The following is a 56,666-nucleotide window of genomic DNA, read 5'->3' as shown; positions in this document are numbered from 1 at the left end:
CGGTGCCTGGACGTCTTCGCCGAGATGCTCCGGGAGTCCCGGTTCGACGTCGAACGGCCGATGACCGGGCTGGAGATCGAGCTGAACCTGGTGGATGAGGACTCGATGCCGGCCATGCGCAACGCCGACGTGCTGGCCGCCATCGCCGACCCGAGCTTCCAGACGGAGCTGGGCCAGTTCAACGTCGAGATCAACGTGGCGCCGCGCCGGCTGGCCGGTGCCGGCACCGGCGAGTTCGAGAAGAGCGTGCGGGCCAGCCTCAACGCCGCCGAGACCAGGGCGCGGGGCGTCGGCGCGCACATGGTGATGATCGGCATCCTGCCGACGCTGCGGCCGGAGCACCTGACCGCCGCGACGCTGTCGGCCAACCCGCGTTACGCGCTGCTCAACGAGCAGATCTTCGCGGCCCGCGGCGAGGACCTGCGGATCGCGATCAACGGTGTGGAACGACTCGCGGTGACCGCCGACACCATCACCCCCGAGGCGGCCTGCACGAGCACCCAGTTCCACCTCCAGGTCAGCCCCGCCCAGTTCGCCGACTACTGGAACGCCGCGCAGGTGGTCGCCGGCATCCAGGTGGCCGTGGGCGCGAACTCGCCACTCTTCTTCGGCCGGGAGCTGTGGCGCGAGACCCGGGTCCCGCTGTTCCAGCAGGCGACCGACACCCGGCCGGAGGAGATCAAGGCCCAGGGCGTACGCCCCCGCGTGTGGTTCGGCGAGCGCTGGATCACCAGCGTGTTCGACCTGTTCGAGGAGAACGTCCGCTACTTCCCGGCGCTACTGCCGGTCTGCGACGCGGAGGACCCGGTCGAGGCCCTCGCCCGGGGGGACGTGCCGAAGCTCGCCGAGTTGCGGCTGCACAACGGCACCGTCTACCGCTGGAACCGCCCCGTGTACGACGTGCTGAAGGGCCGCCCGCACCTGCGGGTGGAGAACCGGGTGCTGCCGGCCGGGCCGACGGTGCTCGACACCGTGGCCAACGGCGCCTTCTACTTCGGTCTCGTCCGGGCCCTCGCCGAGGCCGACCGGCCACTCTGGTCGCAGATGTCGTTCAGCGCGGCCGAGGAGAACTTCACGGCCTGCGCCCGGTACGGCATCGACGCCCAGGTCTTCTGGCCCGGCCTGGGCTACCTCCCGGTCACCGAGCTGGTGCTGCGCCGGCTGCTGCCGCTGGCCCACCACGGGCTGGACCGGTGGGGCCTGGACCCGGGCGAGCGGGACCGGCTGCTCGGCATCATCGAGCAGCGCTGCCTGACGGGGCGCAACGGTGCGACCTGGCAGGTGGCGACCCTGCACCGGTTGGAGTCCACCGACCATCTCGACCGGCCGGCGGCGCTGCGGGAGGTGGTGCGGCACTACGTGACGCTGATGCACAGCAACCGGCCGGTGCACGAGTGGCCGATCCCCTGACCGGGGCGGCAGCGTGACGGCGCCACGGCCGGTGGCAGCCACGGCGTCGGCTCCGGGGAGGCGGCCTCAGCCCTCCCCCGCCGGTGGGGTGTCAGGTTCGTCGATCACGGCGCCGGCATGGAACACCACGCCACCGAGGACGTCCCGGACCCCGCGCCAGCGGTCGAGCCGCGCCCCGGCGAAGGTGACGTCGCCGTGGAACGAGGCGCGCCCCTCGGAACCGCCGAGCCGGAAGGCGGCCCCCGCGAACACGCTCGCGTCGAAGCGGGTGGCACCGTGGAACTGGGCGCCCGTGAAGTCCGCGTACCCGACCTGGCACCCGCTGAGGTCGAGGTCGACCAGCGTCGCCCCGCACAGCGGCAGGTCCGTCTCCGGCCAGTGCCGCTCCTTCGCTCCGCCCGCGGTGCCGGGTGCCGGGCGCAGGCGCTCGGCGAGCAGCCGCTGGGCGTCGCGCCGCAGTTCGACCTCCCCGGCCTGGGCGAGGGTCAGCCCGCCGGTCACATCGAACGGCAGCGGCACCCGCAGGTACCCGCACACGGCGTCGACCACGCGCTGGCGCAGCTCCGGCCTCGCGTCACCGAGCTCGCCGAGGAACCGCAGCCCCGCGCGGCGGACGTCGGGATCCCGGTCGGCGAGCTGGCGGGAGTAGGGCGCGACGGACCCGTCCGCCACGAGCACGGTGGTGCCGTCCGGTGTCGGTGCCGACGCCCAGCCGAGGGGCCAGGACACCGGCTCGTCGTCGGCCGCGCCGGCCCACCGTGCGCCGGCGAGGTCCACGGCGGGCTGGTCGAGGTGGACCGGCCCGCCGAACCGGGCGTCCCGAAACGTCGCGTCCGCGCCGAACCGCGCCTTGCAGAACCAGGCGGGGCCCTCGAAGCGGGCGCTCCGGAACGAGACGGCACCGCCGAAGCGGGCCCCGTCGCCGCCCTCCTCCCAGCCCTGGTAGTCGCCCATCAGGACGGCGACGGGCCAGCCCGGATCGTCCTCGTTCGGCTCGTCCCAGGGCGCGGGTTGGACGTCCTCGATGGCGTCCCAGGCCGGATCGTCCTCCCACAGTTCCTCCTCGCCCCGCCCGAACCAGGCCATCGCGGCGAAGCCGGCCCGTTCGAAGCTGGCCGACCCACGGAACCGGGCGCGCCCGAACACGGCGTCGGCGGCGAACCGGGCGCCGTCGAACCGGGCCCTGCCGTGGAAGACGGCACGGGCGAAGATCGCCTCGCCGGTGAACCGGGCGTCGGCGAACGAGGTCGTCCCGAGGAACCGGGTGTCGGTGAACCGGGCCGCGGCCAGTCCGCAGCCGCCGAAGTCGACGTCCACGAGCGTCGCCCCGGACAGGTCCACGGCGAGGTCCGGCGACACCCCCGCACCGGCTCCGACACTCCCGCCCGCCCCCCGGGCGGCGGGACGTAGCAGCCCGACGAGAACCAGCAGGGCCTCCCGCCGTGCGTCGGCGTCCGCAGCGCCTGTCCAGTCCGCCGCCGTGCCGTCCGCCGTGACTCCGGCAGCGGGCGTACGCAGGTAGGCGCAGATCGCGTCGGCCGCGTCCTGGCGCAGCGCGGGGTCGGCCGACCCCAGCCCCGCCAGCCGCCGCAGGGCGTCCTCCCGCTCCGCGCCCGTCGCTTCCGTCACCTGCCGGACGGCAGTCCGGAACGCGTTGACGCCTACCTCCTCGACCGCCACGTGCCCCTCCAGATCCGGGGCGGCAGCCCGCCCACCGGCACTCGCCGCCAGGATCGTCCCGGCGTGCCGGCGCAGGATAGCGGCGGGTGGTGACAGCGTCCCGACGCCATCACGAGTTCCCAGCGCGCCGGCCCGGGTCCTCCGCCCGTGGCGGCCGGCCGGGCCGTTGCGGAGTTGACCGGCCACTGACCGGCCGGGGCGGGCCGAAGAGATTGCGCACGACGGAAGAACCGGGGCGGCGGCCACCGCCCCATGATGAAACGCGGACATCGATCAGCGCAGTTCGGTTGCCCGCCGGAGGGACCGCGTGGGCGGGTCCACCTCGATCGGTGACCACCGACGCCGGTCACGGGTGTCGTCGCCATCGTCGACGCGACACCGCCTTCCCTCCCCACCGTTTTCTCCCCACCCCGAGGAGCGCACGTGACGCAGACCCACAGGTCCTCCCCGCGACCCGACGCGCCCGTCCGGATCAGCTCCGACGCCACGCGCATCGGGACGTCCGCCTTCGTCAACGGGCACTTCCCCCGGCGCCGAGGACTGATCATCCTGCTCAGCGTCCTCGGCGGGTTCCTGCTGACCGTCGTCTGGTCGGCGGAGTTCGTGGACCGGACCATCGGCGACAACCTCGCCAACGGTCTGCTCGGCCACGACGCCAAGGAGACGCCCATCCAGGGCATCGCGGCCGGCATCCTCTTCGCCTTCGTCTCCGGCATCGCCGGCACCTTCACCGCCTGCAACATCGCCGCCTTCGGCGCCCTGGCCCCGCTGACCGGCACCGCTGGCGGCAGGTTCAGCCGCTTCGTCCAGCCGCTGAAACCGCTGGGTTGGATGTCGGTCGGCATGGTCGCGGTGTCGGCCGCATACGGCGCCATCGTCGGGTTGGTCGGCACGTCGATGCCGCAGTTCTCCACCGCGCCCAACGCCCCCGGCGGGCTGTCACCGAGGAGCATCCAGTCCATGGCGGTCTTCGGCGCGATCGGGCTCATCATGATCTATCTCGGTCTGGCCTCGCTGGGCGTCGTGCCGGACCCGTTCGCCCGGATCGCCCGGCGCTTCCCCAACGCTCCGCTGGTCTTCATGGGCGCGCTGATCGCCGGTTTCCTGATCGGCCGGCCCTTCGCGCTGTTCCGGCAGATGTTCCGCGACGCCGCCGAGAGCGGCAACCCGCTCTACGGCGCGGCGGCGTTCACGCTCCAGTCCATCGGGAACATCGTCATCATGGCGGTGCTGTTCCTGCTGCTGGCCTGGCTCGCCGGGTCCCGCCTGCAACGCTGGTTCGGCGCCCGGCCGAGCCGCCTGGCGATGCTGACCGCCGTCGCGTTCATCGTCGCCGGCGCCTTCACGTTCCTCTACTGGGACGTGCGGCTGCTCGCCCGCCGCGAGATCATCCCCTGGTACCCGACGGCCCCCTGGGCCTGATCCGGCGCCGCCGAGGGCCCGGGACGGTGGTGTCCTGCCGGCGCCGCCGAGGGCCCGGGGACGGTGGTGTCCTGCCGTCCCCGGGCCCTCCTGACCACAGACCCACAGGACCGGCCCTGAATCAGGTTCCGCCTTCCGCGCGGTCCCACGACCGTCGACGCGCAGTCGGCGCCAGGGACCGGTCAGACCTTCAGGACGACCTTGGTGCAGTCGTCCTGCTTCTTCTGGAAGATCCGGTAGCCCTTGGCCGCGTCCCTGAGCGGCATCCGGTGGCTGACGACGAAGCTGGGGTCGATGTCCCCGCGCTGGATGCGGTTCAGCAGCGGCCGGGTGTAACGCTGGACGTGGCACTGACCGGTGCGCATGGTCAACGACCGGTTCATGAACGCGCCCATCGGGAACTTGTCGACGAAGCCCCCGTACGCGCCGATCACCGAGACGACGCCGCCGCTGCGGCAGGCGAGGATCGCCTGGCGCAGCGCGAACGGCCGTTCCGTCTCGATGCGGGCCGCCTGCCGGGCCCGGTCGTACGCGTAGACGGCGGTGTTGCCGTGGTGCCCCTCCAGCCCGACCGCGTCGATGCAGGCGTCCGGCCCTCGGCCGGCGGTCATCGCGTTGAGCGCGTCGAGCACGTCGGTGTCGTCGTAGTTGACGGTCTCCGCGCCGGCGTGTTCCTCCGCCAGGCGCAGCCGGTACGGGTACCGGTCGATGACGATCACCCGCTCCGCGCCGAGCATCCGGGCGCTGGCGGCGGCGAGCAGCCCCACCGGGCCGGCCCCCCACACGGCGATCACGTCCCCCGGTGTGATGTCGCACATCTCCGCGCCCATGAAGCCGGTGGGGAACACGTCGGCGAGCAGCACCGCCTGGTCGTCGGGCACCCCGTCGGGGACCTTGACGGGTCCGACGTCGGCGAACGGCACGCGGGCGTACTCGGCCTGGCCGCCGGCGTAGCCGCCGAGCAGGTGGGAGTAGCCGAAGATGCCGGCCGGCGAGTGCCCCATGATCTTCTCGGCGATCCCGGCGTTGGGGTTGGAGTTCTCGCAGACCGAGTAGAGGCCACGCTGGCAGGAGGTGCAGTGCCCGCAGGCGATCGGGAAGGGCACCACCACCCGGTCGCCGGGGCGCAGGTTGCGCACCTGCGGGCCGACCTCCACCACCTCACCCATGAACTCGTGGCCGAGGATGTCGCCCTTACGCATGGCGGGGATGTAGCCGTGGTACAGGTGCAGGTCGGAGCCGCAGATCGCGGTCGAGGTGATGCGCACGATCGCGTCCCGCGCGTTCAGGATGGCCGGTTCGGGCACGTCGACGACCTTGACGCTGTCGGTGCCCATCCAGGCGGTGGCCTTCATCGTCCTGCTCCTCGGTCGCGGGCGGTCAGCGGCGGGCGGTCGGCAACGGCTGGGCGGGGCGCTGCATGACCTGCCCCCGTACGGAGATGCCGTCCGGGCTGCCCTCGGAGCGGACCACCTCGCCGGTCTCCAGCACCTGCTTGAACCGGCGCAGGTCGTCGCGGACCTGCTGCTCGGGTTCCTCGCCGAAGAGCTTCGCCACCGCCCGACCGAGCGCGCCGGCCGGCGGCGCGTACCGCAGCCGCACCCGGACCTCGGTCCCGCGGTCGCCCGGCGCGGGCACGAACCGGGCCCGGCCGGCGTTGGGCACCCGGGTGCCGGGCATCGACCGCCAGGCGAGCGTCCGGTTCGGCTGGTCGTCGACGATCTCCGCGTCCCACTCGACCCGGCGGCCGGCCGGTGCCCGCGCGGTCCAGTGCGAGCGGCGCAGGTCGTCGGCGCGTACCGACTCCAGGTGGGACATGAACCGGGGCAGGTTCTCCAGGTCCCGCCAGAACCGGTACGCCTCCGCCGGGGAGCGGTTGACGGTGACCGCGACCTCCAGGTCGATCACCCGCCGCCGTGCGGCGTGGGCCCGCCCGGCGCGGACGCCGGCGACCAGGTCGGCGGCGGCGATGGCGCCGACCACGGCGGTGCTGACCGCGACCCGCCGCCGGCGCTCGCCGCGCCGGTCGGCCAGCGCCCGGCCGAGCAGGGCGAGGTCGACGGCATCCCCGGCCACCCGGGCCCACGTCCAGCCGGCGGGTCGGCGGCTGCCGAGCAGGCCGGCCCCGTGGACCGCCCTCCGGGTTCCCACGGCCCGGATCACCCGGCACGCGGCGGGTGCGTCGTCCACACCGGTCAGCCGGGCCACCGCGTGCGGGGCGAGCAGCTCGCCCGCTCCGAGGGCGAGGCTGAGCAGGCCCAGCAGGCGGGGCAGCCCGCCGCCCGGGCCGCGTCGCCGCTGGTCCAGCAGTATCGGATCGGTCTCCGCCACGTCGCACCACCGTCAGATCGTCCTGGCCCACCGGTGGGAGGCCGGCACGACTGACGCTATGCCCACCAATCGCCCCTGGAGCCCGAATCGGAGCAGAATCCACGAAACGTCGTCAGCCGGGCGCGGGCCAGGGCCACTGACTGCGGCCTCGCGCACCGATTCCAGAGTGAGGCGGCGGCCGGTGCGGCCGCGATTCGACGTGCCTCGCCACCACATCCGAGGGCTGGCGTGGGCCGAACGTCCTGGTCAGATCGGCATGGCTGCGAGGAACTCGCGTGCGCCGCGTAGGCGAGTGTTCAACCGCGCCTGGGTTCTGGTGCTGTCCAACCGCACGTCGACAGGGCGGGTCGTGACGTCGTCGCGGTGGCGGATATTTAGATTCCTCCAGTCGGCGTCAGCGACGGCGGGAACGCGACTGTGGTAGGTCGCCACGACGCGATGACCGACACGTCGCGCCTGACGGGTGACTTCCAGCCCGAGCAGCCCACTGCCGCCCACCACGAGAAGATCCACTCGGCCACGTTACCGCTCCGTCGAGTCCGCAGGAGATCAGAGCACCGAGGTGTAGTTTCACCTCCATGAATTCGACACGGGTCTCCCAACACATCCGTGCCGCGCGTCCAGCCATCTACCGCGCCTTGCTGGATGCGGGCGCGATCGCGAAGTGGCGGGTGCCGGCCGGCATGACCAGCCACGTGCATGAATTTGACGCCCGCGAAGGTGGCTCGTTCCGCGTATCGCTCACCTACGACGCGCCGGAGAGTGCCGGCAAGTCGACAGCACACACCGACACGTACCACGGCCATTTCCTGAAGCTCGTGCCGAACGAACAGGTGGTCGAAGTGATCGAGTTCGAGACCACGGACCCCGCGTTCGGCGGCACCATGACGATGACCACGACGCTCACCGACACCGACGACGGCACCGACGTCCTCGTCGTGCACGAGAGCATCCCCGACGGCGTCTCTCCCGCCGACAACGAGGCCGGCACGCGGATGGCCCTGGGACACCTTGCCCAACTCGTCGAGGCGGCCGAGCGTTCCTGAAACCGGCAAGGACGGGCGCAGGCCGCCGGCCAGCGGGAACGTGGCAGAACGGAGGGCCGCCGTCCACCGTTCGGTGTGGGAGCATCACGCTGTGCCTGAGTTGATCGTACGGGACATGACGAGGAACGAGTTCGAGGAGTGGCGTGACCGCACCATCCGGTCGTTCGCGGATGAGCAGGTGACCGCCGGCACCTGGTCCGCGGAGGAGGCCGTCGAGTTGGCCACCAAGGCGAACGACGCCCTGTTGCCGGATGGCTTCGCGACTGCCGGAATGCTGTTCCTGAGGGCCGCGCTCCCCGACGGCACAGGTGTTGGCGTGTCGTGGCTGGGATTGACGCACCCGCGCGGTGCGCCCGACTGCGCGTTCATCTACGACATCGAGATCGATGAGAAATACCGCGGAGCCGGCTACGGGCGCGCGCTCCTCACTGCTGCCGAGGACGCCGTGCGTTCCCGTGGGCTGGGTCGCCTGGAGCTCAACGTCTTCGGCGACAACGCCCGCGCTATCCGGCTGTACGAGACGTCCGGCTACCGCGTCGTGACACAACAGATGCGCAAATCGCTCAATGACCAAGGGTCAGACTGCCTCCCGCCGGTGCGCTGATCTGCCGCGTTCCGCGTCACCCCGACCCTGCCAGCGCGCCGTCACCGCGGTAGCGCAATCAGCTCTCGGCAGGTCGGCCGCTGTCGACCTGCCGAGGGGGACGCCGGTGCCGGCCTTCGACAGTTCCGCTCAACGGGCCCTCTTCGTCGCCCGCTTGCGGGGCGGCGTCAACAGGTCGGCGATCGTCGCGATCGCGGACGGCACCAGGCGGTAGTACGCCCAGACGCCGCGCTTCTCGCGCTCGATCAGGCCGGCCTCGGTGAGGATCCGAAGGTGATGACTCACCGTCGGCTGGGAGAGCCCGAGCGGCGCGGTGAGGTCACTCACGGACGCCTCACCCTCCGGAGCGGACTGGATCAGGCTGAGCAGTCGCAGCCGGGCCGGGTCGGCGAAGGCCTTCAGCACCCCCGCGAGCCGCTCGGCATCGGCGCGCTTGATCGGCTCGCCGGCGAGCGGCGAGATGGCAGGCATATCGGTCTTGGCAGTTCCCACGCCTTCGATCGTTCCACCAACACCGTCGATTGGTTGGTGAAATCGGGACGAATACTCCGATGGCGGGTGCCAGGGATGCCGGACGCCGGGCACCGGGGCACTGCCCCGGCACCGGGTGCTACGGGCCGGGGTCGCGTTCGTGGCGGATGGCCGGCCAACGGCGCGAGGCATGTCGATTGATCAACATCTTGTAGGGTGAACCCGTCATCACGTACCCCATGGAAGGAAATGGACATGTCCAGGATCACCGTTCGCGTCCTCGGCGCCATCGGCGCGAGCGTGCTCGGCGCAACCCTCGGCGTCCTGGCGGTCACCGCGCCCGCTCAGGCGGCGGCCCGTGACGGGAACTGCGACGCCGGCGAGTTCTGTTACTACTACAACAGCAACCACGCGGGGTCGATCTCCGACCACTCCGGATCGCTGGCCAACTACGGCTCCACCCAGCCGGACTGCTACGAGTTCAAGGGGGCCGGCGACGGCCAGGGCCTGTGCGTCAAGAACAACGCCGCTGCCGCCTGGAACCGCACCAGCGGCACGGTGCGGGTCTACTACAACAGCGGCTACGACGGCTCCTACGCGTACCAGGACTTCGCGCCCGGGGCGAAGACGAACCTGAACGCCACGCTGAAGAACAACAACGCGTCCCACCAGCTGATCTCCGGAACGAGCTACCCGGCCGGGGACGACTACCCGTACAAGGGCCAGAGCAGCGGCAACGACCCCTGGAACTTCTACAAGGGGCAGTGCACCAGTTTCGCCGCCTGGGCGCTGCGGAGCCGGGTCGGTGTGCCCTTCAACAACCAGTACGGCGGGACGCTGTGGGGCAACGCCAGGGACTGGGTCGCCGCTGCCGGGCGTGCCGGGGTGCCGGTCCACAACAGCCCGCAGCCCGGTGACCTCGCGGTCAGCCTGGGCGGCTCCTACGGTCACGTCGCCTTCGTCACGAAGGTGAACTCCAACGGCACCTTCGAGGTCGACGAGTACAACTACAACGTCGCGGTCGGGTACAGCCACCGGACGGTGTCGGTGGGAACCGCCACCAACCAGTTCTCCAAGTTCATCCGCTTCAAGTGACCTGCTGCCTCGGCTGAGGGACGCGGGCACGCCCGCCCAACGGGGTGGGCGTGCCCGCACGGCAGGTGACCCGCTGCCGCGTACCCGCGAGGCGGCGGCTCAACGTACGCGCCGCGCCCAGCGCCCCTCCCAAAGCGGATCGGCCACCTCCCGCTGGAGCGGGTGCTGGGGGGTGGTCACATCGCCACGACCGCCGCTGTCTCCGCCGGCAACTCGATCCGGTCGCGCGTCACCGACACCCCCTCCCCGGTGGCCAGCAGCACCCGACGTGCGACCCCGGGCAGGGTGATCCGCTGTGGTTTGGCGGCCAGGTTGGCAGCCACCAGGCACTCGCCCCGGCGCATCACCAGGAACTGGTCACCGTGGCGTACGTCGACGGCGTGCAACCTCGGGTCGGACAGGTCGGCCCGGCTCTTGCGCAGCGCGATGAGCCGGCGGTGGAAGTCGTACATCTGGCGGTGTTCGGGTTTGTCCAGTTCGGCCCAGTCGAGCCGGGAGCGGACGAAGGTCTGCCGGTCCTGCGGGTCCGGCACGTCGCCCTCCGGCCAGCCGTGCGCGGCGAACTCCCGCCTGCGGCCGGTGGCCACGGCGGTCGCCAGCTCCGGCTCGGGATGGCTGGTGAAGAACAGCCACGGGGTGGTGGCCGCCCACTCCTCCCCCATGAACAGCATCGGAGTGAAGGGGGCGGTGAACAGCAGCGTCGCGCCCACCCGCAGCAGCCCCGGGGAGAGGGTGGCGGAGATCCGGTCGCCGGTGGCCCGGTTGCCGATCTGGTCGTGGTTCTGCAGGTACGCCACGAACCGGTGGCCCGGGGTGCGCTGCCGGTCCACGGGCCGCCCGTGGTGGCGGTTGCGGAAGCTGGACCAGGTGCCGGCGTGGAAGAAGGCGCCGGTGAGCACGTCGGTGAGGCACTCCAGGGAGCCGAAGTCGCCGTAGTAGCCCTGCCGCTCGCCCGTGAGCAGGGTGTGCAGGGCGTGGTGGGCGTCGTCGTTCCACTGGGCGTGCAGGCCGTAGCCGCCGGCCTCCCGGGGCGTGATCAGCCGGGGGTCGTTGAGGTCGGACTCGGCGATCAGCGACAGCGGCCGGCCGAGGTGGGTGGCCAGCGCCTCGACCTCGACCGCCACCTCCTCCAGGAACGGGGTGGCGCGCGAGTCGGGCATGGCGTGCACGGCATCGAGCCGCAGCCCGTCGACGTGGTAGTCGCGCAGCCACATCAGCACGCTGTCGACGATGTAGCGGCGCACGCCGTCGCTCTGCGGGCCGTCGAGGTTGACCGTGCGGCCCCAGGGATTGCTCTGCTCGGTGAGGTACGGCGCGAACATCGGCGCGTAGGCCCCGGAGGGCCCGAAATGGTTGTAGACGACGTCGAGGATCACCCCCAGGCCCCTGGCGTGGGCGGCGTCGACCAGCCGTTTCAGGCCGTCCGGCCCGCCGTAGGGCTGGTGCGGGGCATACCAGCAGACCCCGTCGTAGCCCCAGTTGTGCTCGCCGTTGAAGGCGTTCACCGGCAGCAGCTCGATCAGGTCGACGCCGAGGTCGACGAGATGGTCGAGGCGGGCGATCGCGGCGTCGAAGGTGCCCTCGGGGGTGAACGTGCCGACGTGCAGCTCGTAGAGGACGCTGCCGGGCAGTTGCCGGCCGGTCCAGGCGCGGTCGCTCCACTCGAACGCCGTGTGGTCGTAGCGCCGGCTCGGACCGTGCACGCCCGCCGGCTGCCAGGCCGACCGGGGGTCGGGCAGGGCCCGCTCGTCGTCGTCGAGCAGGAACGCGTAGTCGGTGCCGGGGCCGGCGGCGGGCACCTCGACCCGCCACCAGCCGTCGGGGCCGGAGCGCATCTCGTGGTCGGCGTCGCCGGGCAGGCGCAGCCGGACGCGGGCGGCCTTCGGCGCCCACACCGCGAACTCGGTCATGAAGCAGCCTCCCCGGATTCGATGGTGGGAGCCAGCAGCGCGACGGGACAGGTGGCCAGCAGGTCGGCCAGGGCGGTCTCCCCGCCACTGTAGACCCGGCCCGTGAACAGGTCGATCGCCTCGTGAACGGGAAGTGACAGGGTGGTGTCGCCCCAGCCGCCGGCGCGGGCCAGCCCGAGCGGCAGCCGGGTCGCGACCGCGACGGCTCCGCCCCGGTCGAAGGCGACCGCGTGCCGCCCGGCGCGCCCCCGGGCGGGCACCGGCCGGTAGCCGGTGAACAGCTCCGGGCGGTCACGGCGCAGCCGCAGGGTCCGCGACACCACGAGCAGCTTCGCCGCCCCGCCCGCATCCACCGGGGGCAGCCGGCCGTCGTCGAGCCGGGCCAGCAGATCCCGGCGTACGGCGAAGTCGACCGGGCGGCGGTTGTCCGGGTCGACCAGCGAGTTGTCCCACAGCTCGGTGCCCTGGTAGACGTCCGGTACTCCGGGCATGGCGAGCTGCACGAGCTTCTGCCCCAGCGAGTTGGACCAGCCGGCGGGGGCGATCTCGTCGGCGAAGGCGGTCAGCTCGGCGCGCAGCTCCGCGTCGTCGTACATCGCGTCGACCACGGCGTGCAGGGCGCGCTCGAAGACCGGGTCGGGGTCGGCCCAGCTCGTGGCGACCGACGCCTCCCGGGCGGCCTTCTCGGCGTACGCGTGCAGCCGCTCCCGACCGATCGGCCAGGCGCCGACGGCGGTCTGCCACAGCAGGTGGGCGAAGGCCGGGTCGGGCAGGGGCGCGCGGGCCGCCCACCGGCTGACGAGGTCGGCCCAGCGCCCCGGCAGTTCGCTGAGCACGGCGAGGCGGGCCCGGACGTCCTCCGAGCGCTTGGTGTCATGGGTGGAGAGCGTGGTCATGCTCGCCGGCCAGCGCGCCTGCCGGGCGGCGGCGAAGCGGTGGAACTCGGCCGGCGGCACGCCGAAGTGCACGGGACTGCCGCCGACCTCGTTGAGCGCCACGAAGCGGCTCCACCGGTAGTAGGCCGTGTCCTCCACGCCCTTGGCCATGACCGCGCCGGTGAACTGCCCGAAGCGCTCCGCGAGCTCGTCGTCCGGGTCGCGCAGCCGGCGGGCGACCGCGTCCAGCGCGCCGGTCAGGTCGGGACGGCGGCGGCCGGCCTCGGCGCGGGCGGCGGCAAGGTGCCGGGCGCCGTGCAGCGGGTAGCCCCGGTAGACCGGAAAGGCGGCGGCCAGTTCGGCCAGCGCCGCCCGGGCCGCCTCAGGGTCGACGTCGCCGGCGAGCGCGGCGAGCCGGGTCAGCTCGGCCGACAGCAGCCGGGTGGCGGCGGCGAGCTTCGTGTCGTGGATGAGGTCCGGCCAGGAGGTGTGCCGCCCGACGAGGTGGGTGTCGAGGGCGGTGAAGTCGCCCTGGGCGTCGGGGTCGACGAAGAGCCCGCAGACGGCGGCGAGGGCGTCGTAGCCGGTGGTGCCGTGCACCGGCCAGTCCGGCAGGTCCTCGCCGTACTCCAGGATCTTCTCCACCACCAGCCACGCGGCGGGGGCGGCGGCGCGCAGCCGGGCCAGGTAGGCCGCCGGGTCGCGCAGCCCGTCCGGGTGGTCGACGCGGATGCCGTCGACCTCCCCGGCCGCCGCCCACCGCAGCACCAGCTCGTGGGTGGCGGCGAAGACCTCCGGATCCTCCACCCGCAGTCCGGCCAGGCCGGAGACGGCGAAGAACCGGCGGTACGTCAGCTCCGCGTCGCCGCGCCGCCAGGAGACCAGCTCGTAGTGCTGCCGGTCGTGCACCTCGCGCGGGCTGCCCTCGCCGGTGCCGTCGGCGAGCGGGAAGCGGTGCTCGTGGTAGCGCAGCCCGCCGTCGGCGAGCTCGAGGGCGTCGAGGGCGTCCGGGGTGTCGGCCAGCACCGGCAGCAGCAGCCGCCCCCGGTCCCAGTCGACGTCGAACCATCCGGCGTACGCCGACCCGCGGCCCCGGCGCAGCACGTCCCACCAGGGCGGGTTGGCGGCGGGCACGGCCACCCCGGCGTGGTTGGGCACGATGTCCACGACCAGCCCCAGCCCGGCGGCGCGGAGCGCCCGCAGCAGCCGGAGCCGGGCCGCCTCGCCACCCAGCTCGGGGCTGACGGCCCGGTGGTCGACCACGTCGTAGCCGTGCGCCGAGCCGGGGGCGGCGGTCAGCAGGGGCGCGCTGTAGAGGTGGGTGACGCCCAGGTCGGCCAGGTAGTCGGCGAGGCCGGCGGTGGCGTCCAGGTCGAATCCGGGGCGGACCTGCACCCGGTAGGTGGCGCCCACCCGGGGCGCGGCGGGCCGAGGGGTGCCCGACATGTCAGGCGGTCCTCTCCAGCACCACCACGCACCGGTCGGGAACGCTGAGGGCGCCGCCCGCCTCGACCACCGTGGTCTTCTCCGGTTCCGGTTCCGCGGTGCTGATCACCAGTTCCCAGCGCTGGCCGAACTCGGGGCCGGGCACGGTGAAGTCCAGCGGCGCGTCGTGGGCGTTGAAGCAGAGCAGGAAGGAGTCGTCCACGTGGCGCTGGCCGTACTGGCCGCGCTCGCGGATGCCCTCGCCGTTGACGAACAGCGCGACGGCCCGGCCGAAGTCGTTGCCCCAGTCCTCGCCGGTCATCTCCCGCCCGTCGGGGGTGTACCAGGCCAGGTCCGGCAGGGGTTCGTCGACCTCGCGGCCGCGTACGGGGAGGCCGGTGAAGAACCGGCGGCGGCGGAACACCTGGTGCCGGCGGCGGAAGTCGACCAGCTTGCGGGTGAACTCCAGCAGGCAGGTCTCGGCGGCGTCCCAGTCGACCCAGGCCAGCTCGCTGTCCTGGCAGTACGCGTTGTTGTTGCCGCCCTGGGTGCGACCCAGCTCGTCGCCGTGGCCGATCATCGGTACGCCCTGGGAGAGCATCAGGGTGGCCAGGAAGTTGCGCCGCTGCCTCGCCCGCAGGGCGCGTACCGTCTCGTCGTCGGTGTCGCCCTCGACGCCGCAGTTCCAGGACCGGTTGTGGCTCTCCCCGTCCCGGTTCTCCTCACCGTTGGCCTCGTTGTGCTTGTCGTCGTACGAGACCAGGTCGCGTAGGGTGAACCCGTCGTGGCAGGTGACGAAGTTGATGCTGTGGAACGGGCGGCGGCCGTCGTCCTGGTAGAGGTCGGCGGAGCCGGAGATGCGGGAGGCGAACTCGGCGAGGGTGGCCGGCTCACCGCGCCAGAAGTCGCGCACGGTGTCGCGGTACTTGCCGTTCCACTCGGTCCACACCGGCGGGAAGTTGCCCACCTGGTAGCCGCCGGGCCCGACGTCCCACGGTTCGGCGATCAGCTTGACCTGGCTGACCACCGGGTCCTGCTGCACCACCTCGAAGAAGGTGGAGAGGCGGTCGACCTCGTAGAACTCGCGGGCGAGGGTGGCGGCGAGGTCGAAGCGGAACCCGTCGACGTGCATCTCGGTCACCCAGTAGCGCAACGAATCCATGATCAGTTGCAGCGAGTGCGGGCTGCGCACGTTGAGGCTGTTGCCGGTGCCGGTGTAGTCGACGTAGTGGCGCCGGTCGTCCTCGCTGAGCCGGTAGTAGCTGGGGTTGTCGACGCCCTTGAAGCTCAGCGTCGGGCCGAGGTGGTTGCCCTCGGCGGTGTGGTTGTAGACCACGTCGAGGATGACCTCGATGCCGGCTGCGTGCAACGCCTTGACCATGCCCCGGAACTCCTGCACCTGCTGGCCGAGGCGGCCGAGCGCCGAGTAGCCGTGGTGCGGGGCGAAGAAGCCGATGGTGTTGTAGCCCCAGTAGTTGCGCAGGCCCAGGTCGGCCAGCCGGTGGTCGTGCACGAACTGGTGGACCGGCATCAGCTCGATGGCGGTCACGCCGAGCTTCGTCAGGTGGTCGATCATCGGCGGGGAGGCGAGGCCGGCGTACGTGCCGCGCAGTTCGTCGGGGATGTCCGGGTGGCGCATGGTCAGGCCGCGTACGTGGGCCTCGTAGACGACCGAGTGGTGGTAGGGGATGCGGGGCGGGGAGTCGTTGCCCCAGTCGAAGTACGGGTTGACCACCACCGACTTCGGCATGAACGGCGCCGAGTCGGTGGTGTTCATCCGCTCGGGGTCGCCGTGCTCGTAGTCGTAGACCGCCGGGTCCCAGCGCACGTCGCCGTCGATCGCCTTGGCGTACGGGTCGAGCAGCAGCTTGGCCGGGTTGCAGCGCAGCCCGTTCGCGGGGTCGTACGGGCCGTGCACGCGGTAGCCGTACCGCTGCCCCGGCTCGATGCCGGGGAGGTACGCGTGCCAGACGTACGCGTCGACCTCGCGCAGCTCGACCCGCCGCTCCGCCCCGGTGTCCCACTCGTCGAAGAGGCACAGTTCGATCCGCTCGGCCACCTCGGAGAAGATGGCGAAGTTGGTGCCCATCCCGTCGTAGATGGCCCCCAGCGGGTACCGCTCACCCGGCCAGACCTGCATGTCGCTCCTTCACGCAAGATCATGAGCACGCCCCGCGCCATGAGCGCACCACACGACGGGTGCCGGCGGCACGCGTGCGGGTATTGCCCCGCGGCTTCGGCCGCCAATCCACCCGATCGGCGGATGCCCGGCCCACCCGACTGATCGACGCGGGCGCACACCGTCGCGCACGGACCCGACCCCGCGGTCACGATCTTGCATCCGCACTGGTCAGACCGTTGATCATCAGAGAGACTCGCAGGACCCGGCTGGGACGAGGTCCGAGGGGGATGTGCGTGCGGGTGCTCCTGGTAGAAGACGACCTACGCGTGGCGTCTGCCCTCTCCAAGGCCCTGCGCCGCCGGGGATACGAGGTGGTGCCGGCGCTGACGGCCGCCGAGGCGATCCGGGCCGGCGCGGTCGACCTGGTGCTGCTGGACCTCAACCTGCCCGACCGGGACGGCCTGGAGGTGTGCCGGCGCCTCCGTCAGGCCGACGAGGACGTCGCCATCATCGCGGTCAGCGCCCGTGCCGAGGAGCACGACCGGGTGGCCGGCCTGCGGGCCGGCGCCGACGACTACGTCGTCAAGCCGTTCTCGATGGTGGAGTTGCAGGCCCGCATCGAGGCGGTGATGCGGCGTACCGTCCGCAGCGCCCGGACCACGAGCCAGGTGCGGGTCGGCAGGCTGCGCATCGACGTCGACGCCCGGCGGGTCTGGGTGGGCGACCGGGAGGTCAGCCTGGCCCGCAAGGAGTTCGACCTGCTGGTGGCGCTGGCCCGCCAGGCCGGCATGGTGGTGCCCCGGGACCGGTTGCAGTTGGACGTCTGGCAGACGACCTGGGGCACCCGGCACAACCTCGACGTCCACGTCGCGGCCCTGCGGGGCAAGCTCGACGACGCCGGCCTGGTCGAGACGGTCCGCGGCGTCGGCTACCGGCTGCGCGCCGGATGAGCACGGTCGGTGAGCGGCCGAGACGACCACGGCCTGCCGGCACCCGGGTGACCAGGTCGGAAACCTCAGATGATCCTCAAGAATCGCAGGTTGGGTACCACCGGTGGGCCGAGTGCGGTGTGCTGGGCGCACCCAGCCATTCCTCCTGTTTGGAGATCCCCTTTGAGATACAGACGGACAACGGCCGGTGTGTTCTCCGCCCTGCTCGCCGCCGCCCTCGTGGCGACGGCGGTGCCCGCGCAGGCGCAGGTGCAGCCGAGCGCGGCCCAGCAGCAGGCGGAGCCGAATCAGGTGCAGGGCCTCACGGTCGTGCAGGGTGACGGGTACGCCACGCTGGCGTGGACCCAGCTGGCCGGGGCCACCGACTACCAGATCGAGCGGACCCCGTACGCCGAGGACGGCACGCCCGGCGCGCCGGTGATCGTCGGTGTCTGGCGCCCGAACCGCCAGATCAACAACACCGAGCCGACCTTCGCCGACGCCGGTTTCGTCCCCGGCAACCGCTTCCAGTGGCGGGTCCGGGCCCGGTTCGGCACCGAGGCCCAGCCCTACTCGGCGCCGGTCAGCGGCACCACGAAGGCCCACTGGGGCGACCCGGCCACCCCGGGTGAGAACCTGCGCACCCAGTGGGAGAACACGCTGGGCGCCCAGTACACCAGCGACGTCAACGAGTACGCGTACACCGCCGCCATCGACGAGGCCAGCGACCGGGTCCGCGTGGTGGAGATCGGCCGCACCGTCCAGGACCGGCCGATCAACATGCTGGTCATCGGCTACCCCAAGCCGCCGGCGACCCCGGAGGCCGTGGCCGCGACCAACCCCCTGATGGTCAACTGCAACGTGCACGGCAACGAGCCGGGCGACCGCGAGGCCTGCCTGATCATGGCCCGGCAGTTGGCGTTCACCAAGGACAGCAAGACCCTCGACCTGCTGTCGAAGACCACCATGCTGATCGTGCCGACGCTCAACGGCGACGGGCGGGCGGCCAACACCCGGGGCAACTCCACCGGTCAGGACCTGAACCGGGACCACTCGCTGATCCGCCAGCCGGAGACCCGCTTCCTCGCCGAGATGGTCCGCGACTACCGGCCGATCGCCGGCTACGACGGCCACGAGTACGGCAACACCAACACCGGTGACCTGCCGATGCTGCCGCCGCGGCACCAGAACGTGGCGCAGGGGATCTTCGACGAGTCGCAGAAGATGATCGAAGGCCACATGTACGGCCAGGGCGCCAAGGACGGCTGGTGGGCCTGCCCGTACGGCTGCACCTCCAACGCCAACGTGGGCCTGAGCGAGGAAACCATCCTGCGCAACACCCTCGGCCTGAAGAACGTCGTCAACTCCCTGTTGGAGCTGCGCAGCTCCGGCGGCCCGACGCGGCCGGACGAGAGCAACACCGCGAACAACCGCCGGCGCAAGACGTACTCGGCGCTGTGGACGTTCAACGAGTTCTTCAAGTACCACGGCGCCAGCGTCGGGGACATCACCAGGGCCCGCGCCGAGGCGATCACGTCCCAGTCCGCCAACGAGGGACGGATCGTGTTCCGGGGCTCCCGGAAGATCGAGGCGTACCCCGCCCCGCACCCGGGTGAGGCCCCGCCGCCCGTGGACGCCCCCACCTCGGAGCGGATCCTCCAGCAGCCGCCGTGCGCGTACAAGCTGACCGAGGAGCAGTACCACGGTGAGCGCACCGACGGCCCGGCCGGCAAGCGCACCACGGCGGCCCAGCGCATCGCCGCCCACGGCTGGAAGGTGATCAAGGTCGGCGACGCCTACCTGGTTCCGCTGTCCCAGCCGCAGCGGGGCCTGATCCCGCTGCTGCTGGACGAGCAGGCCGTCGAGGGCCTGGTCGCCGGCGAGCGGATCGCCCCCACCCTGACCGGCACCCACAACGGCCCGCTGGTCGTCTCCGGCGTCGCCTGCCTCGACGGGGCCACCGTCCGGGGCCCGATCCAGGTGCGACCCGGCGCCACGCTCATCGTCAACGGCAGCTCGATCAACGGTCCGGTGAACGCCGCCGGCGCCGCCGGGTTCGTCATGACCGACAGCCGGGTCAACGGTCCGGTGTTCGTCGCCGGCACCCAGGGTCCGGTCGTCCTGGTCGGCAACGAGGTGACCGGGCCGGTCAACGCGACCGGCAGCAAGGGTGTGGCCCCGCTGGTGGCCGGCAACACCGTCAACGGTCCGCTCTCCTGCACCGGCAACTCCCCGGAGCCGTCGAACCTGGAGGTCGCCAACTCCGTACGGGGTCCGAAGTCCGGCCAGTGCGCACTTCTGTGACCTGCTGAGTCCCGCCCGAACCAGATGCCGGCAGGTCGGCCCCGCGCCGACCTGCCGGCACCACCCGTACCGGTTCCGAAGTGGAGACGACCGTGCCCGACACCCTCACGCCGGGGCTGTGCTCCGGACCCCTGCCCCGGGTCGCCCGCCGTCGGCGGGCGGTGGCCGGGGCGGCTCTGGCCCTTCTGCTCGCGGTGACCGCGTGCACGGGCTCGCCGGAGCAGAGGTCCGGAGCGACGGACCGTACCGGTGACGCACCGGTCGCGGTCAGCGGACCGCTGTGCGAAGCGTTGCCTTCGGGGGCCGAGCCGGGTAGTCCGGGCTCGCTGGTGGACCGCTCCCCCGACCAGGCCCTCGCCTGGATTCCCGTGCTCACCACGTTCGAGGCGGCGGTCCGGGCCACCGGGATGGCCGCGGAGTTGTCCGCCGCCGGTGGGTTGACCATCCTCGCCCCGACCGACGACGCCTTCCGGGCCAAGTTCTCCACCGCCAACCTGGACCACCTGCTGCTCAAGGACACCGAGACGCTGCGCGGGCTGCTGAAGGAGCACCTGCTCGGTGGGGCGCGCCCGGTCGCCGAACTGGTGGCCGCCGGTTCCGTCACCACCCTCGCGGGCACCACCCTCGCCGTCACCGCCGCCGAGCCGGGGGCCCGGCTGGCCGATCGGGCCGAGACGGTCTGCGCCGACTACCGGGTCACCGGTGCCCGGATCCACGTGATCAACAAGGTGCTCGGCAGCCTGCCGGACACCGCCCACGAGGAGGAGAACCACCACTGAGTGGCCCGACACCGCCGCGACCGGCCGCCCACCCCTGGTACGGGGTCGGCGGCCGGTGTCGTGGGTGGCGCCCACCGCATGGGCTGGGCGCCCGTCCACCGTTCGGCGGCTGACCGGTATACACCCGACTGATACGACCTGGACCGTCAGGTGTCCTCCGTCACCTTGGCCCTTTTCGAGATGCGGGATCGGGCTCGATGCCCTTTGCTTGTTCGCGGGACGCGCCCGCGCGTCTCTCCTCGGCCTCTCGGCCACCCCACCACCGTCTCGCCGCCACCGCTGCCGGCGTGTTCCACCATGCATGGACGGAGATTGATGTGACGACCCTGCGGGTCGACGAGCAGCCCACCACCCACCCGGGCCGGATCCACCGGCCCACCCTCACCTCCCGGCCCCAGATCCCGACGCAGGCCGGATCGGGCACGCCCCCGCAGACCCGCCGCATCCTCATGCTGTCCTGGGAGTACCCGCCGGTCCTGGTCGGCGGCCTCGGCCGGCACGTGCACGCCCTGTCGGTGGCCCTGGCCGCCGCCGGGCACGAGGTCACCGTCGTCACCCGACACACCGACGGCGCACCCCTGGAGGAATACGCCGACGGCGTCCGCATCATCCGCGCCACCGAGGACCCGGTCACCTTCCCACTGGCCACCTCCTCCCTGCTGGCCTGGACCATGGCGTTCAACCACACCCTCACCCGCGCCGCCCTGCGCGCCACCGAAGCCAGCTCCTACGACGTCATCCACGCCCACGACTGGCTCGTCGCACACACCGCGATGACCCTGCGCGAGCACCTCGACATCCCGCTGGTCACCACCATCCACGCCACCGAAGCCGGCCGGCACCAGGGCTGGCTGCCGGAAGAGATGAACCGCACCATCCACGGCGTCGAACACTGGCTGGCCGGCGAGTCGGGTCGGATCATCGCCTGCTCCGGCTACATGCGCGACCAGGTCACCGGGTTGTTCGGCGTGCCCGCCGGCCGGGTCGACGTGGTGCCCAACGGGGTGGAGCCGCACCGCTGGCAGGTCCCGGCAGCGGCGGTGGCGAAGGCCCGGGCCCGGTTCGCCGGGGACGGACCGCTGGTCACCTTCGCCGGCCGGCTGGTCTACGAGAAGGGCGTGCAGCACCTGATCGCCGGGCTGCCCCGGTTGCGCGAGCGGCACCCCGGGCTGCGTGCCGTCATCGTCGGCGACGGGCCGTACCGCGGCGAGTTGGAGGCCGAGGTGCACCGCCTGGGCCTCGGCGGCACGGTCAGCCTGCCGGGCTTCCTCGGCGGCAGCGACCTGCCCGCCGTCATGGCGGCATCGGACTGCTTCGCCGTGCCGAGCATCTACGAGCCGTTCGGCATGGTCGCCCTGGAGGGTGCCGCCGCCGGCGCGCCCCTGGCCGTCGCCGCGACCGGCGGGCTGGCCGAGATCGTCGAGCCGGGCGTCACCGGGATGACCTTCCGGCCGCACGACCCGGACGGGCTGACCGACGCCGTCGACGCGCTGCTGTCGGACCGGGACCGGGCCCGCGAACTCGCCCGCCGGGCCCGCGTCATGGTGCACGAGCGGTACGGCTGGTCGGCCATCGCGCAGCGTACGGCCGCCGCCTACGCGGCGGCGATCGCCACCTCCGGCGCCTTCGCCGCCGAACGGGTGACCCGGACCCGCGCCCTACCGGCCGTCGCCGAGGGCAACCTCCTGGCCGCCGCCGGCCTCCGCTGAGGGCGTAAGGAAGGGCACCTTCCTAACGCCTTTGCAGAGGAAGGGGCCCTTCCCTACCGGCGGGCGCGACGCGGGGGGCGCTGAGCACGATGTGGCGAAGGCCGCCGACCCGGTGCGGGTCGGCGGCCTTCGGCCGTGGGTACGGGCGGAGCTCAGCGCTGCTCGAACGGGACGTACGCCCGCTCGGGGGCACCGGTGTAGATCTGCCGCGGGCGGCCGATCTTGGTCTCCGGATCGTTGATCATCTCGCGCCACTGGGCGATCCAGCCGGGCAGCCGGCCGAGCGCGAAGAGCACCGTGAACATCTTGGTCGGGAAGCCCATGGCCTTGTAGATCAGGCCGGTGTAGAAGTCCACGTTCGGGTAGAGCTTGCGGGAGACGAAGAAGTCGTCGGCGAGGGCGATCTCCTCCAGCTGCATGGCGATGTCCAGCAGCGGGTCCGGCTTGGACATCCGGCCGAGCACGTCCTGGGCCGCCTTCTTCACGATCGCCGCGCGCGGGTCGTAGTTCTTGTAGACCCGGTGGCCGAAGCCCATCAGCTTCACGCCGTCCTGCTTGTCCTTCACCTTGCGTACGAAGGACCCGACGTCGCCACCGTCGGCCTGGATCCTGTCCAGCATCTCCAGCACGGCCTGGTTGGCGCCGCCGTGCAGCGGGCCGAACAGCGCGTTCACGCCGGCGGAGACCGAGGCGAAGAGGTTGGCGTTGCTGGAGCCGACCAGCCGCACGGTCGAGGTGGAGCAGTTCTGCTCGTGGTCGGCGTGCAGGACGAACAGCATGTCCAGCACCTTGGCCATCACCGGGTCGACCTCGTACGACTCGGCCGGCACGCCGAAGGTCATCCGCAGGAAGTTCTCCACGTAGCCCAGCGAGTTGTCCGGGTACAGCAGCGGCTGGCCGATCGACTTCTTGTAGGCGTACGAGGCGATGGTGGGGACCTTCGCCATCAGCCGCACCGTGGACATCTCCACGTGGGAGGAGTCGAACGGGTCCAGGCTGTCCTGGTAGAAGGTGGAGATGGCGCTGACGGCCGACGAGAGCACCGCCATCGGGTGCGCGTCACGCGGGAAGCCGTCGAAGAAGCGGCGCATCTCCTCGTGCAGCAGCGAGTGCCGGCGGATCCGCTCGGTGAACGCGGTCAACTGCTCCTGGGTCGGCAGCTCACCGTAGATCAGCAGGTAGGAGACCTCCAGGAAGGAGGACTTCTCCGCGAGCTGCTCGATCGGGTACCCACGGTAACGCAGGATCCCCGCGTCGCCGTCGATGTAGGTGATGTCGGACGAGCAGGCCGCGGTGTTGACGAAACCGGGGTCGTACGTCGTCATCCCGGTTTCCTTCAGCAGCTTGCCCACCCCGATGCCGGCGGGGCCCTCGACTGCGGATTGCACCGGCATCGAAAGCTGCCCACCGGGGTGATCGAGCTTGACTTCCGTCATGTTTCCCTCGCTTCGCCGGCAGATCTGCGTTGAATTGCCTTCGCTTTTACCGTAATCAGGGTCGCGGAGATACCGCCCGTCGTGGTTCGGCGGTGAGGCATGCGTCACCCGTTTCCCGACCAGGGAGCCGGGAAACCCGCGCAATCCGGGCACGCGGTGGCGAAGAGGCATGGGAACGCTACCGGCTGGGGCGTACGTCGACGGGGCCGGCGGCCGGTCAGGAGAGGGCGAGGCGGAGCAGCGTGCCGTCGGGGGCGACGCGGTAGACGTCGAGGCGGTTGGCGCCGGCGTGGAAGAGCCGGTCGTCGGCGAGCAGGGCGGCGAACCGCCGCCCCCCGGCGTCCCGGGGGACCACCGGGACGACCGCGCCGACCCGACCGTTGACGGCGATCGCCAGCGGCGTGCCGTCGGGCACCTCGTCCGGCAGGTCGCCCCAGACGGCGGCCGGCAGGCGCCCGGTGTCCGGATCGACCGCACCGAAGGCGGCCAGGTCGTCGACGCGGGCGGTGCCGCCGGCCGGGCGGTCGCCGACGGCGGTGCCCACCAGCGGGTGGGACGCGGGCGGCGCGACCGGTGCCGGCACCCCGCCGGCGACGGGCGTGGGCTGGTCGGGCCGGTCGTAGAAGACCTTGCCCGCCTCGGTGCGCGGGGCCTGGCGGGCCGACCGGCCGTCGACCGGCCACGGGAGCCGGATGGCCGCCTCGTCGGCGATGGTGGGCAGCAGGTCGACGTGCTGCCAGTTCCGGTCGTCGATCCGCCCGGCGCGCTGGCCCGGGGTCTTGACGAACGTCGGCACCCAGGCGACCTCGCCGGGGGCGGTGCGGATGGCGTCCATCCCCCGGCCCTGCGCGCCGGGGGTGAAGCTGACGCCGTGGTCGGCGGTGACCACCAGCAGGGCCTGGTCGTAGAGGCCGCTGGAGCGCAGCGTACGCAGGGTCTCCCCGATCAGCCGGTCGGTGTAGCCGAGCTGCGCGAGGTGCCGCTGACGGGCCAGTTCCGCCCAGCCGGCGCCGTCGTTCGGCAGGTCGTCCGGGGCGTCGTAGCGCGCCCCCGACGGCAGGTACGCCCACGGCGAGTGCGGCATCAGCAGGTGCAGGAAGTGCAGGGTGGGCCGGGACGCCGGCCGCAGGCCCGCGAGGAAGCTGGTGAACCGGGCCGGCTGGTTGTCGTCCAGGCTGTCCCAGCGGAACTTCGGGTCCGCCGGCACCGGCTCGGCGGCGTCGATGCCCGCCTCCGCGCGGGTGCGCTCGCGGTAGGAGTCCTCCGGGTCGACGCGGCTGTCCACCGGGGCGGCGACCTGGCGCAGCAGTCCGCCGGCCTGCCGGAGCAGCACGCCCATCCCCTGCTCCGGGCTGACCGGCTGCTCACAGCGGCTGGGCGGGCAGAGTCGGGTGATGCTCTCCTCGGCGCGGACGTCGTACAGGCCGCCGAAGGCGGTGAAGAGGTTGTCCGGGTATTGCGAGTAGTGCGGCGCCACCTCCCGCTGCGGGTACCGGCCGGTGAGCATGGCCGGCAGCGCGTAGGGCGTCCAGCCGCTGACGCCGGTGGCGTTGCGGTACCAGGTGGAGCCGCCGGCCAGCTCGGCGAAGTGCGGGAACCGGACGGCGTCGATGCCCCCGTCCGCGCCGAGCAGCGACACCAGGGGCAGCTCGTCGAGGACCAGCACGACCACCGGCGGATGGTTGCCGGGCCCGGCCACCCCGGCAGCGCCGCCCTCGCCCCGGGGCAGCACCACCGTCGAGGTCGGCGAGACGAACACGAACAGCCCGACGAAGAGCAGCGGTCCGGCCGCGGCCAGCCGCAGCGCGCGGCCGGGCCCGCGCCACCGCCGGTGTGCGGTGGCCCCGGCGGCGCCGGCCAGGGCGGCGAGCAGCAGCAGCGGTACGCCCCGCAGCGGCGTACCGTGCCGGCCGACCTGCACGGCCAACGCGGCGAGCAGCAGGCCGACCAGCAGGGTGTGCGTCATCGACCGGGCGGGGCGCCCGGCCAGCCGGGACAGCGCGCCGAGCAGCGCGACGGCGGCGGTGGGCGCCAGCGCGACCAGCGCCACCAACAGCAGGATCTCGCCGCGATCCGCCCGGTGGAACAGGAAGAAGTCGGGGCTGCGCCCGAGGACGTCGAGCAGCGGCTGGGTGACCACGAGCCCGACCAGCCCCGCCACCTCGGCCAGCCGGCCGAGCTCCGTACGCCAGCCGCCCCACCGCCCGGCGGACGGTGCCGGGGCGGGCGCCTCGGGCGCCGGTTCAGCCACCCACGACCGCCGTGTAGAGCGTCCGGGTGCCCGAGGGCAGGTCGAGCCGGCGCGTGATCCGGCAGCGCGCGGCGAGCAGCCGCTCGAACTCGGCCGGACGGTAGTCGGGGAAGAGTCCCTCGGGCTTGTTGGCCAGCAGCCGTCGGGCCATCGGGTCCTCGGGGTGGACGAACTCCACCACCACGCGGGCGCCGGGGGCGGCGAGTGCGACGAGCCAGTCCAGCACCTCGGGCAGCGGCACGTTGCGCCCGATCGCCAGGTGGTGCACCACCGCCAGGGCGAGCACCGCGTCGGCGTCGGCCCGGTCGGCGAACGAGGCCCGCTCGACGCCGCGCCAGCCGCCGCCGGGCGACGGGTCGGCGAGGTCCATCACCAGGGGCAGGACGCGCCGCTCCCCCTGTGCGCGTAGCGCCCGGTAGAGCCCGTCCAGCACGGCCGGGTCCTGCTCGACCGCGACGACGTAGTCGGCGTGCCGGGCGGCGAGCCGGGCGTACCGGCCGTCGTTGGCGCCGAGGTCCAGCGCCAGGCGGGGCCGCGGCCCGTCGGTGAGCGCCGCGACGACGAAGCGTTCCTTCGCGGCCCGGTCGTCGGCCGTGTACGCGCAGGTGCGCTGGTAGTCGACCCAGTGGCTGGCCGTCGGGCGGTGCTCCAGCCGCCGGACGAGCTTCTCGATCCCGCGTACCGTGGCCAGCGCCAGCTCCCGGGAGTAGCCGGCCGCCCGCAGTTGGGACCGGACGTCGGCGGTGCTGGCCCGCGCGTTGCGCCGCTGCATCGCGTCGTGCAGGTGCACGTGGGTGGGCACGCCGGGCAGCAGCCGGCGCACACCGCCGAACAGCCGGCGCATCTGGTCGGGCTCGATGCCGTCGACCCGGGCACGCAGCCAGGGTTGGAAGTCCAGCCCCAGGTGCGCGCCGAGCAGCAGCGGGTAGAGCAGCGTCTGACAGAACTGCCGGTAGCCGGCCCAGGGCTCGCCGTCGCGCGCCGGGGTGAACGAGCCGACGTCGATGAACACCGGCTCGGCGCCACGCCACTGGAGGTTGTAGGCCGAGCCGTCCTTGGTGGTGAACCCGGCCGGCAGGGCCGCCCGCAGGATCTCCAGGTGCAGCAGCGCCGCGTCGCGGAGCATGGTGAAGGACCACTCGTACGGGTGGGAGACGAACGGGATGCGCTCGTGGCGGAGCACGGCGGCCCACCGGTCGCCCGACGGCACGGCCGGCGGCTCGACCGCCTCGGTGCCGCACACCTTGCCGGCGGCGAGCAGGGGCGGAAAGAACTCGCTGGCGGCCAGCGCACGCCATTCCCCGGCGGCCTGTTCGTCCAGCCCTCGCAGCACGTCGCCGTCGAGGTGGAAGACCCGGTTGGCGGGGTCGCGGAAGGAGCCCGGCTCGGTGCGCAGGCCGGTGCGGGAGTCCCCCATCGGCCGGGTCAGCGCTGGTCGGTGGGCTGGCGGCGGAACCGGTCGACCAGTCGCCGCCAGTAGAGCTTGGCCGCCACCGCGGCGCCGGCCACCCCGCCGACCACCGCCTGCACGATCAGGCTGCCGGACCCCGCGTCCAGGTAGGCCAGGTGTTCCACCGACCGCTCCTTCCCTCGCGTCTCGACACCGGCGTACGCAGGCAGGACCCCTTGAGGGATTTGCCCGGAAAGCCGGACTTGTCTGACACGCTACGCCGATCGTCCCGGTCGTGAGGGCCACACCCGGCACTCCGCCCGGTGTCCGTTTGGTTCAAGACGCCCACCGGGGCGTTCCCTACCGTGGGGGCATGGCACCGACACTCGACCTCATCGGGATGGTCAGCAGCGACCTGCCCCGCTCCCTCGCCTTCTACCGGCGGCTCGGCCTCGACATTCCGGCCGACGCCGACAGCGCGCCGCACGTGGAGGTCACCCTGCCCGGGGGCCTCCGGCTGGCCTGGGACACCGCCGAGACCGTCCGCGCGTTCGAGCCGGGCTGGGAACCCGGGGGCGGGGGCGGGGCCAGTCTCGCCTTCCGCTGCGCCGACCCGGCCGAGGTGGACCGGCTCTACGCGGAACTGCTGGCCGAGGGCCACGAGGGCCACCTGCCCCCGTGGGACGCCTACTGGGGCCAGCGGTACGCGGTGGTGCTCGACCCGGACGGCAACGGCGTGGACCTGTTCGCCCCACTCCCGCCGAGCTGAAAGGAAAGGGCCCTTCCTTTCACCGGACGCTCAGCGGGGCAGCAGGGCGGTCGGCGGCACCCCGGCGAGGTCCCGCACGTCACGGGTGAGGTGGGCCTGGTCGGCGTAGCCGCAGTGGGCCGCCACCTCGGCCAGCGGGGTGCCGGCACGGGCCAGCGCCAGCGCCCGGCCCATCCGCAGGATCCGGGCCAGCGTCTTCGGGCCGTACCCGAACAGGTGCCGGCACCGGCGGTGCAGGGCGCGCGGAGCGAGGCCGGCCTCGGCGGCGGTCGCGGCCACGGTGGCCCCACCAGCCAGCGCGGCGGCGACCCGGGCCCCTAGCGGATCGGGCCCGCCGGCCGCCCGCAGCCGGCGCACGGCGATCTCCGTGAGCGCGGCGACAGGATTCGCCTCCGCCAGCGCCGCCAGCCGGGCGGCGTCCCGGTCGCCCCACAGGTCGGCCAGGGGCACCCGCCGGTCGCGCAGCTCCACGGCCGGTACGCCGAGCACCGCCGGGCCGGTTCCCGGCGGCAGCCGCAGCCCCACCCAGCGCTCCGCCGGCCCGCCTCCGGCGAGGTGCGCGGTGCGGTCCGGCCCGGCCACCACCAGCCCGGAGCGGCTCGACCAGAGCAGGTCGACGCAGCCATCGGGGAGCACCCTGGTCGGCGCGGCGCCCGCCGTCGTGGTGCTGGTCCAGAGCACCGCGCGGGCGAACCCGGCCGGACGTTCTCGGTACATGGCGCCCAGCCTGCCACGGTCGGGCTAGCCTCCGGATGTGCGATGGTCGGTGCTGGACGCCCCACTCGACTCCTCCGGACGCGGCCGGGGCGAGCAGCGGGCGCCGGCGGCGCTGCGGGCCGCCGGGCTGCTGGACCTGTTGGGCGCCGCGGACGCCGGCACGGTCGACGCCCTGGTCACCGACCCGGTCCGGGACCCGGAGACCGGTGTGATCGGCGCCGACCAGGTGCGCCGCGCCAGCCGGACGATCGCCGCCCAGGTGACCGAACTGCTCGACGCGGGACGGCACCCGCTGGTCCTCGGCGGCGACTGCGCGATCCTGCCGGGCACGTTGCAGGGGCTGCCCGCCGGCTTCGACCTGTGGTTCCTCGACGCCCACCTCGACTTCGAGGACGGCAGCACCTCGCCGACCGGCGAGGCGGCGGACATGGACCTGTCGATCGTCACCGACCACGGCCCGGCTGGGGTGCTCGACCGGGAGGGGCCGCTGGTCGACCCCGACCAGGTGCACGTGCTCGGCCACCGCCCGCTCGACCGGGCCGCGGCGGAGGGCAGGGAGGCCCTCCGGGTCGCCCCGGCCGTGCACCTGGTGCCCGCCACCCGGCTACGCGGCGCCGACGCGGCGACGGTGGGCCGGGATCTCGCCGTCGGTACGACGCCGGTCTGGCTGCACCTCGACCTCGACGTGCTCGACCCGATCGTGCTGCCGGCGGTCAGCTATCCGGAGCCGGACGGCCTCGACTGGGCCGACCTGATCGCGCTGACCCGGCCACTGGTGCGCTCGGGACGGCTGATCGGCATGAGCGTCACCGACTTCAACGCCGACGAGGACCCGGACGGGCGCCACGCGGAGCGGATCGTGCACTCCCTCGCCGAACTGCTGGCCGACTGAACGCCGACCCGGCCGGCACGGCACGGGACCCTCAGGCGTCCGTGGTGGCGCCCGGCAGCCGGACGGTGAACACGGTCCGGCCCGGTTGGCTGTCCAGTTCGACCGAGCCGTGGTGGGCCTCCACCACGGCGGCCACGATCGCCAGGCCCAGGCCGGTGCTGCCGTGCGCCCGGGACCGGGAACTGTCGCCCCGGGAGAAGCGTTCGAACACCTCGTCCCGCAGGTGCGGCGGCACGCCGGGGCCGTCGTCGGCGACGCCGAGCAGGGCGACGTCGCCGGCCACCCCCAGGGTGGTCGTGACCGTGGTGCCGGGCGGCGTGTGCACGCGGGCGTTGGCCAGCAGGTTCGCCAGCACCTGGTGCAGCCGGGCCGGGTCGCCGGGGACCCGGACGACGGTGTCCGGCAGGTCGAGCCGCCAGCGGTGCTCCGGCCCCGCGACGTGCGCGTCGCCGACCGCGTCCACCACCAGGGCGGACAGGTCCACCGGCTCGACCGCGAGCGGGCGACCCGAGTCGAGCCGGGCGAGCAGCAACAGGTCGTCGACGAGGCTGGTCATCCGGGCGCTCTCCGACTCGACCCGGCGCAGCGCGTGGGCCACGTCGGGCGGCACCCGGTCCCGGCCGCGCCGGGCGACCTCGGCGTACCCCCGGATGGCCGCCAGCGGGGTGCGCAGCTCGTGGCTGGCGTCGGCGACGAACTGGCGTACCCGGGTCTCGCTGGCCTGGCGGGCGGCGAGCGCGGCGGCCACGTGCCCCAGCATCCGGTTCAGTGCCGCGCCCACCTGGCCGACCTCGGTGCGCGGGTCGGTGTCGGCGGCCGGGACCCGCACGGACAGCGCGACCTCGCCACGGTCCAGGGGCAGCTCGCTGACCCGGCCGGCGGTGGCGGCGACGCGGCGCAGCGGGCGCAGGGTCGCCCGCACGATCAGGGCGCCGGTCCCGCCGGCGACCAGCAGCCCCACGGTCGCCACGCCGGCCTGCGCCGCGACCATCCACCAGACGGTCTCCGTCACGCCCGACAGCGGCAGACCGAGCACGCGTACGGTGCCGCCCTGGACCTGGCGCGCCACCACCCGGTAGTCGCCGCGCTCCCCCAACTCGCGGGTGCGGGGCCGGCCGTCCGTGGGCAGGTCCGCGAGGCCGGCCAGGTCCTCGGCGGGAACGGCGCGCTCCTCCCGGTCGACCAGGGTCCAGGCCCGGACCACCCGGCCGTCGGCCACCTCGGCGGCGACGGTCCCCGGCGGGAAGCCACGGGGGATCCGCGCGTCCGACGGGATGCTCGCGCCGGGCGGCGGCTCGAAGGGCGACGGCGCGCCCCGACCGTGCCCCGTCCGCATCGGCACCAGTTGGTCGTCCACCCGGTCGATCAGGAACTGCCGCAGCGCGACCGTGGTGATCCCGCCGATGGCGACGCTGACCAGCGCCAACAGGGCGACCAGGATGACCACCAGGCGGGTCCGCAGGGACAGGCCGGCCAGCCGGCGGCGGAGCCGGCCACCGGGTCGCTCACTCCGCCGGTCGGAGGACATACCCCGCGCCGCGCAGCGTGTGGATCATCGGTTTCCGGCCCGCGTCGATCTTCTTCCGCAGGTACGAGATGTACAGCTCCACCACGTTGGCCTGGCCGCCGAAGTCGTAGTTCCAGACCCGGTCGAGGATCTGCGCCTTGCTGAGCACCCGGCGCGGGTTGCGCATGAGATAGCGCAGCAGCTCGAACTCGGTGGCGGTGAGGGTGATGGGCTGGCCGTCGCGGCGCACCTCGTGGCTGTCCTCGTCGAGGCTGAGGTCGCCGACGGTGAGCACCGCGTCGGGGCGGGCGGCGACGGCGAAGCCCGAGCGGCGCAGCAGCGCCCGCAGCCGGGCGATCACCTCCTCCAGGCTGAACGGCTTGGTGACGTAGTCGTCGCCGCCGACGGTCAGCCCGGCGATCCGCTCCTCCACCGCGTCCCGGGCCGTCAGGAAGAGCACCGGCACCGTCGGGGCCTGCTCACGCAGCCGGCGCAGCACCTGGAAGCCGTCCAGGTCGGGCAGCATCACGTCGAGCACCACGGCGTCCGGCTGGAACTGCCGTGCCTCGCTCAGCGCCGACGTGCCGTCGCCCGCCGTACGCACCTGCCAGCCCTCGTAGCGCAGCGCCATGCACAGCAGGTCGGCCAGGGTGGGCTCGTCGTCGACCACCAGCACCCGCACCGGTTCCCCGTCGGGGCGACGCAGCTCGATGCGTCCCGTAGCGGCCTGCCCGTCCGTCACCATGGACCCATCGTGGACCGGCCCGCTGTGCCTGGCTTGTGCGCCACCTGTGTCCCCGCTGTGCGCGGGCCGGCCCGACCGCCGCCGGACGCGCGACGGGCGGCCGGCACGGCGGGTCGCCCGGCCCACGCGTCCGTCCGGGCGGCTCATTCGGTCATGCCCACCGGGTACGTGTGCACGAAGCGCATCGTCCAGGTGCCGCTGCCGGCGGGGTGCTCGCGCTGGTAGAGGTGGTCGGGCCCGCCCCCGGCGGGGAGAGCGGCGCCGTCGGGGTGGCGCAGGATCCAGTGCGCCGGCGGGGAGCCGTCCGGCTCGGCGGGCAGCGCCCGGACCAGGTCGTGGGCCGGGCCGCCGACGAAGCGTACGGTCACCTCGCTCATCCGCGCGCCCGCCTTCCCGCGTGCCGGCCGACACCGGCCCTGGCTCGCAAGCTACCGCAGCAGGAGACGATTCCGCCCGGATCCGGCAGCGGTTTGCCCTGATCGGAGCCCGGGTACCGCAGCGTTGGCGACCCGTCGTGGGACGGGCCACGAGACGCGGGGAGCGGTCGATGAAAACGCTGGACGGGCGGTACCGGCTCGAACAGCGCATCGGCGTCGGCGGCATGTCGGAGGTCTGGCGGGCCCACGACGCGGTGCTGGACCGGCCGGTCGCGGTCAAGGTGATGTCGCCCGGGCAGGAGGGGCAGGACACCTCCGTGGAGCGGATCCGCGCCGAGGCGCGCTCCGCCGCCCGGCTGGTGCACCCGAACGTGGCCTTCGTGCACGACTTCGGCACCTGCGGGACGGGGCCCGACGGTCAGGTGCCCTACATCGTCATGGAACTGGCCGAGGGGGAGACGCTGGCCGCGCACCTGCGGGCCGGCCCGCTGGACTGGCGCATCGCCGTACGGGTCTGCGCCGAGGTGAGCGCCGCGCTGGCGGCCGCCCACGAGCACGGCATCGTGCACCGCGACGTCAAGCCGGCGAACGTGATCCTGACCCCGGCCGGTGTGAAGGTGCTCGACTTCGGCATCGCCACCCCCTCCGGCACCCCGGACCGGTCGCCGGAGGGAATGGTCGTCGGCACGCCGGCCTACCTGGCGCCCGAGCAGCTGGAACGGGCCCCCGTCACACCGGCCGCCGACATGTACGCCCTCGGTGTCCTGCTCTACTACTGCCTGACCGGGCGGCTGCCGTACCAGGCGGGCACGACGACGCAACTGTTCGGCGCACGCCGGCGACAACCGCCGATGCCGCTGCCGGAGATCGAGGGGCTGCCGTCGGAGGTGGCCGACCTGTGCGCGAGCTGCCTGGCCGAGGACCCGGCGGACCGGCCGTCCAGCCTGATGGCGGCGCTGCTGCTGGCGGAGGCGGTGGACGCCCGGGTGTACGTGCCGATGCGGCAGCCCACGGCACCGCGGCAGCGCAGCGCGGCGATGTCGCCGTGGACCGAGCGGGCGGCGGCCGAGGTGACCGAGGCAGCCCCCCTGCCCGACTGGTCGACCCAGGCCGGCTGATCCCCGGCGTTCGCACGTCGGCGTGGTCGCGGGGGTCCGGCCCGGCGGTACGGACGTTCGTGCGGCCCCCGGCCGTCCCGCCGGTCACCTGCGGTTTCACCCCTCGGGGGCCGGGTAGCCGGGCGGGTGAGCGACGGGAGGAACGTGATGCCGGAATCGATCTCCTGGCTGAACGAGACGGCCACCGCGACCGCCGAGGGCGGCCACGTACGCACCGACGACGGGGGCCTGTCCACGGCCCTGGCGTCCCCGCTGGCACCACACTGCTCGGGGCTGACCCCGGAGCAACTGCTCGCCGCCGCCTTCGCGTCCTGCCTGCACCACGCGGCGGTGGAGGCGGCGGGCGACATCACCGACGAGGCGCACACCGTGCAGGTACGCGCCGAGGCGAAGCTCGGGCGCGACGACGACGGCCGGTACCGGGCCGACGTGCACGCCTCCATCTCGTCGGCGGGACTCAGTCGGCAACAGCTCGCCGAACTGGTCGAGCACGCGGATCGACTGTGGCCCTTCTCCAGCGGCGACGGCAGCAGGCACCGGCTCACCGTGACCCCGGCGGAGAACGGCCGGCACTGATCGACGGGCAGGTCCTCGTGCCGCCGCCCCGCCCACCGGTGCCACAGGCACGGCCGGACAGGACGCCCCGGCACCGGTCGCCGCAGCGGCCCGCCGGTCCCCGGCCCGCCGTCGCCCGCCAGGGGGCACCCCGGCACCGGCAGCCCGCGGAGGAGGCCGGGTCGGCCCGGCGGCTGACCGGCGACCGCCCGACTGAACAAGGCGCACTCCCCCGTTCGGTGGAGGTGCGGTCCGGTCAACTCGCCCCGATCCAAGATCAACCAATCGCCCCACAATAAGGCTGCTTATCGGATATATACGAAAGAGCTGACACAGGAAGATTGGCGTGTTGATGACCGGCCGGGCGTAATCGGATCGCAGATCGGCGCAAATTGTGGCGCATGCCACCAAGCAGACCGATGGCAAGACGCGTTCACCTTTCTAGCCTCGGCGGGTGCACCCCGACGACCCCCTCGATCAGAAGCTGACCCAGGACCGACCGGCCAGCCGCCCGGACGATCACGCATCGGCCGAACGGACGACCGGCCGTCATCGCGCCGCCGAGCGACAGCGTCGACGCCCCCGGGCCCTGCTCACCTCGACCCCCGTCCGGGTCGCGCTCGCCGTGGGCGTGACCTCCTGCCTCGGTGCGGTGGCGTTCGCCTGCACGCGTGAGGACGCCGACCCCGACCTCGCGCGGGAGCCCGTGGCCGAGGCCCTGGCCGAGCGGGCCGTCGACGACGACCGCGCCTCGCGGTCCCTGGACCGGGCCGTCTCCCCCTCCCCCACGCTCAGCCCCAGCGCCACGCCGAAGCCGACCCCCTCGGCCACCCGCAAGGCCCCACGCAAGCCGGCCACGCCGCCCCGCCCTCGCCCGGTCGCCGGGCTCACCCAGGCGCAGATGGACAACGCCAAGGTCATCGTCGACGTGGGCGTCGAACTGAAGATGCCCCGCCGTGCCCTGGTCGTCGCCGTGGCGACCGCGATGCAGGAGAGCCGGCTCTACAACCTCGCCAGCGACGTGCTGCCGGAGTCGACCCGGTACCCGAACCAGGGCAGCGGCTCCGACCACGACTCGGTCGGCCTGTTCCAGCAGCGCCCGAGCAGCGGTTGGGGCACCGTACGCGACCTCATGCGCCCCTCGTACGCCGCGCGCTCGTTCTACGAGGCGCTGCGGGAGATTCCGGGCTGGCAGCAGATGAGCGTGGCCGGCGCCGCCCAGGCCGTGCAGATCTCGGCCTTCCCCGACGCGTACGCCCAGCACGAGGGCCTGGCCACGACGGTCGTCGCCGCGCTGACGTGACCACACGGCGTCGGGGGGCCGCGCACGGCCCGGACCGGCGAGAAGGTCAGCGGATCCCGGCTCGGCCGCCCGGCGGCTCGCTGGCGGCGTCCGCGCCGCCACGGGCGGCGATCCGGGTCGCCGGCACACCGCTGCCGGGCACCCCGGCCGCGGCGGTCGGGGTGTCGGCCGGGACCGCGTCGGCGACCAGACCGCCGAGAAGCTGGTCCACCCGGGCCTCACGCCGGCGCCGGGCGTACAGCGCCGCCTCGAAGTCCCGACGGGCCTGCACCGCCTCGGCGTAGACGCGCTCGCGCACCTGCCGGGCCTCCTCCCGGGCCGCGTCGAGCTCGACCCGCGCCCGGTTCAGGAGATCGCCCGCCTCCCGCTCGGCCTCGTGGACGCCGCGCGAGGCCCTGCCCGCGTCGCCGAGGTCCAACCGCTGGAGCAGGCTGCGGAGCGCCGTCGCCTCGTCACGGATCTCGTCCCACTCGCGACCGGCCCTGGCGGTGCCCTCCGCCCGGGCGGCGAGCCGGGTCAACCGGATGCCGATCTCGTCCAGGCAGTGATCGACCTGCCGCTGGTCGTAGCCGGTCTCAACGACGGAAAACCTCATACTGTCGCCCCCAGGCAGCTGATGGTTCCTTCCCACCCTGGATCATCCGCGCCGGGGGCGACGGCGGAGGGGGTTCGGGAAAACTGTTCAGCATGCGGACGCGCCCGGGAGGAGGACCCGGGCGTGGACGATCACCCTGGGGCGGCTCAGGAACGCTTCGGGAGCACGACCACCCGGCCGAAGAACTCGTCGATCCGGTGCACCACGTCGTTGAAGTCGTCCAGGTCGATCGGCTTGGTGACGTACGCGTTGGCCTGGAGGGTGTAGCTGCCCACGATGTCCGTGTCGGCGTTGGAGGTGGTCAGCACGACGATCGGGATGGTACGCAGGTCCTCGTCGCTCTTGACCTCGCCGAGCACCTGCCGCCCGTCCATCCGCGGCATGTTCAGGTCCAGCAGGATGACGTCCGGCCGGCGGGCCTCGGCGTGCCGCCCCTCGCGGCGCAGGAACTCCATCGCCTCCTGGCCGTCGCTGACCACGTCGATGACCTTGTCGACGTCGGAGTCCGCGAGAGCCTCCTCGATCATGAGCACGTCACCCGGATCGTCGTCCACCACCAGGATGCGAACCGGATTCGGGCTGTCTGCACCCATCACTACCTGCTTCGTGTCGGCGGGACGGAGAACCGCGAGGCGCTCTGTGCTGGCGGGGAAATCTAGCCCATCATCCGGTGGGCCGCGCCGTCGGGTCAGCCGTTGTCGGGCTCGTATCTCAGCACCTCGGCCAGCCCGGTCACCTGGAGCACGCGGTCGACCCGGCCGCTGGCGCCGGTCACCCGCAGCCAACCGCCGTCGGCGGCCACCCGGTTGTCGCCCCGCACGAAGGCGGCGATCCCGGTGGAGTCGCAGAACGTGAGCTCGGTCAGGTCGACCAGCAGCCGGCGCTCGCCGCCGTCGACCAGCCGGTCGATGGCGGCGTTGAGCTCGGGCGCGCTGCTCAGGTCGAGTTCGCCGGCAAGTCGCAGGCGGGTCCCCCCGCTGCCGCGATCGGCGTACGTGACGGTGAACGTCACCCTGGTCCCCTTCGCTCCACCGCAGGCGGATGCTTGCAGCGGGGCAAGTATAAGCAGGGGAGCCTGCCGGGGCCTCACCGGCGCTCAGCGCGCCCCGTCGCCACCCACCGCGGCCACGGACGACCCGGCCTGGTCGAGAAACCGCGCCGCCCGGGGAAAGTCGCGCAGGACGCGCCCGTAGTGTCCCAGAGTCAGCCCCAGCGCGGGGGCCGGCACACCGCGGCTGGTGAGGACCTCGACCAGCCAGTCGACGAAGTCGGTGAACAGCGAGCCGTCGTCGACGTAGAGCGCGGCGGCCAGGAAGTCCACCACGTGGCCCAGGTCGCTGACGGTGGAGTCCGTCTGGCTCGGCGTGTAGTCGCGGGTCTGAGGGACGCGTTCCCACAGGTCGGCCAGCGCCCCGTCGATCAGCTCGCCGCGCCGCTTGATGAGGCTGGCGTACTCGTCGTCGGCCAGGTGGCCCAGCTCAGCCGGCGGGACGCGACGCAGTGCGCGCTCGTCGGCGACCAGTTCGGCGGCACTCGGGGCGTCCGGTGCCCAGGCGGCGCCGAGCCGCCGGGCCCAGCGCCCGTCCGCGCCGAAGCCCCGACCCCCCACCAGCACAGGGACGTCCACCCGACGGCACGCCTCGATCATGCGGTGCGCGTGTGGCAGGCGCTTCGGCAGCGCGCAGGCCAGCGCGACCGCGTGGGCGTCCTGCCGGTGCAGGTAGGAGACCAGGTGCGGGGCGGGGACGCTCGCACCGAGGAAGGTGACCTGCCAGCCCCGCAGCCGCAGCACCTCGGCGACCAGCCGGGGCGGCAGGGCGTGCCACTCACCGTCCATGCAGGCCACCACGATCCGGCCCCGCGTCGGGCGCGGGTGCGCGTACGCGGCGACCGCCGCCACCACCCGCTCGCTGACGTGCGTCGCGGCGTGCTCCTGGGCGACGCTCCACTCGTTGCGCGCCCACCGCTCCCCCACCTCGGCCTGCGCAGGGGCGACCAGGTCGAGCAGGACGCGCTCGGCGGGTACGCCGGCCTCGAGCAGGCCGATGGCCACCTCGACGGCGGCATACTCGTCCGCCTCCTGGAGGCAGTCCAGGTATCCGACCCAGGCGGCGGCCGGGACGGCCCCGGCGGTCAGGGCGACGCTCACGGTCGGCTCCCGCTCGCCTCGACGGCACCGGTGGCGCGCAGCACGAGCACCGCGATGTCGTCGTGGTCGCCGTCGGCCAGCCAGTCACAGGTCACCTGCTCGACCCGCTCGGCCAGGGCGGGGGCGGGCATCCGCTGGCAGGCGGTGACCGCGTTGACCAGCCGCTCCGTGCCGAACTGCTCGTTGCCACGGCGACCACCGTGTGCCTCGGTCACCCCGTCGCTGTAGAGCAGGCAGGTCTCGCCCACCGCCAGCCTGACGCTCACCTCCCCGATCCGGGGATCGGGCACCACGCCGACCAGCATGCCCGTCAGCGGGACCGGCTCGACCTCGCCGGAGTTGCGCAGCACGAGCGGCGGCGGGTGGCCGCCGCCGGCCATGGTCAGGGTGAGCCCACCCTCGCGGTACGGCCGGACCACCCCCAGCACCATCGTCGCGAAACGCCCCTGGCCCTGCGCCTGGCTGGTCTCCAGCAGCGCGTCGTTGAGCAACCTCAGCAGCCGCCCCGGCCGCGCCTCCACCCGGTGCAACGCCTGGAGGCACTGACGCAGTTGGCCGGTGAGGACCGCCGCCTCGACGCCCTTGCCGGAGACATCGCCGAGGAAGAAGACGGAGCCGCCGTCGGCCAGCCGGTGCGAGCCGTAGAAGTCGCCGCCGATGCGCAACCCACCCTGGGCCGGGCGGTACGCCGTCCCCCACTGCACTCCCGCCGCCTCGGCCGGCTCCACCGGCACCAGGCTCGCCTGGAGCGTGTCGGCGACCTCGGCCTGGTCGCGGTAGAGCAGGGCGGTGACCAGCGCCGCCCCGGCCCGGCCCGCGAAGGCACGGACCAGGTCCACGTCGGCCTCGTCGTACCAGCGGTCGACGGCCCGCGCGACGAGCAGGACACCGGCCGGGGCGTCCCGGCCGGGCAGCGGCACCACCCGGGCACAGACGTCCACCGGGCTCAGCCCGAGCAGCCAGCCGGCCTCCACGGCCTGCTCCACCAGCCAGTCGACGGTGTGCGGTTCCGCTCCCTCCAGCCCCTCCCTGATCGCCACGGGCAGGTCGGCCACGGGCAGGACGCCGCTGTCCACCACCGGGATGTCGTCGTCGGCGTGGGCGGCCCGCCACCAGCGGGCCCGCCCGGAACGGGGCGCCAGCACCAGTACCGCGACCTCGGCCAGTGTCGGCACGGCGAGCCGGGCCACCGCCGCGGCTGTCCGGTCCGGGTGCAGCGGATTGCCGAGCTTCTCGCCGACGGCCGCCAGGAAGGCCGATCGGGCCCGCTCGGCGAGCAGGGCGTCGGCGCGGGCAACACTCTCGGTGACGTCCTCGACGTACCAACCGCGCCGGGCCGCCGACAGCGGCATCCGGCGCACGCGCAGCCTGCGCCCGTGGTGGGTGACCTCGCCGTCGGCGGTCAGCCCCGCGACGCCGGCCGCCGCGAGCAGTTCACCCGGCGTGACCTCGGGCAGCAGCCGCTCGGCCACGGGACTGACGTACCGGACGACGCCCCGCGCGTCGCAGACGACGAGACCCTCGCGGAAGTGCACGACGGCCTCGGACCAGTCGGACACCGCCACCCGGTCGGCCGCGGGCGCCGGGAGCGTGGGCGCCGGGCCTGCCGGCACGGCGTCGGACCACGCCGTGCTCCATGCGGCACCCGGCGTGGAGATCCCTCCGTCGCCGGGTTCCGAGTCCCGGACGTCGGCAGCAGCAGTCACCGGCTGAGCCCACTCCTTCGTCGACGTCCGTACCACCGCGGGGGCGGCACATCCGGTCAGATCCCTCGAACCCAGCCTACGCGCGATCGCCGTGACCGCCACCCGACGGCCCACCGTGCGGCCGAGCCGAGCGGGTCCGACCCGGGCGGGGGGTGGCCCCCGACCCTGGGACCAGGGGTCGGGGGCCGGAGTGAGGATCAGGGTGTGCTGAGCGGTTGCAGCCGGGGTCCGGTCGTCCGCCGCTGCCCCGTCGGCGGCGGCTCGGCATCCTCCGGCGGCCCGGAATCGGGAGTCTGGAAGAGATAGCGGACGAACACCCCACCCGCCTCGTTGTCGTCCGCTCCGGGCCACTGCCCGATGCAGTCCACCCCGACCACCTCACGCCCCGAGCCGTCGGCCTCCTCCAGCAGCGCCCACAGGCTCACCGGGTAGCACCGGGTGCCTTCGGGCGTGAGGCGCCAGCGCGCGTACCAGCCGGGCCGGGCGGGGACGATCTCGACGATCCTCTTCATCACGACCTGCCCTTCCGCGTTCTCGGAAGTTCTCCGGTCCGCTGCGATCGTCGGCTCCCGCCGGGTGACCGCCCCTCACCCCCGCCGGATGAAGCTCCTCCGGCGCTCGTCGAGACGTCGCCGGCCCGGCCGGCGGCGACCGTTTCGGTGCGGGCGACGGCGGGAAGGCGACCGGCGGAAGCCAGGGAACCAGCGGAAGCGAGGTGTCACCATGCGCAAGCAGATGGAGGGCGACAACCAGCGCCGCCGCGCGCTGGCCCGCCAGGCCCGCGAGCGCGGCATGCAGGCCAGCGAGACGGGAGCCAGCCTGAGCGCCGCCAAGCAACCCACGCACCTGGAGCAGGGCAAGCGGGCCGGGCCACCGCCGGCCGGCAGCCGCCACAAGCAGGACAGCACCCGGGGCGGGCCGGCTCCGCCACCGGCGGGCGTCCCGGAGTCCCCCCGTCCCCTGCCGGACCAGAGGTCGGGTGCGCCGGAAGGGACGCCGATCGGCTACCGCGCGCTGGTCGACGACGTCGTGCGCCGTACCGGGGCCGACTTCCGCACCGCCAAGGTGGGGGTCGAGTCGACCGTGCTGGTCCTCGCCTGGGCCCTGGGCGAGGCGGAACGCCAGCGGCTGCTGGCGGCGGTGCCGACGAGTTTGCACGACGTCGTCCCGGTGGACGGCATCAGACCACGCCGGGACCTGCCCGGCTTCCTGGCCGAGGTGGGCCGGATCAGCGGTCGCACCCCGGAGCAGGCCCGATACCAGGCGGAGGCGACCGTCGCGGCCCTGGCCGACCACGACGGCGACCTGGTCGAGTCGCTGCACGTGCCGGACGGCCTGCACGACCTGCTGGAGCCGCCGCCCGCCGCCGATCGACTCGTCGGCGTGGTCAGCGCGACACCCCCACTCGGCGAGGCGGACCTGCGGGAGGCACTCAGCGGACTGCCGTACTGGTCCGGCGACGGCGACGCGCTGTCGCGCACGGTGGAGTTGCCGGCGGACAACCTGGACCGGGTGCTGGACCGGATCGACCGGCTGCGGCAGGAGACCGGTCGCGGCCCGCGGATCGGCCGCGCGGACCCCACCACCGCCGTGCTGACCGTACGGTCCCGGCAGGCCGGGGCGGTGACCGCGATGGACGTGGATCTCGCCCACGCCGTCGACGACGCGATCGACGAGGCGGGCGCCGGGATGGCTGCCGGCTGACCCGGCACGGGCCGGCGGGTGCCCACCCGCCGGCCCGCCCCGGCTCGGCTAACCTCCCGGGATGGACTCCGACGCGCCCCGGCTGGAGCTGGTCGTCGACCCGGCCCGGCCCACCGGGCGTACGCTCCTCGCCGACGGCGTCGAGCAGTCCTACGTGGACGTGTCCGACCCCCGTCACCTGCACTTCGAGTACGTACGGCGGATGGCCGCCGTGGCCGACCTGGCGGCGCCGACCGGCCGCCCGCTGGACGTGCTGCACCTGGGCGGCGGCGCGTTGACCCTGCCCCGCTACCTGGCCGCCACCCGGCCCGGCTCGGCGCAACTGGTCGTCGAACGCGACCCGGCCGTGGTCGACCTGGTGGCGCGGGATCTGCCGGCGCTGCCGGCCGGCGTCGACGTGCACGTTGCCGACGCCCGGGACGCGCTGGCCCGGGTGCCCTCGGCCGGCTACGACCTCGTGCTCGCCGACATCTACCGGGCGGCGCGGATGCCCGCCCACGTACGCAGCGTCGAGTTCGTCACGGAGGTGGCCCGCGCGCTGCGCCCCGACGGCATCCACCTGGTCAACGTGACCGACCTCCCGCCGCTGGTCTTCGCCCGGATCCAGGCGGCCACCCTGCGTGCCGTCTTCGCCGACGTCTGCCTGGTCGCCGACCGTCGGATGCTGCGCGGACGGCGGTACGGCAACGTGGTGTTCGCCGCCGCGCCGCGCCCCGGTCGGCTGCCGGTGGCCCGGTTGTCCGCCCGGGCCGCGCGGGACCCGATGCCCGGCGGCGTGCTGCACGGGGCGGCCCTGGACGCGTTCGTCGCTGGCGCCCGTCCCGCCACCGACGCCACCCTCGCCGCCCGCTGAGGCCCACCCACCCGCGTTAGGAAGGCACCTTCCTCTACCCGAGACGATAGGAAGGTGCCCTTCCTTTCGCCTCGGGCGGGTGTGGGTGCGGGGTCAGCGGGCCCGCGCGGCCACCTCCGGCGAGGTGCTCTCCAGGGGCACGGCGTTGGCGGGCACCAGGCCGAGCCGCACGGCCGGGCGCGGCAGCGCGGCGTCGAGCATCCAGTCGCTGCCGACCCGGGCCCGGTTGCCCGGCATCGCCAGCAGGTGGTAGCCGCGGGTGACCGCCTTGGCGGGGAGCCCCGACAGCGACACCTTGAGCGGGTTCGCCGCTGCGTCCCTGCCGCCCAGGTCGACCACCCACCCCAGGTCGTGATGCTTGTACGGCCTGCGTCGTCCCTGCCCGTAGGAGGCGGCGATGTTGTGCGCGGCGAGCTTGCCCTGCCGCTGCGCGTGCTGCGCGGTCATGGTGCAGATCTGCCCGGGCCGGGCCAGGTCCGGCACGGCGGCCGCGTCGCCGCAGGCGTACACCTCGGGGAAGCCGGGGACACCGAGGTACTCGTCGACGACGAGGCGGCCCTTCTCGGTACGCAGCCCCAGCTCGGCGACGAACGGGTCGGGACGTACGCCGACGCACCAGACGAGGGTGCAGGTGGGCACGTACTCGCCGTCGGTGAGCTTGACCCCGTCGGCGGTGGCGACGGCCACCGAGTTGCCCATCCGCACGTCCACGCCCCGCCGGCGCAGCACCCGGTCGGCGGTTCGCGACATCCGCTGGTCCAGCTCGGGCAGCACCCGGGGAGCCACGTCCAGCAGCATCCACTTCGGACGGATCTTGAGCCGGGGGCGCTGGGAGACGAGTTCGTCGGTGAAGAGCTGGCCGTGCGCGGCCACCTCGGTTCCGGTGTAGCCGGCGCCGACGACCACGAAGGTGGCGCGGGCCTGCTGCTCGGCCGGGTCCTCGGCCTGCTCGGCCAGCTCGATCTGCCGGACCACGTGGTCGTGCAGGTAGAGGGCCTCGGGCAGGCCGCGGAAGCCGTGGGCGTACTCGGTCACGCCGGGGATCGGCAGCAGCTTGTTGACGCTGCCGACGGCGAGCACCAGCCGGTCGTACGCGATGCGGTTGCGGTCCCCCTCCGGCTGGGTGAAGCCGACCCAGCGGTTCTGCAGGTCGAGGTGGTCGGCCTCGCCGATCAGCACCCGCACCCCGGGAAGCGTCCCGGTCAGCGGTACGGCGATCCGGCGGGGCTCGACCACGCCGGCGGCGACCTCGGGCAGCAGCGGCAGGTAGAGGAAGTAGTCGGTGGAGTTCAACAGCACGATCTCGGCCCTGCCCCGGGCCAGCCGGCTCAACGTCTTCGCCGCGTGGTAACCGGCGAACCCGGCCCCCACGATCACCACACGAGGTTTCGTCATTTCGGCCCCGTTCCCGCCCGGCAGCGGGACAAACGTGGCGGCTCGGACGAGTCAGCACTCCGCGAGGCGGACGTGTCCGCTCCGCCCGACCGCCTCCACTTCCCAGCAGCGCCCGAACGCGCGTACCCGCTCGGCCGCGATCCGCCCGATCTCGGGCGGGACGTCGGGGTCGAGGACCAGCTTCCCGTCCACCGGGTTCACGCCCAGCATCGCCCGGAGCAACGCCAGCGGCGTGCCGGTCGCCCACGCCTGCGGGCTGCACGCGGTGGGGTACGGCACGGCGAACAGCAGCCGCTCCCGGGGGAACCCGCTCATCGCCTCCGGCAGACGGTGCCCGAACTGCTCGGCGGCCTCCAGCAGGGCGAGGCTGATCCGGTTCGCCTCCGCCCGGTATCCGTAGCGGGCCATGCCGAGCACCGCGAGCGAGTTGTCGTGCGGCCAGACGGTGCCCAGGTGGTAGCCGAGGGCGTTGTAGAGCCGGTCGTCCCAGGAGAGGGTGCGGATCCCCCAGCCGGAGAACATGTCCTCCCCCATCAGCTGCCGCACGACCGTCCCGGCCCGTTCCGGCGGCACGATCCCGCTCCACAGCAGGTGCCCCATGTTGGAGGTCTTCGAGTCGATCGGGTTCTTGTCGCCGTCCAGCCCGACCGCGTAGTAGCCGCCCCGGTCGTCGATCCAGTAGTCGCGGTTGAACCGCTCGTACAGCGTGGCGGCCTCGGCGCGCAGCCGGCGGGCGAGGTCGGGGTCGGCGAGCGGGCCGTCGGCCAGCTCGGCCAGTCGCAGCTTCGCGTCGTAGGTGTAGCCCTGGAGGTCACAGGTGGCGACCGGCAGCACCGGGATGCGGCCGTCGGCGAAGGAGACCCCGTCCGGGGAGTCGCGCCAGCACTGGTTGCCCAGCCCCTCCGGGGAGCGCGTCGCGTACTCGACGTAGCCGTCACCGTCCCGGTCGCCGTACCGGTCTATCCAGCGCAGCGCGGCGAGGGCGTTGTCGCGCAGGAATCGGACCGTCTCGTCGTCGCCGGTCCACCGCCAGTACTCGGAGAGCAGGACCAGCCAGAGCTGGGTGGCGTCCGCCGAACCGTAGTACGGCCCGTACGGCTTCACCCCGGTGCGGGTGAGTTCGCCGCTGCGTACCTCGTGCAGGATCCTGCCGGGTTCCTCGTCGGTGAAGTCGTCGCATCGCTCGCCCTGCAACCGGGCCAGCGCGAGCAGCGCGCCCTTGGCCAGGGCCGGGCCCGCCACCAGCGTCTGGTACGCGGTGATCAGGGTGTCCCGGCCGAAGACGGAGAGGAACCAGGGCAGGCCGGCACCGGGAAGCATGATCCGCTGCCCCTTGACCTCCAGATCCAGCCGCAGCGCCGCCAGGTCGTCCCGGCACTGCCGGATCGTCCGTTCCAGCGCCTGGTTGTCGCTGCGCAGCACCGCCCGTCCGATGGTCCAGCGGCGCACCGGGTCGTCGGCCCGCCGGTGGAACACGTCGGCGATGTCGCCCCGGACCGGCTCCACCACCCCCATCCCCGGCGGCAGCGGCACGTGCAGGTCGATCTGCCACTCCGCGCGGCGCGACAGGGTGATGTCCCAGACCAGTTCGTCGCCCTCGATCCGGTCGGCCGGTCGGGAGCAGCAGACCCGGGTCTCGGCGCAGAAGTCTCCCCGCGCGTAGGAGAAACACAGCTCCGAGCCGTCCGGCGCGTGGCTGCGGGTGATCTCCGCGGAGCGGTCCCGGACCCCGGACTTGACCTCGAACAGGTCGGCGAAGTCGGCGCCCACCGCCAGCCGCAGCTCGATCCGGACCGGCTCCGACAGGAAGGAGACCATCTCCACCCGCTCGTGGAAGCCGTCACCGACGTACCGCAGCCGCCGGATGCCGAGGCTGTCCGGGGGCAGGTCGGGCTGGGCCGGGTTGGTCAGCACGTACTGGGCCGAGTAGTGGCTGATGGTCTCGGCGCGCAGCACCAGCAGCCGCTCGCCGTTGATGGCGAGCACCCAGCCGCTGAGCAGCCGGGTGTCCAGGTGCACCAGGCCGCCGATGCTGCCCGGCGGCACGTCCCCGCGCGAGTCGGAGTACATGAAGGTGGGGCCGCTGAGCACGGCGATGGAGTCGGGGCCGAGTTCGGGCGGCATGGCCCGCTGGTCGCCGCTCTCCCCGGCGGTGGCCCGGAGGCCGGGTGTGGGGTCGGCGGGGGTCGGACGGACGACAGCCATCACCCCACCGTAGGAGCGCCGCAACCATCCGTCATCACCCGCTCCGGGTGAGGCGGCACAGTCCAGCTACGCCGGGCGATCGGCTCGACATACGGGAGCCGGCCGGAGCGGCCGTACGCAGATATCTCACGGCGCACCGCTGTCGCCGCGGGTCCCGCCGTTGTCCAGTGGGTTACTCGGCACCCGCCCCGTCGCCCGCGCCCGCCGTCACAGCGGACCCGGGTGCGGCTGGTCCAGCGGCATCGGCATCCGCAGGAAGGTGGCCCCGCGCAGGTCGAGCCAGGCGTGGTCGGGCGAGCGGACCAGCCGCAGCATCACCTCGGCGCAGTTCGGGCAGCGGCCGACCAGGCCGGGCGCGTGTGGGTAGACCCGCAGGCCGGCCATCGGGCCGAGCGTGCCGCAGTGCTCGCACCGCCCGGCGGCGGCGCTCAGGTCGACGGCGAATACCTCCCGCAACGGGCCGTCGAGCATGTTGCCGTCCAGGTACGACGTGTCGGTCATCGGGCGCTCCTCCTCGATGCTCAGCCGGTCGGGCCGAACCGTTCGGTCCTCACCCGCCGGCTCTGGTGGCCCTGCCTGACGAGCAGGTCCGCCACCGTCTCCACGAACCCGGTCGGGCCGCAGACGTAGCACTGCGGTTCCACCTCCGGCGGCCAACCGTGGCTCTCGACGTCGGCCGGCCCGATCCGGTGCGGCTCGCCCCGCCAGCCCTGCGGCGCCTCGCGGGTGTACACGTACGTGACGTCCAGTCCCAGGTCGTCGCGGCCCCGGCGGCGCAGCTCGTCGGCGTAGAACACGTCGGCCGGGGTGCGCACCGAGTAGAGCAGCCGGAACGGCACCCGGCTGCCGGCGGCGCGGCGGGCGCGGAGCATCGCCATCAGCGGTACGACACCCGACCCGCCGGCGACGAGCAGCACCGGCGCGGTCTCCTCCGGCCGCCAGACGAACCAGCCGCCGACCGGGCCGCGCACCTCCACCGGGTCGCCCTCGCCGTAGACGTCGATGAGGTACGGCGACACCTCGCCGTCGGGCACCCGCTGGACGGTCAACACGATCCGGTCGGCGTCCGTCGGGGCCGCCAGTGAGTACGACCGCGCCGCCTGGTAGCCGTCGGGGGCGGTGAGCCGCACGTCGACGTGCTGCCCGGGCAGGTGCCCCGGCCAGCCGGGCACCTCCAGCACCAGGGTGTGCGCGGTAGGCGTCTCCACCCGGCGCTCTCGCAGCCGGGCCACCCGCCAGCGCAGCGGGCCGGTCAATCGCCCTGGTACCGCTGCTCACGCCACGGGTCCCCGTAGTCGTGGTAGCCGGCGGTCTCCCAGAACCCGGGCTGGTCCTCCATGGTGAGCTGGATGCCGCGCACCCACTTGGCGGACTTCCAGAAGTAGAGATGCGGTACTAGCAGCCGGGCCGGGCCGCCGTGCTCGGCCGGCAGCGGGCCGCCGTCGTACGAGTGCGCCACCCAGGCCCGCCCGCCGCGCAGGTCGGTCAGCGGCAGGTTCGTGGTGTAGCCGCCGTACGAGTGGGCCTGCGCGTAGTGGGCGTCGGTGTCGATGCCCTCGAGCAGTGTGTCCAGGGAGACGCCCTGCCAGTCGGTGTTCCGCTTCGACCAGCGGGTGACGCAGTGGATGTCCACCGACGGGGTCTCCTGGGGCAGCGCCATCAGCTCGTCCCAGTTCCAGCGGAACTCGGCGCCGGACTCGGTGGAGACGACGAACTCCCAGGTCTCCAGCGGCACCCTTGGCGTCGGGCCGGCGGAGAGCACCGGGAAGTCCTCCGTCAGGTACTGCCCCGGCGGCAGGGCCGGCTCCGCGGAGCGGGGCCGGCCCTGGAAGCCCGGTGACACGATTCCCACCCGTCAGTCGTACCACTCGGGGTGGGGCGGCGAGGCGCGGTCGATCGGAACCGCACCGCGCCGGGTGACGACTCAGTGCCGCTCGACCACGATCTCCTTCTCGCCCCGGCCGGCCTTGCTGGTGGCCCGCAGGCTGGTGATGGTGACGATCACCAGGACACCGACGATGACGCCCAGGGAGGCGAGGGTCGGGATCTCCGGCACGCCCGGCCAGATGCCGTGCGCCCAGTGCAGGCCGAGCTTGAGGCCGATGAACGCCAGGATGATCGCCAGGCCGTAGCTGAGGTGCACCAGCCGGCTGAGCGCGGCGTGCAGCACGAAGTAGAGCGCGCGCAGCCCCAGCAGGGCGAACGCGTTGGTGGCGAAGACCAGGTACGGGTCCTCGGTGATGCCGTACACGGCGGGCACCGAGTCGACGGCGAAGACGATGTCCGTGGCGAGCAATGCGACCACCACGAGGGCGAGCGGGGTGAGCGTCCGCCGGCCGCCGATACGCACGGTCATCTTCGTGCCGTGGTACTCCTCGGTGACCGGCATGAACTTGCGCAGCAGCCGCACCGAGCGCATGTTGTTGATGTCGACTTCCTGTTCGTGCCCGGAGAGGGCGTCACGCAGCAGCTTCGCCGCCGTGACGATCAGGATGATCGCGAAGATCAGGAAGGCGAAGTCCAGGGTCTGCAGGGCCGCCGCGCCGAGGGCGATGAAGATCGCCCGCAGCACCAGCGCGCCGGCGATGCCGAAGAGCAGGACCCGCTGGGCCAGCACGGCCGGCACCGCGAACGCGGCCAGCAGCAGCATGAAGACGAACAGGTTGTCGACCGAGAGGGACTTCTCCACCAGGTAACCGGTGAGGTATTCCACGCCCTGCTCGGAGCCGAAGCGGGACCAGACCCAGGCGCCGAAGGCCAGGGGCAGGGCGATGTAGAACGCGGACCAGCCCAGCGCCTCACGCATCGAGACTTCGTGCGGCTTGCGGGTGACCACGAAGTCCAGCACCAGCAGGGCGAGCACGGCGACGATGGTGACGCCCCACAGCGTGGGGGTGCCCACCGACTGGAGATCGGCGGCAGCAAGATATGGCAAATCGGACATGGAGCCTCCTCGAACACCCTGTCATGTTCGAGGTCTCCTTCACCCGCTTTTCGCGGGCAGCCACCCGAGGCGTGCTCCGGGCACGCCGTACTGACCGGGATGGCTCGTGGGAAGTACTCCCCTCGTCGCGACAAGGTTAGGGCAGGCCCGTGGGCTCGGCAAATGGGGCGCGCCAGATCACGCGCCGCGGCAGGCCCGCACCCACGCTCAGCTGGCCGGGAGCCGGCGCAGGGCTGCCTTCTGGAGGGCCTCCAGCGGGCCCTGCCCGTACCGGCGCAGGCACCAGCGCGCCCCGCCCGCCAGGGTCAGCCCGACGGCCGCCCAGAGGCCGAGCACCCACCACGGCGACGCGTCCTGCCACGCCCGGGCCAGGCCGAGCCCCCACCCGTAGCAGACCAGCACGCAGAGCATGTTCTGCGCCACATAGCAGGACAGTGCGGTACGCCCCACCGCCGTCAGCCCCGCGGTGACCGGTCCCGGCCGGCGGACCCGGTCCAGCAGCACCCCGACCAGCCCCAGGTAGCCCAGCGCCAGCACCGGCGCGCACACGTACCGGTCGAACAGGAAGAACTCCGGCCCGGCGAGGGTGGTGGCCGCGTTGAGCGGCAACCCGACACCCAGGCCGACGACGAGCAGCCGACGCCGCAGCGTACGCCCCCGGACGTCCGGGTCGAAGGCGCCCGCCCGGAACAGCCGGACACCGAGCAGGAACAGGAAGACCAGCAGGCCGAAGCTGACGATCGGCTCGGCGCGCAGCGCGAGCCAGTTGTCCAGGCGGAACGCGACCTGGTCGGCCCAGCTACCGGCGGTGAACACGCGGGCGTCGGCGGCGACCGCCGGACCGGCGGGCACGCCCGGCGGGGCGGTCGCCAGGGCCAGGGTGAGCAGCGCCATCAGCGCCACGTGCAGGGCGCCGGCGGCGTAAATCGCCACCCGCTGGACCCGCTCGGCGCGGGCGAGCAGCCAGGCCACCAGCAGCGCGACGACCGCGTACCCCATCAGCACGTCGAACGCGAAGACCAGGAAGAAGTGCAGGGTGCCCTCGACGAACAGCAGCAGGGCCCGCCACCCGTACCCGCCGGGCCAGGCCCGCCCCCGGTCGGCGGCGGAGCGGTGCTGGATGGCGAGGCCGACGCCGAACAGAATGGTCAGCAGCGCGAGGAACTTGCCGTTGGCGAGGAAGCGGAACGTGCCCTCGACGATGGCGGCGACCGGTGACGCCGCGCCCACGGAGGCCGCCGAGATCGCGGTGGCGTCGGTGAGGAATCGCGCCTCCGCGCCCGGGGTGGCGAAGAGCCACACGTTCGTGGCGAGGGTGCCGAGGATCGCCACCCCGCGCAGCACGTCCGGCAGGGGCAGGCGGCGGTGCGCGGCGGCGCGGTCGGTGGGCGCCGCGGTCGGCGCGGGATTCGTCGTCACGCTCCCACCGTCGCAACGACATCGTGGCCGGGCGTCCTGCCGGCCGCCGAGATCCGTGTCCCGCTTTCGATGTACGCCGGCGGATTCCCGACCCTCACGACGCAACCGCGCCTCGCCTATCGTGTGCCGATGACCGAGGACCTCCCGGCCGGCCCGCTGGCCGGCGTGCGGGTGATCGAACTGGCCGGCATCGGGCCCGGCCCGTTCGCCGCGATGATGCTGGCCGACCTGGGCGCGGACGTGGTCCGGGTGGACCGGGCCACGGACGTGGACCCGGACACGTTCGGCACTCCGCACCCGGACCTGCTCAACCGGGGACGCCGCTCGGTCGGGGTGGACCTGAAGTCCCCCGGCGGCCGGGAGGTGGTGCTGGCCCTGGTCGCCGGCGCCGACGCGCTGATCGAGGGTTTCCGCCCGGGGGTGACCGAGCGCCTCGGCGTCGGCCCGGCGGACTGCCTGGCGGTGAACACCCGACTGGTCTACGGGCGGATGACCGGCTGGGGGCAGGACGGTCCGGCGGCCCCGTACGCGGGGCACGACATCGGGTACGTGGCGCTGACGGGCGCGCTGCACGGGATCGGCCGGGCCGGCGAGCGCCCGGTGCCGCCGATGAACCTGCTCGGCGACTTCGGCGGCGGCGGGATGATGCTCGCCCTCGGCCTGGTCTCCGCCCTGTACGCCGTACGCGGCGGCGCGCGGGGGCAGGTCGTCGACGCCGCCATCGTCGACGGTGTGGCGGTGCTCAGCACCCAGATCCACGCGCTGCGCCGGCTCGGCATGTGGCAGGACCCGCGCGGGGTGAACCTGCTCGACGGCGGCGCCCCGTTCTACGACACCTACGAGTGCGCCGACGGCCGCTACCTGGCCGTCGGCGCACTGGAGCCCCGGTTCTACGACGAACTCGTCCGGCGCACCGGCTTCCCGCCGCACCCGGACGAGGCGCTGGACCGCACCGACCCGGCGAACTGGCCGGCGCTGCGCCGATCATGGGCACGGCTGTTCCGCACCCGGACCAGGGACGAGTGGACGGCCCTGCTGGGCTCCTCGGACGCCTGCGTGGCGCCGGTGCTGGACTGGCGGGAGGCGCCGGAGCACCCGCACCTGGCCGCGCGGGGCACCTTCGTGGAACGGGACGGAGTTACCCAGCCGGCCCCGGCACCCCGCTTCTCCGGCACCCCCACCGCGCTGCGCCGCCCGCCGCCGCAGCCGGGCGAGCACACCGACGAACTACTGGCCGAGGCGGGCTTCGCCCCGGAGCGGATCGCGGGCCTGCGGGCCGCCGGCGCCGTGGCCTGAGCGGCTGCGACCTGACCGACCCGGCCGCCGTGCCACCGGCGGTCGCCACCGCCGTCGACCGTCAGGAGCGGCGCAGGGTCGCGCCGGGTGCCATCGCGGGCTCGACCATGTCCCGGTAGTCGCGCGGCAACTGGACCACCACATCGTCGAACTCGCCGCCGCTGATCGCCTCGCGCAGGGTGACGAACACCGCCTGGGCGGCGTCGCGGGCGGCGGGCTCCGCCACGCCGGCCCGCAGCGCGACGCGGGCGACGAACTCGGCGGCGCCGAACCGCTCCGCCGACTCGGTGCGCGGACTCGGGGTCATCACGAGCTGCAACGGCCTGGGCAACTGGACGGCCAGGTCCAGCACCTCCCCGCCGGTCAGCCGCTCGGCGAGGGTCTCCAGCGTCGCCCGGGTCAGCGCCACCGCCTGCTCGGAGGAGGTACGGGTGCGCTGGGCGACCTGGTCGACGAAGGTGTCGTAGTTCATCCGTACTCCTTCGGTGGCTGCGTCGGGGCCTGCGCGTACCCGCCGGCGCGGCCGGGAAACGGCGGCGGATTTCCACGCCGGACGGCGCGTGACGGCCCGCCGGGCGGGTAACCGCCGCCGGTCGTGACCGGATCGATGCCCGGAGGAGCCGACACCATGGCGAGTTACGCCGACGTGCTGCAGTACCTGTCGAGCCTGGACTACCCGGCCGAGAAGGACGACGTGGTACGCGAAGCCGAACGGGAGGGCGCCCCGCCGGACGTGCTGCGCGCGTTGCGGGCCCTGCCGCCGGTCGACTACGCCAACGGCAACGAGGTGGCCCGCTCCGCGGGCATCGAGGCGGCCCCGGAGGTCGGCGCCGCCCAGACCGCGGCCCAGGCCCGGGACAAGCGGCACCAGCGGGTGTCGCAGCACCTGCGCGGCATCTGAGCCTTGCTGTTCCGAGCCACCGGCATGTCGGGGCGAGGCGCACCCGGGCCGAACTGCGGCGCCCGCGTCGGACGGAATCCCGGCGGCGACCGATGATGCGCCGGCCGGCCGGGCACGCCCCCGCCGCGGCCCAACTGACCGTGATGGGCGTGTTCGGTCTGGTGGTCGGTGGGCTCACCGCGCTGATTGTCACGCCGGCGCTGGCGCCGCTGGCCGGCTGGGACGCCGCCGCGCTGAGCTGGCTGGTGCTGGTCTGGCACAAGCTGTGGCCGATGGACGCACGACGCACGGCCCGGTTGGCGGTGTACGAGGACCCGAACCGGGCGGCCCGGGACGCGCTGCTGCTCGCCGCCTGCCTGGCCAGCCTGTTGGCCGTCGGCGTGGTGCTGACCCACGCGCACACGGCCACCACGCCCGCCCGGAACGTCTACAGCGGGCTGGGCGTGCTGAGCGTGCTGCTGTCCTGGCTGGTGGTGCACACCGTGTTCACCGCCCGGTACGCGCGGATCTACTACACGGGGCCGGACGGTGGGATCGACTTCAACCAGCCGGAGCCGCCGCGATACTCGGACTTCGCCTATCTGGCGTTCACGATCGGGACGACCTTCCAGGTCTCCGACACGGCGGTGACCAGCAACGAGATGCGCCGGACCGTGCTGCGCCACTCGCTGGTGTCGTACCTGTTCGGGGCATTCATCATCGCGGTCACGGTGAACCTGCTGGCCGGCCTGGCGAAGTGATCCGACCGGGGCGGTGAGCCGGCCTGGCGAAGCTGAGGGAGTGTCTTGCCGGACAGGCGGGCGCCCCTGTCGCGAACCGCGACCGGGGCGCCACACAGAACCTGTCCGGTGGACGGTCGGACCCGAACCAGGTCGCGACCACCAGGCGATCGATGTACGCCCGAACCGGGCGGTCATCAGTGCCGCGACCATCATACGACGAAGAATCGTCCGTTCGGCTGATTACGGCGGAACTGTGGGGCAGCCCACCGAGGCGTCAGCCGGTCAGCTCCGCGTACCGCTGCTCCAGATCGACCCGGGCCAGCGCCCCCACCAGCCAGGCGAGGCGTTCGGACTCGCCGCTGCCGGCCAGTCCCGCCAGGTCGTCGGCGGAGCGGCCCAGCCCCAGCCTGCGGGCTGCGACGAGGGCCCGGCGGTCGGCCACCGGCGCCACCTCCCGCCAGAGCGCCTGGGCCTCGCGCAGGAACAGGTCCACCACCGCGGCGTCCACCCCGGGCAGCTCGGTGAGCAGTTCCCGCTCCCGGGCCGGATCGTGGTGGGCCATCGCGCGCAGCCGGCGCAGGTCGCCCCGGTAGCGCTCCACCACGGTGCGGGCCAGGTCGCCGAGGGTGTCGGCGAGCTCGTCGACGTCGCCACGCTGGCCGCTCTCGCGCAGCACGCGTACCCGGTCGGCGTGCAGGGAACGGGCCAGCCGGGCGGCGCTGTCCCAGCCCGCGGCGGGTAGGGCGTGCGCGCTGTCCAGGGCACGCCGGAAGTCACCCCGACGGGCCAGCAGCACCGCGAGGCAGAGCACCTGGAACAGGCTCGACGGGTTGTTGACCACCCGGAAGCCGTACTGCTCGGCGAAGCCGCGCCCGCTGCCGGCTAGCCGGCGTACCAGGCGTTTCCTGTCCTCGACTCGAAAAGTGGGTCTGGTCGGCATGTCGGCGACTACCCGCGCCGCGCCCGGCCACGCCTGCCACCTCAGCCGCGCAGCCCTCCGCTGCGGTCGCGGGCCTTGAGGCGGGTCGTCGGCAGCGCCGGGGCGGGCAACGGCGGGGCGGAGTCGTCGGCGACGACGCCGAAACGCCGCCCGGCCATCCAGTCCTCCCGGGCGGCGGCCACCTCCTCGTGCGAGCGGCCGACGAAGTTCCACCACATCACCAGCGGCTCCTCGAACGGGGCCCCACCGAGCAGCAGCAGCCGGCTGCCCGGCTCGCCCGTCAGGGTGAGCCGATCCCGGCCGGTGCCGAGATACAGCAGCGCCCCCGGAGCGAACGACACCCCGTCGACCTCGGCGACGCCGGACATGGCCAGCAGCCCGTACTCGAAGTCGGGGCGCAGCGGCAGCGTGGCCGGCGCGGACCCGTGCAACTCCAGCTGCGCGCCGAGCAGCGGCGTGTACGTCACGGCCGGGGACCTCTCGCCGGCGAGCTCGCCGACCAGCAGGGTGACGTCCAGCTCGCCGTCGCGCCAACGCGGCAGGTCGGCGTGGTGGGCGAAGTCGGCCGCACCGGCGCGGGCCGGGTCCGGCAGCGCAACCCAGAGCTGCACGCCGTGCATCAGCGGCGGATGCCGCTCGGGCGACCGCTCGGAGTGCGCGATGCCGTGCCCGGAGGTCATGACGTTGAGCTGGCCGGGGCGGATCGGCTGGACGTTGCCGAGGCTGTCCCGGTGCATGATCTCCCCGTCGAGCAGCCAGGTCACCGTCTGCAGGCCGGTGTGCGGGTGCGGCGGCACCTCCATGCCGGGCCGCTCGGCCACGTCGTCCGGCCCGAAGTGGTCCACGAAGCACCAGGCGCCGACCATTCGCCGCTGCCGCTGCGGAAGCAACCGACGAACGGTCGTGTAGCGACCCAGCGGCACGTCGTGGCCCGGCAGCAGGACGCTGCCGGGATCGGCGCTGACCACGCCAGGCGGTTGGGTCTGCGCAGGCATTCTCTCGGTACGCTCCACCGCCCGACTGTACGCCCGGACGAGACACCAGCCCGGCGCTCACCCCACCGCTCAGCCCGGGATGGCCGCTCCGACTGCCGGGCCGACCCCGGACAGGCGACTGGCCGGCACCCCGGGTGGGGTGCCGGCCAGCGGCGTATGTTCACTTCGTCAGCTGTTCCAGTGTTCGGCGACCAGGTCAGCGGCCTGCTGCTCCCACTGCGCGTAGTGATCCGGGTACGCCGACACCTGCACCGTCTGCGCAGCCTTCGTCAGCGGCATGTCCTGCCACCCGTCCACCTGCTTCAGACCCTTCAGGAACGCGGTCGTCGAGTACTCAGGGTCGGTAATCTGCTCCACCGTTCCCCAACCACTGGACGGGCGCTGCTGGAACAGACCCTGCGAGTCATGATCGTTACGGTCACCCAGATGACCCAGGTTCTCCAACTTCGACTCCTGCAACGCCGTCGCGATCGACACCACCGCAGCCCGCTCGTCCATACCAGCCTTCTTCGTCGCCGCGATGATCGCCTTCGTGCTGGCAACCTGCTCGTCGGTCAGGTCGATCCGCGACTGCGCACCCTGCACACCATGCGGAACCAACTTCGCCTTATCCACAGCAGGCTTGTCAGCCCGCACCGCCACAGCAACAGGCGTGGCGTCGACCGAAGCAGTGGTGGCCGCAGTGTCGGTGATCGGGCCGGCAGCCACACCACCGGCGAACGCGAGACCCGCAATACCCAGAACACTGTTACGGAAGATCGTCTTCATGATGATGCTCCATTCGGGGGTTGGCACCCACACACACCCGAAAGGGGAACCGGGCACAACAACGTGCGGATGCAAGCACCGTCCGGCGCTCAACAGACAAGGGGGGGAATCTCCGGCAACACGCCGAAGCAAAGACTCAGACCGACCCGTAAGGCCGGATACCCGGCCGGGACAGGGCCAGGGATCGGGCTGCCGGCGGGACGGGAGAACGCCCTCACGTCAGCCGCGACCATGTGTAACGACCGCCGACCCACCAACATTCCCGGGCACCAACCCTGTAGGCGGCGCGGCTATCAGCACACCAGCCCAGGGGCGGCGCGGCTATCACTCGGCCCTACGTGTGGTGCTCGGTCGGTCGTCGTCGCGAGATACCAACGACCGCCGGCCCACCATCATTCCGAGCCCAGCACACCAACCTTGTGGGCGGTGCACCCATCACTCGGTCCTGCGGTGCTGCTCGGCCGTACGCATGGTGTAACGACCCCAACCCGGCCACGATTCCGCCCCCACAATGCCCCCGGCCACACCCCAAACCGGACACCCCACCCAATCGGCCCCCGGCCGGGCGACACCTCAACGGGCAATCGTGACGAGGTCCCGACAATGAGCACAGGGTTCACGGTCAGACGAAAGAGATCTTGGCAGGAAACAGCCCCGGCAGCCCCGCGCCCAGCGCCCCGCGCCCCGCGATCTTGCACTTTGTGCCCGCAACTTGCGGCGCATGTCGGTTTTGTCTGGGCAGGAAGTGCAAGATCGCGGGCGCGGAGCGCGGGGCGGCCGGGGCCGTCCCGTACCAAGATCTCGAAGGCGAGGGTGAGGCCGGGGACGGCGAGCGGCCACCGACCGGGGTGTGGCCCGCCGTGCCCGGCGCAGGGATCAAGCCTGACCGCCCGGAGCCGGGC

Annotated in this window: 51 protein-coding genes and 1 pseudogene (1 of these 52 running past the window's edge); 19 read left to right on the top strand and 33 right to left on the bottom strand. The window is 73.2% G+C overall.

The window, feature by feature from the left end; genetic code table 11:
• Positions 1–1,410 carry the 3' portion of a glutamate--cysteine ligase gene (locus AB0D32_RS27325; RefSeq protein ID WP_357096202.1) on the top strand. Its footprint begins 69 nt before the window's first position, so only the last 1,410 of its 1,479 coding nucleotides appear in the window; its start codon lies off the left edge, out of view; its stop codon occupies positions 1,408–1,410.
• Between the two features lie 66 nt (positions 1,411–1,476).
• Here the strand turns inward: AB0D32_RS27325 and AB0D32_RS27320 are convergent, their stop codons facing one another.
• Positions 1,477–3,039: a pentapeptide repeat-containing protein gene (locus tag AB0D32_RS27320; RefSeq protein WP_357096157.1), complete on the bottom strand. Its 1,563-nt coding sequence runs from the start codon at positions 3,037–3,039 to the stop codon at positions 1,477–1,479.
• Between the two features lie 474 nt (positions 3,040–3,513).
• Between AB0D32_RS27320 and AB0D32_RS27315 the strand changes: the two genes are divergently transcribed.
• Positions 3,514–4,512 (top strand): hypothetical protein, encoded by a 999-nt coding sequence (locus AB0D32_RS27315; protein WP_357096154.1) that lies wholly within the window; start codon positions 3,514–3,516, stop codon positions 4,510–4,512.
• A 182-nt stretch (positions 4,513–4,694) separates the two neighbouring features.
• Here AB0D32_RS27315 and AB0D32_RS27310 read toward each other — a convergent pair whose 3' ends face one another.
• The 3 genes and pseudogenes from AB0D32_RS27310 to AB0D32_RS27300 all read right to left on the bottom strand — a co-directional run.
• Positions 4,695–5,867 (bottom strand): zinc-dependent alcohol dehydrogenase, encoded by a 1,173-nt coding sequence (locus AB0D32_RS27310; protein WP_357096152.1) that lies wholly within the window; start codon positions 5,865–5,867, stop codon positions 4,695–4,697.
• A gap of 25 nt (positions 5,868–5,892) precedes the next feature.
• Complete coding sequence (locus tag AB0D32_RS27305; RefSeq protein ID WP_357096149.1) at positions 5,893–6,843, bottom strand: SRPBCC family protein; 951 nt, start codon at positions 6,841–6,843, stop codon at positions 5,893–5,895.
• Between the two features lie 348 nt (positions 6,844–7,191).
• Positions 7,192–7,356: pseudogene (locus AB0D32_RS27300) on the bottom strand (dTDP-4-dehydrorhamnose reductase); the annotation flags it as partial.
• Between the two features lie 65 nt (positions 7,357–7,421).
• On the opposite strand from AB0D32_RS27300, the gene AB0D32_RS27295 reads away from it, so the two are divergent.
• Both AB0D32_RS27295 and AB0D32_RS27290 read left to right on the top strand, forming a co-directional pair.
• On the top strand, positions 7,422–7,889 hold the full coding sequence (locus tag AB0D32_RS27295) for an SRPBCC domain-containing protein (RefSeq protein ID WP_357096146.1): 468 nt from the start codon (positions 7,422–7,424) through the stop codon (positions 7,887–7,889).
• A gap of 91 nt (positions 7,890–7,980) precedes the next feature.
• On the top strand, positions 7,981–8,493 hold the full coding sequence (locus AB0D32_RS27290) for a GNAT family N-acetyltransferase (RefSeq protein WP_357096143.1): 513 nt from the start codon (positions 7,981–7,983) through the stop codon (positions 8,491–8,493).
• Positions 8,494–8,622: 129 nt separating this feature from the next.
• On the opposite strand, the gene AB0D32_RS27285 is transcribed toward AB0D32_RS27290, so the two are convergent.
• Positions 8,623–8,964 carry a metalloregulator ArsR/SmtB family transcription factor gene (locus AB0D32_RS27285; protein WP_357096199.1) on the bottom strand — a complete coding sequence of 114 codons (342 nt, stop codon included), beginning with the start codon at positions 8,962–8,964 and terminating at the stop codon, positions 8,623–8,625.
• 255 nt (positions 8,965–9,219) lie between these two features.
• On the opposite strand from AB0D32_RS27285, the gene AB0D32_RS27280 reads away from it, so the two are divergent.
• Positions 9,220–10,059 (top strand): CHAP domain-containing protein, encoded by an 840-nt coding sequence (locus AB0D32_RS27280; RefSeq protein WP_357096140.1) that lies wholly within the window; start codon positions 9,220–9,222, stop codon positions 10,057–10,059.
• Positions 10,060–10,235: 176 nt separating this feature from the next.
• Here the strand turns inward: AB0D32_RS27280 and treZ are convergent, their stop codons facing one another.
• The 3 genes from treZ to glgX are packed head-to-tail and all read right to left on the bottom strand — an operon-like array spanning position 10,236 to position 16,409.
• Positions 10,236–11,969: a malto-oligosyltrehalose trehalohydrolase gene (treZ, locus tag AB0D32_RS27275; RefSeq protein WP_357096137.1), complete on the bottom strand. Its 1,734-nt coding sequence runs from the start codon at positions 11,967–11,969 to the stop codon at positions 10,236–10,238.
• Positions 11,966–14,290, bottom strand: a complete 2,325-nt coding sequence (gene treY, locus AB0D32_RS27270) for a malto-oligosyltrehalose synthase (RefSeq protein ID WP_357096134.1) — start codon at positions 14,288–14,290, stop codon at positions 11,966–11,968. Before treY ends, treZ begins: the two co-directional genes overlap by 4 nt.
• A gap of 1 nt (position 14,291) precedes the next feature.
• Positions 14,292–16,409 carry a glycogen debranching protein GlgX gene (gene glgX / locus AB0D32_RS27265; RefSeq protein ID WP_357096131.1) on the bottom strand — a complete coding sequence of 706 codons (2,118 nt, stop codon included), beginning with the start codon at positions 16,407–16,409 and terminating at the stop codon, positions 14,292–14,294.
• Between the two features lie 269 nt (positions 16,410–16,678).
• Here glgX and AB0D32_RS27260 point away from each other — a divergent pair, with 269 nt between their 5' ends.
• From AB0D32_RS27260 to AB0D32_RS27245, 4 genes are all read left to right on the top strand, one after another.
• The gene (locus AB0D32_RS27260; protein ID WP_357096128.1) at positions 16,679–17,341 is read left to right on the top strand and encodes a response regulator transcription factor; all 663 of its coding nucleotides are present in this window, start codon (positions 16,679–16,681) and stop codon (positions 17,339–17,341) included.
• A 162-nt stretch (positions 17,342–17,503) separates the two neighbouring features.
• A complete protein-coding gene (locus tag AB0D32_RS27255) occupies positions 17,504–19,624 on the top strand; it encodes a M14 family metallocarboxypeptidase (protein ID WP_357096125.1) in 2,121 nt (706 codons plus the stop codon).
• Positions 19,625–19,716: 92 nt separating this feature from the next.
• Positions 19,717–20,403 carry a fasciclin domain-containing protein gene (locus AB0D32_RS27250; RefSeq protein ID WP_357096122.1) on the top strand — a complete coding sequence of 229 codons (687 nt, stop codon included), beginning with the start codon at positions 19,717–19,719 and terminating at the stop codon, positions 20,401–20,403.
• 317 nt (positions 20,404–20,720) lie between these two features.
• Entirely contained in the window at positions 20,721–22,112 is a 1,392-nt protein-coding gene (locus AB0D32_RS27245) for a glycosyltransferase family 4 protein (RefSeq protein ID WP_357096119.1), read from the top strand.
• A 152-nt stretch (positions 22,113–22,264) separates the two neighbouring features.
• Here AB0D32_RS27245 and AB0D32_RS27240 read toward each other — a convergent pair whose 3' ends face one another.
• From AB0D32_RS27240 to AB0D32_RS27225, 4 genes are all read right to left on the bottom strand, one after another.
• On the bottom strand, positions 22,265–23,548 hold the full coding sequence (locus tag AB0D32_RS27240; RefSeq protein WP_357096116.1) for a citrate synthase: 1,284 nt from the start codon (positions 23,546–23,548) through the stop codon (positions 22,265–22,267).
• A gap of 217 nt (positions 23,549–23,765) precedes the next feature.
• Positions 23,766–25,799 carry a sulfatase-like hydrolase/transferase gene (locus tag AB0D32_RS27235; RefSeq protein ID WP_357096113.1) on the bottom strand — a complete coding sequence of 678 codons (2,034 nt, stop codon included), beginning with the start codon at positions 25,797–25,799 and terminating at the stop codon, positions 23,766–23,768.
• On the bottom strand, positions 25,792–27,216 hold the full coding sequence (locus AB0D32_RS27230; RefSeq protein ID WP_357096110.1) for a methyltransferase: 1,425 nt from the start codon (positions 27,214–27,216) through the stop codon (positions 25,792–25,794). Before AB0D32_RS27230 ends, AB0D32_RS27235 begins: the two co-directional genes overlap by 8 nt.
• A gap of 8 nt (positions 27,217–27,224) precedes the next feature.
• Positions 27,225–27,374: a hypothetical protein gene (locus tag AB0D32_RS27225; protein WP_165947858.1), complete on the bottom strand. Its 150-nt coding sequence runs from the start codon at positions 27,372–27,374 to the stop codon at positions 27,225–27,227.
• Between the two features lie 188 nt (positions 27,375–27,562).
• Between AB0D32_RS27225 and AB0D32_RS27220 the strand changes: the two genes are divergently transcribed.
• A complete protein-coding gene (locus AB0D32_RS27220) occupies positions 27,563–27,958 on the top strand; it encodes a VOC family protein (protein ID WP_357096105.1) in 396 nt (131 codons plus the stop codon).
• Positions 27,959–27,988: 30 nt separating this feature from the next.
• Here the strand turns inward: AB0D32_RS27220 and AB0D32_RS27215 are convergent, their stop codons facing one another.
• Complete coding sequence (locus tag AB0D32_RS27215; RefSeq protein ID WP_357096102.1) at positions 27,989–28,675, bottom strand: helix-turn-helix domain-containing protein; 687 nt, start codon at positions 28,673–28,675, stop codon at positions 27,989–27,991.
• 37 nt (positions 28,676–28,712) lie between these two features.
• On the opposite strand from AB0D32_RS27215, the gene AB0D32_RS27210 reads away from it, so the two are divergent.
• On the top strand, positions 28,713–29,567 hold the full coding sequence (locus AB0D32_RS27210) for an arginase family protein (protein WP_357096099.1): 855 nt from the start codon (positions 28,713–28,715) through the stop codon (positions 29,565–29,567).
• Between the two features lie 31 nt (positions 29,568–29,598).
• Here AB0D32_RS27210 and AB0D32_RS27205 read toward each other — a convergent pair whose 3' ends face one another.
• The 3 genes from AB0D32_RS27205 to AB0D32_RS27195 all read right to left on the bottom strand — a co-directional run bounded on the left by AB0D32_RS27205 (position 29,599) and on the right by AB0D32_RS27195 (position 32,196).
• On the bottom strand, positions 29,599–31,044 hold the full coding sequence (locus tag AB0D32_RS27205) for a HAMP domain-containing sensor histidine kinase (RefSeq protein ID WP_357096196.1): 1,446 nt from the start codon (positions 31,042–31,044) through the stop codon (positions 29,599–29,601).
• A gap of 28 nt (positions 31,045–31,072) precedes the next feature.
• Positions 31,073–31,819: a response regulator transcription factor gene (locus AB0D32_RS27200; protein WP_357096096.1), complete on the bottom strand. Its 747-nt coding sequence runs from the start codon at positions 31,817–31,819 to the stop codon at positions 31,073–31,075.
• 143 nt (positions 31,820–31,962) lie between these two features.
• Entirely contained in the window at positions 31,963–32,196 is a 234-nt protein-coding gene (locus AB0D32_RS27195; RefSeq protein WP_357096093.1) for a hypothetical protein, read from the bottom strand.
• A gap of 170 nt (positions 32,197–32,366) precedes the next feature.
• Here AB0D32_RS27195 and AB0D32_RS27190 point away from each other — a divergent pair, with 170 nt between their 5' ends.
• The 3 genes from AB0D32_RS27190 (at position 32,367) to AB0D32_RS27180 (ending at position 35,172) form a co-directional block, all read left to right on the top strand.
• Complete coding sequence (locus AB0D32_RS27190; protein WP_357096090.1) at positions 32,367–33,314, top strand: serine/threonine-protein kinase; 948 nt, start codon at positions 32,367–32,369, stop codon at positions 33,312–33,314.
• A 147-nt stretch (positions 33,315–33,461) separates the two neighbouring features.
• Positions 33,462–33,890 carry an OsmC family protein gene (locus AB0D32_RS27185; RefSeq protein WP_357096087.1) on the top strand — a complete coding sequence of 143 codons (429 nt, stop codon included), beginning with the start codon at positions 33,462–33,464 and terminating at the stop codon, positions 33,888–33,890.
• Positions 33,891–34,323: 433 nt separating this feature from the next.
• A complete protein-coding gene (locus tag AB0D32_RS27180) occupies positions 34,324–35,172 on the top strand; it encodes a hypothetical protein (protein ID WP_357096084.1) in 849 nt (282 codons plus the stop codon).
• 46 nt (positions 35,173–35,218) lie between these two features.
• On the opposite strand, the gene AB0D32_RS27175 is transcribed toward AB0D32_RS27180, so the two are convergent.
• From AB0D32_RS27175 to AB0D32_RS27150, 6 genes are all read right to left on the bottom strand, one after another.
• Complete coding sequence (locus AB0D32_RS27175) at positions 35,219–35,767, bottom strand: ATPase (protein WP_357096081.1); 549 nt, start codon at positions 35,765–35,767, stop codon at positions 35,219–35,221.
• A gap of 146 nt (positions 35,768–35,913) precedes the next feature.
• Positions 35,914–36,360, bottom strand: coding sequence for a response regulator (locus AB0D32_RS27170; RefSeq protein WP_357096078.1), 447 nt, complete (start codon positions 36,358–36,360; stop codon positions 35,914–35,916).
• Positions 36,361–36,455: 95 nt separating this feature from the next.
• On the bottom strand, positions 36,456–36,779 hold the full coding sequence (locus tag AB0D32_RS27165; RefSeq protein ID WP_357096075.1) for an STAS domain-containing protein: 324 nt from the start codon (positions 36,777–36,779) through the stop codon (positions 36,456–36,458).
• Positions 36,780–36,863: 84 nt separating this feature from the next.
• Entirely contained in the window at positions 36,864–37,916 is a 1,053-nt protein-coding gene (locus AB0D32_RS27160; protein WP_357096071.1) for a cobalamin-dependent protein, read from the bottom strand.
• Complete coding sequence (locus AB0D32_RS27155; protein ID WP_357096068.1) at positions 37,913–39,622, bottom strand: PP2C family protein-serine/threonine phosphatase; 1,710 nt, start codon at positions 39,620–39,622, stop codon at positions 37,913–37,915. The genes AB0D32_RS27160 and AB0D32_RS27155 overlap by 4 nt, the downstream gene beginning before the upstream one ends.
• Positions 39,623–39,819: 197 nt before the next feature.
• Positions 39,820–40,134 (bottom strand): hypothetical protein, encoded by a 315-nt coding sequence (locus AB0D32_RS27150; protein ID WP_357096065.1) that lies wholly within the window; start codon positions 40,132–40,134, stop codon positions 39,820–39,822.
• Positions 40,135–40,345: 211 nt separating this feature from the next.
• Here AB0D32_RS27150 and AB0D32_RS27145 point away from each other — a divergent pair, with 211 nt between their 5' ends.
• Together AB0D32_RS27145 and AB0D32_RS27140 are read left to right on the top strand one after the other, a co-directional pair.
• Positions 40,346–41,326 carry a DUF2267 domain-containing protein gene (locus tag AB0D32_RS27145; RefSeq protein WP_357096062.1) on the top strand — a complete coding sequence of 327 codons (981 nt, stop codon included), beginning with the start codon at positions 40,346–40,348 and terminating at the stop codon, positions 41,324–41,326.
• A 61-nt stretch (positions 41,327–41,387) separates the two neighbouring features.
• Complete coding sequence (locus AB0D32_RS27140; RefSeq protein ID WP_357096058.1) at positions 41,388–42,179, top strand: fused MFS/spermidine synthase; 792 nt, start codon at positions 41,388–41,390, stop codon at positions 42,177–42,179.
• 93 nt (positions 42,180–42,272) lie between these two features.
• Here AB0D32_RS27140 and AB0D32_RS27135 read toward each other — a convergent pair whose 3' ends face one another.
• The 7 genes from AB0D32_RS27135 to AB0D32_RS27105 all read right to left on the bottom strand — a co-directional run bounded on the left by AB0D32_RS27135 (position 42,273) and on the right by AB0D32_RS27105 (position 50,142).
• Complete coding sequence (locus AB0D32_RS27135) at positions 42,273–43,574, bottom strand: NAD(P)/FAD-dependent oxidoreductase (protein ID WP_357096055.1); 1,302 nt, start codon at positions 43,572–43,574, stop codon at positions 42,273–42,275.
• A 51-nt stretch (positions 43,575–43,625) separates the two neighbouring features.
• Positions 43,626–45,779, bottom strand: a complete 2,154-nt coding sequence (locus AB0D32_RS27130; RefSeq protein WP_357096052.1) for a glycogen debranching N-terminal domain-containing protein — start codon at positions 45,777–45,779, stop codon at positions 43,626–43,628.
• A 207-nt stretch (positions 45,780–45,986) separates the two neighbouring features.
• Positions 45,987–46,280, bottom strand: coding sequence for a DUF6510 family protein (locus tag AB0D32_RS27125; RefSeq protein WP_357096049.1), 294 nt, complete (start codon positions 46,278–46,280; stop codon positions 45,987–45,989).
• 20 nt (positions 46,281–46,300) lie between these two features.
• On the bottom strand, positions 46,301–47,035 hold the full coding sequence (locus AB0D32_RS27120) for a ferredoxin reductase (protein ID WP_357096046.1): 735 nt from the start codon (positions 47,033–47,035) through the stop codon (positions 46,301–46,303).
• The gene (locus AB0D32_RS27115; RefSeq protein ID WP_357096193.1) at positions 47,032–47,622 is read right to left on the bottom strand and encodes a sulfite oxidase-like oxidoreductase; all 591 of its coding nucleotides are present in this window, start codon (positions 47,620–47,622) and stop codon (positions 47,032–47,034) included. Before AB0D32_RS27115 ends, AB0D32_RS27120 begins: the two co-directional genes overlap by 4 nt.
• 81 nt (positions 47,623–47,703) lie before the next feature.
• Entirely contained in the window at positions 47,704–48,723 is a 1,020-nt protein-coding gene (locus tag AB0D32_RS27110; RefSeq protein WP_357096043.1) for a TerC/Alx family metal homeostasis membrane protein, read from the bottom strand.
• Between the two features lie 207 nt (positions 48,724–48,930).
• Positions 48,931–50,142: a DUF418 domain-containing protein gene (locus tag AB0D32_RS27105; RefSeq protein ID WP_357096040.1), complete on the bottom strand. Its 1,212-nt coding sequence runs from the start codon at positions 50,140–50,142 to the stop codon at positions 48,931–48,933.
• Positions 50,143–50,271: 129 nt separating this feature from the next.
• Between AB0D32_RS27105 and AB0D32_RS27100 the strand changes: the two genes are divergently transcribed.
• Complete coding sequence (locus tag AB0D32_RS27100; RefSeq protein WP_357096037.1) at positions 50,272–51,438, top strand: CaiB/BaiF CoA-transferase family protein; 1,167 nt, start codon at positions 50,272–50,274, stop codon at positions 51,436–51,438.
• Positions 51,439–51,499: 61 nt separating this feature from the next.
• Here the strand turns inward: AB0D32_RS27100 and AB0D32_RS27095 are convergent, their stop codons facing one another.
• Positions 51,500–51,910, bottom strand: coding sequence for a DUF2267 domain-containing protein (locus tag AB0D32_RS27095; protein ID WP_357096034.1), 411 nt, complete (start codon positions 51,908–51,910; stop codon positions 51,500–51,502).
• Between the two features lie 156 nt (positions 51,911–52,066).
• Here AB0D32_RS27095 and AB0D32_RS27090 point away from each other — a divergent pair, with 156 nt between their 5' ends.
• Together AB0D32_RS27090 and AB0D32_RS27085 are read left to right on the top strand one after the other, a co-directional pair.
• Entirely contained in the window at positions 52,067–52,339 is a 273-nt protein-coding gene (locus tag AB0D32_RS27090; protein WP_357096031.1) for a DUF2795 domain-containing protein, read from the top strand.
• A gap of 92 nt (positions 52,340–52,431) precedes the next feature.
• Positions 52,432–53,079: a DUF1345 domain-containing protein gene (locus AB0D32_RS27085; protein ID WP_357096028.1), complete on the top strand. Its 648-nt coding sequence runs from the start codon at positions 52,432–52,434 to the stop codon at positions 53,077–53,079.
• A gap of 256 nt (positions 53,080–53,335) precedes the next feature.
• Here AB0D32_RS27085 and AB0D32_RS27080 read toward each other — a convergent pair whose 3' ends face one another.
• From AB0D32_RS27080 to AB0D32_RS27070, 3 genes are all read right to left on the bottom strand, one after another.
• Entirely contained in the window at positions 53,336–54,001 is a 666-nt protein-coding gene (locus AB0D32_RS27080; protein ID WP_357096025.1) for a hypothetical protein, read from the bottom strand.
• Positions 54,002–54,042: 41 nt separating this feature from the next.
• Positions 54,043–55,014, bottom strand: a complete 972-nt coding sequence (locus AB0D32_RS27075; protein WP_357096022.1) for a pirin family protein — start codon at positions 55,012–55,014, stop codon at positions 54,043–54,045.
• A 150-nt stretch (positions 55,015–55,164) separates the two neighbouring features.
• Positions 55,165–55,764, bottom strand: coding sequence for a hypothetical protein (locus AB0D32_RS27070; RefSeq protein WP_357096018.1), 600 nt, complete (start codon positions 55,762–55,764; stop codon positions 55,165–55,167).
• Positions 55,765–56,666: the final 902 nt, after the last annotated feature.

The organism is Micromonospora sp. NPDC048170, from assembly GCF_040652795.1.
Taxonomy (GTDB): Bacteria; Actinomycetota; Actinomycetes; order Mycobacteriales; family Micromonosporaceae; genus Micromonospora.
This window is presented reverse-complemented; position numbering and strand designations above follow the sequence as displayed.

Bases quoted from the DNA above. Each gene is read 5' to 3' on its own strand.
- AB0D32_RS27310 (WP_357096152.1), bottom strand. From the start codon at position 5,867: ATGAAGGCCACCGCCTGGATGGGCACCGACAGCGTCAAGGTCGTCGAC.
- AB0D32_RS27295 (WP_357096146.1), top strand. From the start codon at position 7,422: ATGAATTCGACACGGGTCTCCCAACACATCCGTGCCGCGCGTCCAGCC.
- AB0D32_RS27285 (WP_357096199.1), bottom strand. From the start codon at position 8,964: ATGCCTGCCATCTCGCCGCTCGCCGGCGAGCCGATCAAGCGCGCCGAT.
- AB0D32_RS27280 (WP_357096140.1), top strand. From the start codon at position 9,220: ATGTCCAGGATCACCGTTCGCGTCCTCGGCGCCATCGGCGCGAGCGTG.
- treZ (WP_357096137.1), bottom strand. From the start codon at position 11,969: ATGACCGAGTTCGCGGTGTGGGCGCCGAAGGCCGCCCGCGTCCGGCTG.
- treY (WP_357096134.1), bottom strand. From the start codon at position 14,290: ATGTCGGGCACCCCTCGGCCCGCCGCGCCCCGGGTGGGCGCCACCTAC.
- glgX (WP_357096131.1), bottom strand. From the start codon at position 16,409: ATGCAGGTCTGGCCGGGTGAGCGGTACCCGCTGGGGGCCATCTACGAC.
- AB0D32_RS27260 (WP_357096128.1), top strand. From the start codon at position 16,679: ATGTGCGTGCGGGTGCTCCTGGTAGAAGACGACCTACGCGTGGCGTCT.
- AB0D32_RS27240 (WP_357096116.1), bottom strand. From the start codon at position 23,548: ATGACGGAAGTCAAGCTCGATCACCCCGGTGGGCAGCTTTCGATGCCG.
- AB0D32_RS27230 (WP_357096110.1), bottom strand. From the start codon at position 27,216: ATGGGGGACTCCCGCACCGGCCTGCGCACCGAGCCGGGCTCCTTCCGC.
- AB0D32_RS27220 (WP_357096105.1), top strand. From the start codon at position 27,563: ATGGCACCGACACTCGACCTCATCGGGATGGTCAGCAGCGACCTGCCC.
- AB0D32_RS27215 (WP_357096102.1), bottom strand. From the start codon at position 28,675: ATGTACCGAGAACGTCCGGCCGGGTTCGCCCGCGCGGTGCTCTGGACC.
- AB0D32_RS27200 (WP_357096096.1), bottom strand. From the start codon at position 31,819: ATGGTGACGGACGGGCAGGCCGCTACGGGACGCATCGAGCTGCGTCGC.
- AB0D32_RS27195 (WP_357096093.1), bottom strand. From the start codon at position 32,196: ATGAGCGAGGTGACCGTACGCTTCGTCGGCGGCCCGGCCCACGACCTG.
- AB0D32_RS27190 (WP_357096090.1), top strand. From the start codon at position 32,367: ATGAAAACGCTGGACGGGCGGTACCGGCTCGAACAGCGCATCGGCGTC.
- AB0D32_RS27185 (WP_357096087.1), top strand. From the start codon at position 33,462: ATGCCGGAATCGATCTCCTGGCTGAACGAGACGGCCACCGCGACCGCC.
- AB0D32_RS27175 (WP_357096081.1), bottom strand. From the start codon at position 35,767: ATGAGGTTTTCCGTCGTTGAGACCGGCTACGACCAGCGGCAGGTCGAT.
- AB0D32_RS27170 (WP_357096078.1), bottom strand. From the start codon at position 36,360: ATGGGTGCAGACAGCCCGAATCCGGTTCGCATCCTGGTGGTGGACGAC.
- AB0D32_RS27150 (WP_357096065.1), bottom strand. From the start codon at position 40,134: ATGAAGAGGATCGTCGAGATCGTCCCCGCCCGGCCCGGCTGGTACGCG.
- AB0D32_RS27145 (WP_357096062.1), top strand. From the start codon at position 40,346: ATGCGCAAGCAGATGGAGGGCGACAACCAGCGCCGCCGCGCGCTGGCC.
- AB0D32_RS27140 (WP_357096058.1), top strand. From the start codon at position 41,388: ATGGACTCCGACGCGCCCCGGCTGGAGCTGGTCGTCGACCCGGCCCGG.
- AB0D32_RS27135 (WP_357096055.1), bottom strand. From the start codon at position 43,574: ATGACGAAACCTCGTGTGGTGATCGTGGGGGCCGGGTTCGCCGGTTAC.
- AB0D32_RS27130 (WP_357096052.1), bottom strand. From the start codon at position 45,779: ATGGCTGTCGTCCGTCCGACCCCCGCCGACCCCACACCCGGCCTCCGG.
- AB0D32_RS27125 (WP_357096049.1), bottom strand. From the start codon at position 46,280: ATGACCGACACGTCGTACCTGGACGGCAACATGCTCGACGGCCCGTTG.
- AB0D32_RS27110 (WP_357096043.1), bottom strand. From the start codon at position 48,723: ATGTCCGATTTGCCATATCTTGCTGCCGCCGATCTCCAGTCGGTGGGC.
- AB0D32_RS27100 (WP_357096037.1), top strand. From the start codon at position 50,272: ATGACCGAGGACCTCCCGGCCGGCCCGCTGGCCGGCGTGCGGGTGATC.
- AB0D32_RS27095 (WP_357096034.1), bottom strand. From the start codon at position 51,910: ATGAACTACGACACCTTCGTCGACCAGGTCGCCCAGCGCACCCGTACC.
- AB0D32_RS27090 (WP_357096031.1), top strand. From the start codon at position 52,067: ATGGCGAGTTACGCCGACGTGCTGCAGTACCTGTCGAGCCTGGACTAC.
- AB0D32_RS27085 (WP_357096028.1), top strand. From the start codon at position 52,432: ATGATGCGCCGGCCGGCCGGGCACGCCCCCGCCGCGGCCCAACTGACC.
- AB0D32_RS27080 (WP_357096025.1), bottom strand. From the start codon at position 54,001: ATGCCGACCAGACCCACTTTTCGAGTCGAGGACAGGAAACGCCTGGTA.
- AB0D32_RS27070 (WP_357096018.1), bottom strand. From the start codon at position 55,764: ATGAAGACGATCTTCCGTAACAGTGTTCTGGGTATTGCGGGTCTCGCG.